This is a genomic window from Escherichia sp. E4702 (assembly GCF_963883545.1).
Classification (GTDB): Bacteria; Pseudomonadota; Gammaproteobacteria; order Enterobacterales; family Enterobacteriaceae; genus Escherichia.
Genome location: NZ_CAWORF010000020.1, coordinates 57,672 through 115,342 on the forward strand (window position 1 = coordinate 57,672; position 57,671 = coordinate 115,342).

Annotated in this window: 52 protein-coding genes, 2 tRNA genes and 1 pseudogene (2 of these 55 cut by a window edge); 27 read left to right on the forward strand and 28 right to left on the reverse strand. The window is 51.3% G+C overall.

Annotation, left to right across the window (positions count from 1 at the left end):
- The 5 genes from sucA to sdhC form a co-directional block, all read right to left on the reverse strand.
- On the reverse strand, positions 1 to 2,277 hold the 5' portion of the coding sequence (gene sucA, locus AACU94_RS13070) for a 2-oxoglutarate dehydrogenase E1 component (protein ID WP_001181473.1). 525 nt of this gene lie to the left of the window's left edge; only the first 2,277 of its 2,802 coding nucleotides appear in the window; its start codon is at positions 2,275 to 2,277; the stop codon falls past the left edge of the window.
- Between the two features lie 311 nt (positions 2,278 to 2,588).
- A complete protein-coding gene (gene sdhB, locus AACU94_RS13075; RefSeq protein WP_064528883.1) occupies positions 2,589 to 3,305 on the reverse strand; it encodes a succinate dehydrogenase iron-sulfur subunit SdhB in 717 nt (238 codons plus the stop codon).
- 15 nt (positions 3,306 to 3,320) lie between these two features.
- The gene (gene sdhA / locus AACU94_RS13080; RefSeq protein WP_130222244.1) at positions 3,321 to 5,087 is read right to left on the reverse strand and encodes a succinate dehydrogenase flavoprotein subunit; all 1,767 of its coding nucleotides are present in this window, start codon (positions 5,085 to 5,087) and stop codon (positions 3,321 to 3,323) included.
- Positions 5,087 to 5,434, reverse strand: coding sequence for a succinate dehydrogenase membrane anchor subunit (sdhD, locus tag AACU94_RS13085; protein ID WP_130222245.1), 348 nt, complete (start codon positions 5,432 to 5,434; stop codon positions 5,087 to 5,089). The genes sdhA and sdhD overlap by 1 nt, the downstream gene beginning before the upstream one ends.
- A complete protein-coding gene (gene sdhC, locus AACU94_RS13090; protein ID WP_165382759.1) occupies positions 5,428 to 5,832 on the reverse strand; it encodes a succinate dehydrogenase cytochrome b556 subunit in 405 nt (134 codons plus the stop codon). The genes sdhD and sdhC overlap by 7 nt, the downstream gene beginning before the upstream one ends.
- Positions 5,833 to 6,212: 380 nt before the next feature.
- On the opposite strand from sdhC, the gene AACU94_RS13095 reads away from it, so the two are divergent.
- The 6 genes and pseudogenes from AACU94_RS13095 (at position 6,213) to AACU94_RS13120 (ending at position 13,130) form a co-directional block, all read left to right on the forward strand.
- The gene (locus tag AACU94_RS13095; RefSeq protein WP_130209864.1) at positions 6,213 to 6,320 is read left to right on the forward strand and encodes a hypothetical protein; all 108 of its coding nucleotides are present in this window, start codon (positions 6,213 to 6,215) and stop codon (positions 6,318 to 6,320) included.
- Between the two features lie 204 nt (positions 6,321 to 6,524).
- Positions 6,525 to 7,808, forward strand: coding sequence for a citrate synthase (gltA, locus tag AACU94_RS13100; RefSeq protein ID WP_130214984.1), 1,284 nt, complete (start codon positions 6,525 to 6,527; stop codon positions 7,806 to 7,808).
- 389 nt (positions 7,809 to 8,197) lie between these two features.
- Positions 8,198 to 8,764, forward strand: a complete 567-nt coding sequence (locus AACU94_RS13105) for a fimbrial protein (RefSeq protein WP_130214986.1) — start codon at positions 8,198 to 8,200, stop codon at positions 8,762 to 8,764.
- Positions 8,765 to 8,864: 100 nt separating this feature from the next.
- Positions 8,865 to 11,323 (forward strand): annotated as a pseudogene (locus AACU94_RS13110) (fimbria/pilus outer membrane usher protein).
- 14 nt (positions 11,324 to 11,337) lie between these two features.
- Positions 11,338 to 12,072 (forward strand): fimbrial biogenesis chaperone, encoded by a 735-nt coding sequence (locus AACU94_RS13115; protein WP_135489563.1) that lies wholly within the window; start codon positions 11,338 to 11,340, stop codon positions 12,070 to 12,072.
- On the forward strand, positions 12,069 to 13,130 hold the full coding sequence (locus tag AACU94_RS13120; RefSeq protein ID WP_135489564.1) for a fimbrial protein: 1,062 nt from the start codon (positions 12,069 to 12,071) through the stop codon (positions 13,128 to 13,130). Before AACU94_RS13115 ends, AACU94_RS13120 begins: the two co-directional genes overlap by 4 nt.
- Before the next feature lie 387 nt (positions 13,131 to 13,517).
- Here the strand turns inward: AACU94_RS13120 and AACU94_RS13125 are convergent, their stop codons facing one another.
- From AACU94_RS13125 to AACU94_RS13160, 8 genes are all read right to left on the reverse strand, one after another.
- Entirely contained in the window at positions 13,518 to 14,828 is a 1,311-nt protein-coding gene (locus tag AACU94_RS13125) for a TRAP transporter large permease (protein ID WP_135489565.1), read from the reverse strand.
- The gene (locus AACU94_RS13130) at positions 14,828 to 15,289 is read right to left on the reverse strand and encodes a TRAP transporter small permease (protein ID WP_135489583.1); all 462 of its coding nucleotides are present in this window, start codon (positions 15,287 to 15,289) and stop codon (positions 14,828 to 14,830) included. The genes AACU94_RS13125 and AACU94_RS13130 overlap by 1 nt, the downstream gene beginning before the upstream one ends.
- A gap of 59 nt (positions 15,290 to 15,348) precedes the next feature.
- A complete protein-coding gene (locus tag AACU94_RS13135) occupies positions 15,349 to 16,266 on the reverse strand; it encodes a C4-dicarboxylate TRAP transporter substrate-binding protein (RefSeq protein ID WP_445298351.1) in 918 nt (305 codons plus the stop codon).
- A gap of 78 nt (positions 16,267 to 16,344) precedes the next feature.
- Positions 16,345 to 17,541, reverse strand: a complete 1,197-nt coding sequence (locus tag AACU94_RS13140) for a UxaA family hydrolase (protein ID WP_135489566.1) — start codon at positions 17,539 to 17,541, stop codon at positions 16,345 to 16,347.
- On the reverse strand, positions 17,541 to 17,852 hold the full coding sequence (locus AACU94_RS13145) for a UxaA family hydrolase (protein ID WP_130215002.1): 312 nt from the start codon (positions 17,850 to 17,852) through the stop codon (positions 17,541 to 17,543). The genes AACU94_RS13140 and AACU94_RS13145 overlap by 1 nt, the downstream gene beginning before the upstream one ends.
- Positions 17,853 to 17,866: 14 nt before the next feature.
- The gene (locus tag AACU94_RS13150; RefSeq protein ID WP_135489567.1) at positions 17,867 to 18,622 is read right to left on the reverse strand and encodes an SDR family NAD(P)-dependent oxidoreductase; all 756 of its coding nucleotides are present in this window, start codon (positions 18,620 to 18,622) and stop codon (positions 17,867 to 17,869) included.
- Positions 18,623 to 18,633: 11 nt separating this feature from the next.
- Positions 18,634 to 19,647 (reverse strand): zinc-binding alcohol dehydrogenase family protein, encoded by a 1,014-nt coding sequence (locus tag AACU94_RS13155; protein ID WP_000646084.1) that lies wholly within the window; start codon positions 19,645 to 19,647, stop codon positions 18,634 to 18,636.
- Between the two features lie 12 nt (positions 19,648 to 19,659).
- Positions 19,660 to 20,346, reverse strand: a complete 687-nt coding sequence (locus AACU94_RS13160) for an RraA family protein (RefSeq protein ID WP_135489568.1) — start codon at positions 20,344 to 20,346, stop codon at positions 19,660 to 19,662.
- Positions 20,347 to 20,608: 262 nt separating this feature from the next.
- Between AACU94_RS13160 and AACU94_RS13165 the strand changes: the two genes are divergently transcribed.
- Positions 20,609 to 21,322 (forward strand): FadR/GntR family transcriptional regulator, encoded by a 714-nt coding sequence (locus AACU94_RS13165; protein WP_130209844.1) that lies wholly within the window; start codon positions 20,609 to 20,611, stop codon positions 21,320 to 21,322.
- Between the two features lie 179 nt (positions 21,323 to 21,501).
- Complete coding sequence (locus tag AACU94_RS13170) at positions 21,502 to 22,548, forward strand: AbrB family transcriptional regulator (protein WP_135489569.1); 1,047 nt, start codon at positions 21,502 to 21,504, stop codon at positions 22,546 to 22,548.
- On the opposite strand, the gene nei is transcribed toward AACU94_RS13170, so the two are convergent.
- From nei to ybgI, 5 genes are read right to left on the reverse strand one after another with little or no spacing between them, the layout of a single operon-like run.
- The gene (gene nei / locus AACU94_RS13175) at positions 22,545 to 23,336 is read right to left on the reverse strand and encodes an endonuclease VIII (RefSeq protein ID WP_130259238.1); all 792 of its coding nucleotides are present in this window, start codon (positions 23,334 to 23,336) and stop codon (positions 22,545 to 22,547) included. The genes AACU94_RS13170 and nei overlap by 4 nt on opposite strands.
- A 35-nt stretch (positions 23,337 to 23,371) precedes the next feature.
- Positions 23,372 to 24,106, reverse strand: a complete 735-nt coding sequence (pxpA, locus tag AACU94_RS13180; RefSeq protein ID WP_135489570.1) for a 5-oxoprolinase subunit PxpA — start codon at positions 24,104 to 24,106, stop codon at positions 23,372 to 23,374.
- Positions 24,096 to 25,028 (reverse strand): 5-oxoprolinase subunit PxpC, encoded by a 933-nt coding sequence (gene pxpC, locus AACU94_RS13185; protein WP_135489571.1) that lies wholly within the window; start codon positions 25,026 to 25,028, stop codon positions 24,096 to 24,098. Before pxpC ends, pxpA begins: the two co-directional genes overlap by 11 nt.
- Positions 25,022 to 25,678 carry a 5-oxoprolinase subunit PxpB gene (gene pxpB, locus AACU94_RS13190; protein ID WP_130215016.1) on the reverse strand — a complete coding sequence of 219 codons (657 nt, stop codon included), beginning with the start codon at positions 25,676 to 25,678 and terminating at the stop codon, positions 25,022 to 25,024. The genes pxpC and pxpB overlap by 7 nt, the downstream gene beginning before the upstream one ends.
- 22 nt (positions 25,679 to 25,700) lie before the next feature.
- Complete coding sequence (gene ybgI / locus AACU94_RS13195; protein ID WP_130215061.1) at positions 25,701 to 26,444, reverse strand: radiation resistance protein YbgI; 744 nt, start codon at positions 26,442 to 26,444, stop codon at positions 25,701 to 25,703.
- Between the two features lie 270 nt (positions 26,445 to 26,714).
- Here ybgI and dtpD point away from each other — a divergent pair, with 270 nt between their 5' ends.
- Positions 26,715 to 28,196, forward strand: coding sequence for a dipeptide permease DtpD (gene dtpD / locus AACU94_RS13200; protein ID WP_135489572.1), 1,482 nt, complete (start codon positions 26,715 to 26,717; stop codon positions 28,194 to 28,196).
- Positions 28,197 to 28,325: 129 nt separating this feature from the next.
- Here the strand turns inward: dtpD and phrB are convergent, their stop codons facing one another.
- The 3 genes from phrB to AACU94_RS13215 form a co-directional block, all read right to left on the reverse strand.
- Entirely contained in the window at positions 28,326 to 29,744 is a 1,419-nt protein-coding gene (phrB, locus tag AACU94_RS13205) for a deoxyribodipyrimidine photo-lyase (RefSeq protein ID WP_135489573.1), read from the reverse strand.
- Positions 29,741 to 30,250 carry a YbgA family protein gene (locus AACU94_RS13210; RefSeq protein WP_135489574.1) on the reverse strand — a complete coding sequence of 170 codons (510 nt, stop codon included), beginning with the start codon at positions 30,248 to 30,250 and terminating at the stop codon, positions 29,741 to 29,743. The genes phrB and AACU94_RS13210 overlap by 4 nt, the downstream gene beginning before the upstream one ends.
- Before the next feature lie 101 nt (positions 30,251 to 30,351).
- On the reverse strand, positions 30,352 to 30,558 hold the full coding sequence (locus AACU94_RS13215) for a YbfA family protein (RefSeq protein ID WP_000424924.1): 207 nt from the start codon (positions 30,556 to 30,558) through the stop codon (positions 30,352 to 30,354).
- A gap of 311 nt (positions 30,559 to 30,869) precedes the next feature.
- On the opposite strand from AACU94_RS13215, the gene kdpF reads away from it, so the two are divergent.
- Genes kdpF through kdpE form a run of 6 tightly spaced genes read left to right on the forward strand, consistent with a single transcriptional unit; the run spans position 30,870 to position 38,635 of the window.
- Positions 30,870 to 30,959, forward strand: a complete 90-nt coding sequence (kdpF, locus tag AACU94_RS13220; protein WP_001365534.1) for a K(+)-transporting ATPase subunit F — start codon at positions 30,870 to 30,872, stop codon at positions 30,957 to 30,959.
- Positions 30,959 to 32,632, forward strand: a complete 1,674-nt coding sequence (kdpA, locus tag AACU94_RS13225) for a potassium-transporting ATPase subunit KdpA (protein WP_135489575.1) — start codon at positions 30,959 to 30,961, stop codon at positions 32,630 to 32,632. Before kdpF ends, kdpA begins: the two co-directional genes overlap by 1 nt.
- Positions 32,633 to 32,654: 22 nt before the next feature.
- Positions 32,655 to 34,703, forward strand: a complete 2,049-nt coding sequence (gene kdpB / locus AACU94_RS13230) for a potassium-transporting ATPase subunit KdpB (protein WP_135489576.1) — start codon at positions 32,655 to 32,657, stop codon at positions 34,701 to 34,703.
- A gap of 8 nt (positions 34,704 to 34,711) precedes the next feature.
- A complete protein-coding gene (gene kdpC, locus AACU94_RS13235; protein WP_135489577.1) occupies positions 34,712 to 35,284 on the forward strand; it encodes a K(+)-transporting ATPase subunit C in 573 nt (190 codons plus the stop codon).
- Positions 35,277 to 37,961, forward strand: a complete 2,685-nt coding sequence (gene kdpD / locus AACU94_RS13240) for a two-component system sensor histidine kinase KdpD (protein ID WP_135489578.1) — start codon at positions 35,277 to 35,279, stop codon at positions 37,959 to 37,961. The genes kdpC and kdpD overlap by 8 nt, the downstream gene beginning before the upstream one ends.
- Positions 37,958 to 38,635, forward strand: a complete 678-nt coding sequence (kdpE, locus tag AACU94_RS13245) for a two-component system response regulator KdpE (protein WP_130209834.1) — start codon at positions 37,958 to 37,960, stop codon at positions 38,633 to 38,635. The genes kdpD and kdpE overlap by 4 nt, the downstream gene beginning before the upstream one ends.
- Before the next feature lie 172 nt (positions 38,636 to 38,807).
- Here the strand turns inward: kdpE and pgm are convergent, their stop codons facing one another.
- Together pgm and seqA are read right to left on the reverse strand one after the other, a co-directional pair.
- The gene (gene pgm / locus AACU94_RS13250) at positions 38,808 to 40,448 is read right to left on the reverse strand and encodes a phosphoglucomutase (alpha-D-glucose-1,6-bisphosphate-dependent) (RefSeq protein ID WP_001295675.1); all 1,641 of its coding nucleotides are present in this window, start codon (positions 40,446 to 40,448) and stop codon (positions 38,808 to 38,810) included.
- A 28-nt stretch (positions 40,449 to 40,476) separates the two neighbouring features.
- A complete protein-coding gene (seqA, locus tag AACU94_RS13255; RefSeq protein WP_024180018.1) occupies positions 40,477 to 41,022 on the reverse strand; it encodes a replication initiation negative regulator SeqA in 546 nt (181 codons plus the stop codon).
- Positions 41,023 to 41,206: 184 nt separating this feature from the next.
- Here seqA and ybfF point away from each other — a divergent pair, with 184 nt between their 5' ends.
- The 5 genes from ybfF (at position 41,207) to fur (ending at position 43,809) form a co-directional block, all read left to right on the forward strand.
- A complete protein-coding gene (gene ybfF, locus AACU94_RS13260) occupies positions 41,207 to 41,971 on the forward strand; it encodes an esterase (RefSeq protein ID WP_135489579.1) in 765 nt (254 codons plus the stop codon).
- Between the two features lie 139 nt (positions 41,972 to 42,110).
- Positions 42,111 to 42,404 carry a LexA regulated protein gene (gene ybfE, locus AACU94_RS13265; protein WP_064528940.1) on the forward strand — a complete coding sequence of 98 codons (294 nt, stop codon included), beginning with the start codon at positions 42,111 to 42,113 and terminating at the stop codon, positions 42,402 to 42,404.
- Positions 42,405 to 42,543: 139 nt separating this feature from the next.
- On the forward strand, positions 42,544 to 43,074 hold the full coding sequence (fldA, locus tag AACU94_RS13270) for a flavodoxin FldA (protein ID WP_010346538.1): 531 nt from the start codon (positions 42,544 to 42,546) through the stop codon (positions 43,072 to 43,074).
- 209 nt (positions 43,075 to 43,283) lie between these two features.
- Entirely contained in the window at positions 43,284 to 43,370 is an 87-nt protein-coding gene (uof, locus tag AACU94_RS13275) for a fur leader peptide (RefSeq protein WP_010380762.1), read from the forward strand.
- Positions 43,363 to 43,809, forward strand: a complete 447-nt coding sequence (fur, locus tag AACU94_RS13280; protein ID WP_000131706.1) for a ferric iron uptake transcriptional regulator — start codon at positions 43,363 to 43,365, stop codon at positions 43,807 to 43,809. The genes uof and fur overlap by 8 nt, the downstream gene beginning before the upstream one ends.
- 258 nt (positions 43,810 to 44,067) lie before the next feature.
- Here the strand turns inward: fur and chiQ are convergent, their stop codons facing one another.
- The 4 genes from chiQ to nagE all read right to left on the reverse strand — a co-directional run bounded on the left by chiQ (position 44,068) and on the right by nagE (position 50,309).
- The gene (gene chiQ, locus AACU94_RS13285; RefSeq protein ID WP_000733594.1) at positions 44,068 to 44,394 is read right to left on the reverse strand and encodes a ChiQ/YbfN family lipoprotein; all 327 of its coding nucleotides are present in this window, start codon (positions 44,392 to 44,394) and stop codon (positions 44,068 to 44,070) included.
- Positions 44,395 to 44,443: 49 nt separating this feature from the next.
- Positions 44,444 to 45,850 carry a chitoporin ChiP gene (chiP, locus tag AACU94_RS13290; protein WP_130215036.1) on the reverse strand — a complete coding sequence of 469 codons (1,407 nt, stop codon included), beginning with the start codon at positions 45,848 to 45,850 and terminating at the stop codon, positions 44,444 to 44,446.
- 579 nt (positions 45,851 to 46,429) lie between these two features.
- Positions 46,430 to 48,094 (reverse strand): glutamine--tRNA ligase, encoded by a 1,665-nt coding sequence (gene glnS, locus AACU94_RS13295; RefSeq protein ID WP_130215038.1) that lies wholly within the window; start codon positions 48,092 to 48,094, stop codon positions 46,430 to 46,432.
- A 268-nt stretch (positions 48,095 to 48,362) separates the two neighbouring features.
- Positions 48,363 to 50,309, reverse strand: coding sequence for a PTS N-acetyl glucosamine transporter subunit IIABC (gene nagE / locus AACU94_RS13300; protein WP_130259011.1), 1,947 nt, complete (start codon positions 50,307 to 50,309; stop codon positions 48,363 to 48,365).
- A 333-nt stretch (positions 50,310 to 50,642) separates the two neighbouring features.
- Between nagE and nagB the strand changes: the two genes are divergently transcribed.
- The 5 genes from nagB (at position 50,643) to asnB (ending at position 56,743) form a co-directional block, all read left to right on the forward strand.
- On the forward strand, positions 50,643 to 51,443 hold the full coding sequence (gene nagB / locus AACU94_RS13305; RefSeq protein WP_001237072.1) for a glucosamine-6-phosphate deaminase: 801 nt from the start codon (positions 50,643 to 50,645) through the stop codon (positions 51,441 to 51,443).
- 61 nt (positions 51,444 to 51,504) lie between these two features.
- A complete protein-coding gene (nagA, locus tag AACU94_RS13310; RefSeq protein ID WP_135489580.1) occupies positions 51,505 to 52,653 on the forward strand; it encodes an N-acetylglucosamine-6-phosphate deacetylase in 1,149 nt (382 codons plus the stop codon).
- Positions 52,654 to 52,661: 8 nt separating this feature from the next.
- Positions 52,662 to 53,882, forward strand: a complete 1,221-nt coding sequence (gene nagC / locus AACU94_RS13315) for a DNA-binding transcriptional regulator NagC (protein ID WP_130215043.1) — start codon at positions 52,662 to 52,664, stop codon at positions 53,880 to 53,882.
- Between the two features lie 47 nt (positions 53,883 to 53,929).
- Positions 53,930 to 54,682 carry a ribonucleotide monophosphatase NagD gene (gene nagD, locus AACU94_RS13320; protein ID WP_000153129.1) on the forward strand — a complete coding sequence of 251 codons (753 nt, stop codon included), beginning with the start codon at positions 53,930 to 53,932 and terminating at the stop codon, positions 54,680 to 54,682.
- 396 nt (positions 54,683 to 55,078) lie between these two features.
- Positions 55,079 to 56,743 carry an asparagine synthase B gene (asnB, locus tag AACU94_RS13330; RefSeq protein WP_000337066.1) on the forward strand — a complete coding sequence of 555 codons (1,665 nt, stop codon included), beginning with the start codon at positions 55,079 to 55,081 and terminating at the stop codon, positions 56,741 to 56,743.
- Between the two features lie 41 nt (positions 56,744 to 56,784).
- Here the strand turns inward: asnB and AACU94_RS13335 are convergent, their stop codons facing one another.
- Positions 56,785 to 57,222, reverse strand: coding sequence for a hypothetical protein (locus AACU94_RS13335; protein WP_135489581.1), 438 nt, complete (start codon positions 57,220 to 57,222; stop codon positions 56,785 to 56,787).
- Between the two features lie 331 nt (positions 57,223 to 57,553).
- Between AACU94_RS13335 and AACU94_RS13340 the strand changes: the two genes are divergently transcribed.
- A tRNA-Met gene (locus AACU94_RS13340) sits at positions 57,554 to 57,630 on the forward strand.
- Positions 57,631 to 57,640: 10 nt separating this feature from the next.
- Positions 57,641 to 57,671 (forward strand) — tRNA-Leu (locus AACU94_RS13345) (it continues 54 nt past the right edge of the window).

Here is a 57,671-nt window from a genome sequence, read left to right on the forward strand (position 1 = left end):
GTGGTAAACCTGTGCCGGGGTAGACGGTACGCAAACCTGCATGTTTTGCTCAGCACAAAGTTGCAGATAACGTTCCAGACGCGCGGAGGAGTGCTCCGGCCCCTGCCCTTCGTAACCGTGCGGCAGCAACATCACCAGACCACACATCCGGCCCCATTTCTGTTCGCCAGAGGAGATGAACTGGTCGATAACCACCTGCGCACCGTTGGCGAAGTCACCGAACTGTGCTTCCCAGATAGTCAGAGTGCGTGGTTCTGCGGTGGCATAACCGTATTCAAACGCCAGCACGGCTTCTTCAGACAGTACGGAGTCCCAGACACGGAACGCGCCCTGGCCGTTATGGATATGTTGCAGCGGTGTGTAAGTGGAACCGTTAGACTGGTTGTGGATCACCGCGTGGCGGTGGAAGAAGGTACCGCGACCGGAGTCTTCACCCGACAGGCGAACCGGAATGCCTTCGTCAACCAGCGTGGCGTAAGCGAGGTTTTCCGCGCCGCCCCAATCGAACAGTTTCTCACCGGCAGCCATCGCCTGGCGATCGCCATAAATCTTGGCAACGCGAGACTGCATTTCAACCGCTTCCGGCACCGTACTGATGCGTTTAGCCAGTTCTTGCAGGCGCTTCATCTCAACTTTGTTCGGGTACTCTTCGTCCCATTCGTGGTTGAGGTACGGCGACCAGGTGAAAGAGTGCATGTTCATCGGACGCCACTCTGCCACTACGCAATCGCCAGCATCCAGCGCATCGCGGTACAGGTTAACCATCTCGGTGGCATCTTCCAGCGTCGCCACTTTTTCCTGCTCCAGCTTGTCAGCGTAGATTTTGCGCGGCGTTGGATGTTTTTTGATTTTCTGATACATCAGCGGCTGGGTTGCGCTCGGCTCGTCGGCTTCGTTATGGCCGTGACGGCGGTAGCACACCAGGTCGATGAAAACATCACGTTTAAAGGTGTTACGGAAATCGAGCGCCAGACGGGTCACAAAGGCAACGGCTTCCGGATCGTCCGCGTTAACGTGGAAAATCGGTGCCTGAACCATCTTACCGATATCAGTACAGTACGGCGTTGAACGGGCATCCAGCGGGTTAGAGGTGGTGAAGCCAACCTGGTTGTTGATAACGATACGTACTGTACCGCCAACTTCATAACCACGCGCTTTCGACATGTTCAGGGTTTCCTGAACCACGCCCTGTCCGGTCACTGCGGCGTCACCGTGGATGGTGATTGGCAGCACTTTGTTGCTGCTCGGCTCATCAAGTCTGTCCAGACGAGCGCGAACAGAACCGATAACTACCGGGCTTACAATCTCAAGGTGAGACGGGTTAAACGCCAGCGCCAGGTGCACCAGGCCGCCATCGGTCTGGAAGTCAGACGAGAAGCCCATGTGGTATTTCACGTCACCCGTGCCGAGGTGTTCTTTATGTTTACCGGCAAACTCGTCGAACAAGTCTTGCGGTTTTTTACCCAGCACGTTCACCAACACGTTCAGACGACCACGGTGCGCCATCCCGAGAACCACTTCGCGGGTGCCGCTGTTGCCAGCGTGGCGGATCATCTCTTTAAGCATCGGGATTAACGCGTCACCGCCTTCCAGCGAGAAGCGTTTTGCGCCAGGGAATTTTGCGCCGAGGTAACGTTCAAGGCCTTCAGCGGCGGTCAGTTCGCTTAAGAAGCGTTTTTTCTCTTCGCTATTGAAAGTCGCGCGACCAGACTCGATACGCTGTTGGATCCAGCGTTTTTCTTCGGTGCTGGTAATGTGCATATACTCGGCGCCAATCGGGCCGCAGTAGGTTTGCTTGAGAGCTTCCAGCAACTCGCCGAGTTTCATGGTTTCTTTGCCGCTGGCAAATGAACCGACGTTGAAGGTCTCCTGGAAGTCTGCTTCGGTCAGATCGTGGAAAGACGGATCCAGATCGGCCACTTTATCTTGCTGCCACAGTCCCAGCGGATCGAGATTCGCATGCTGGTGACCACGGAAGCGGTATGCGTTAATGAGCTGCAGGACTTTAACCTGCTTCACATTGGTGTCAGGGTCGGAGATCGTTGAAGAGTAACGTGAAGCGTCTTTCGCCAGGCGGCGGAAATATTCACGCGTTTGAGAGTGGAATTGATCCGGTTTGACTCCCGTACCAGGTAACTGCTGGAACGTCGAACGCCAGTTAGCGTCAACCGAGTCAGGATCGGTTAAGAAGTCTTCATAGAGCTGTTCTATCCAACTCTGGTTTGCGCCAGAGAGGTAAGAAGAGTCCAACCAGGCTTTCAAAGCGCTGTTCTGCATCGTGATCCCTTAAGCATCTTTTTTATGCTTACTTCGCCGTGGATACTACCACGCACATTTCATATCAGATGTGCGTGCCGGGGTTCACTTGTTGCGGACTTGTCGTGTTTTCTGCGTCCGCTAAGGAACCTTTAAAAACTGTCTTAGTGTCAGGGGCAGTTTTTAAAGATTTCCTGCATTTCTTTGTTACGCCTGATGCGCTGCGCTTATCAGGCCTACGGGTAATGACTTGTAGGCCGGATAAGGCGTTCACGCCGCATCCGGCTCTGGTTGCCTGATGCGACGCTTACGCGTCTTATCAGGCCTACGGTTTATGCATTACGCTGCAATAACATCGACTTGATATGGCCGATGGCGCGCGTCGGGTTCAGCCCTTTCGGACATACACTGACGCAGTTCATGATGCTGTGACAGCGGAATACACTGAATGCATCACTCAAACCGTCGAGGCGTTCGTCAGTCTCGGTATCACGGCTATCGATCAGGAAACGATATGCCGCTAACAAGCCTGCCGGGCCGATAAACTTATCGGGATTCCACCAGAAAGACGGACAAGAGGTTGAACAACATGCGCAGAGAATACATTCATACAGCCCGTCGAGTTTTTCGCGCTGCTCTGGCATCTGTAAATGCTCACGAGCTGGCGGATTTTGCCCATTATTCAACAGGTAAGGTTTGATTTTCTCATATTGCGCATAGAATTGTCCCATGTCTACCACCAAATCGCGGACAACCGGTAAACCAGGTAACGGGCGAATTACAATTTTCTTACCCGGCTGGTTGAGTGCCGAAATTGGGGTAATACAGGCCAGACCATTCTTACCGTTCATGTTCAGACCGTCGGAACCACATACCCCTTCACGACAGGAGCGACGGAACGACAGGCTGGGATCTTTCTCTTTCAACTGGATAAGCGCATCCAGCAGCATCATGTCGCGACCTTCATCCGCTTCCAGGGTGTAATCCTGCATACGCGGAGCATCATCAACATCCGGGTTATAGCGATAAATTGAAAACTCGAGTCTCATTTTCCTGTCTCCGCATTAGTAAGTACGAATCTTCGGCGGGAATGCCGGGCGCAGTTTCGGTTCCATGTTGACGCTTCGGCGCGTCATGGATTCCGACTCTGGCAGATACAGGGAGTGGCACAGCCAGTTTTCATCATCGCGATCCGGGAAGTCGAAGCGGCTATGCGCGCCACGGCTTTCGGTACGGAAGTTGGCAGAAACAGCCGTTGCATACGCCGTTTCCATCAGGTTATCCAATTCCAGGCACTCAACGCGCTGGGTGTTGAACTCACTTGAAGTGTCATCCAGACGGGCATTTTTCAGACGCTCGCGGATCACTTTCAACTGCTCAAGCCCTTTCGCCATCGCATCACCTTCACGGAAGACCGAGAAGTTATGCTGCATACATTCTTGCAGTGCTTTACGAATCGCCACCGGATCTTCACCGTTACGGTTGTTGTTCCAGCGGTTCAGACGATCGAGAGAAGCTTCAACATCAGACTCGCTGGCATCGCGCAGTGCGCCCTGCTCGGCAATAGACTCTTGCAGATGCAGGCCAGCCGCACGACCAAATACCACCAGGTCCAGCAGCGAGTTGCCGCCCAGACGGTTTGCGCCGTGTACGGATACGCAGGCAATTTCACCTACCGCGAACAGCCCAGGGATCACCACATCTTCGCCTTTCTCGTTCACGGTCAGCGCCTGACCGGTCACTTTGGTCGGAATACCGCCCATCATGTAGTGACAGGTTGGGATTACCGGAATCGGCTCTTTCACCGGATCAACGTGAGCGAAGGTGCGGGAGAGTTCAAGGATGCCCGGCAGACGGGATTCAAGAACTTCTTTACCCAGGTGGTCGAGTTTCAGTTTTGCGTGTGGCCCCCACGGACCATCACAACCGCGACCTTCACGGATTTCGATCATGATGGAACGCGCCACCACGTCACGGCCCGCCAGGTCTTTGGCGTTCGGCGCATAACGCTCCATAAAGCGTTCGCCATGTTTGTTCAGCAGATAACCGCCTTCACCACGGCAACCTTCTGTGACCAGTACGCCCGCACCGGCAATACCGGTCGGGTGGAACTGCCACATTTCCATATCCTGCACCGGTACGCCTGCACGGATAGCCATGCCGACACCGTCGCCAGTGTTAATATGGGCGTTGGTGGTGGACTGATAAATACGCCCAGCCCCGCCAGTCGCCAGCACAGTCGCGCGGGCTTTGAAATAAACCACTTCACCGGTTTCGATGCACAGTGCGGTACAACCGACCACCGCGCCATCGGCGTTTTTCACCAGATCCAGCGCGTACCATTCGGAGAAAATAGTGGTGTGGTTTTTCAGGTTCTGCTGATAAAGCGTGTGCAGCAGTGCGTGACCAGTACGGTCGGCAGCCGCCGCAGTACGTGCCGCCTGCTCGCCGCCGAAGTTTTTCGACTGACCGCCAAACGGACGTTGATAGATACGACCATCATCAAGACGCGAGAACGGCAGGCCCATGTGTTCGAGTTCCAGAATCGCTTCTGGCCCGGTTTTACACATATATTCAATCGCGTCCTGGTCACCGATATAGTCCGACCCTTTAACGGTGTCGTACATATGCCATTCCCAGTTATCTTCATGGGTATTACCCAGCGCAACGGTAATGCCGCCCTGTGCAGAAACGGTATGGGAACGGGTCGGGAAAACTTTAGAGAGCAGCGCACAAGTCTGGCCGCTCTGGGAAATCTGTAGCGCCGCGCGCATACCTGCGCCTCCGGCACCAATCACAACTGCATCAAATTCTCTGACTGGCAATTTCATCACACACCCCACACCACAACGAATCCATAAATCACGTAAACCACCAGTGCAACGACAATCACCAGTTGCAGAATCAGGCGCACGGCCAATGGTTTAACGTAGTCGGTCAACACCTGCCACATGCCGATCCAGGCATGGATCAAAATGGAAAACAGTGCCAGCAGAGTGAAGACTTTAGTGAATGCAGAGGCAAAGAAACCACTCCAGACGTCATATGTCAGTTCGCCACTGATAGCAAAAAAACCGACCATATAAATGATGTAAAGCGTCAGGACGAGAGCAGTAGCGCGAACGAGGATGAAATCATGTACGCCATTGCGTCCTAATGCGGAGGCGTTGCTTACCATACGAGGACTCCTGCAAGAATTGAAAGCACGACAGTAATGACAAAAGAGACTTTGGCAGAGCGTTTACCCGCTTCGAATGTTTCTTCCAGATAGCCAAAATCCATCATCATGTGGCGAATACCTACGACGACGTGATAAGCCAGAGCGGTAAGGATGCCCCACATGATAAATTTCACGAAGAAGCTGCCCATAATGGCGGAAGCTTGCTCGAAACCTTCAGGGGAAGAGAGGCTGGTACCCAGAAGCCACAGCAGGATGCCCACTGCAACAAACGTAATCACACCGGAAACGCGATGAAGAATGGACGCTATCGCCGTGATGGGGAACCGGATGGTCTGTAGGTCCAGATTAACAGGTCTTTGTTTTTTCACATTTCTTATCATGAATAACGCCCACATGCTGTTCTTATTATTCCCTGGGGACTACGGGTACAGAGGATAACTTTCTGTTACCTGGAGACGTCGGGATTTCCTTCCTCCGGTCTGCTTGCGGGTCAGACAGCGTCCTTTCTATAACTGCGCGTCATGCAAAACACTGCTTCCAGATGCGAAAACGACACGTTACAACGCTGGGTGGCTCGGGATTGCAGGGTGTTCCGGAGACCTGGCGGCAGTATAGGCTGTTCACAAAATCATTACAATTAACCTACATATACTTTGTCTGGTTTTATCCGGAACAGTGATCTGGGTCACGATAACAACATTTATTTAATTTTTAACCATCGTATTTGACAATCATTCAACAAAGTTGTTACAAACATTACCAGGAAAAGCATATAATGCGTAAAAGTTATGGGGTCACTATTTCACCGAAGATTAACTTATGTAACAGTGTGGAAGTATTGACCAATCCATTCGAGACAGTTATTAGTGATAGACAGGTTTAATAATTCGGATTGCTAAGTGCTTGATTCGCCGTTTATTCGTCATCAATGAATTCTTTACCTGCAAGCGCCCAGAGCTCTGTACCCAGGTTTCCTCTCTCCCACAGAGCGGCGAGCCAAATAACAAACGGGTAAAGCCAGGTTGATGTGCGAAGGCAAATTTAAGTTCCGGCAGTCTTATGCAATAAGGCGCTAAGGAGACCTTAAATGGCTGATACAAAAGCAAAACTCACCCTCAATGGGAACACAGCTGTTGAACTGGATGTGCTGAAAGGCACGCTAGGTCAAGATGTTATCGATATCCGTACGCTTGGTTCAAAAGGCGTATTCACCTTTGACCCTGGTTTCACTTCAACAGCATCCTGCGAATCTAAAATTACTTTTATTGATGGTGATGAAGGTATTTTGCTGCATCGTGGCTTCCCGATCGATCAGCTGGCAACCGATTCTAATTACCTGGAAGTTTGCTACATCCTGTTGAATGGTGAAAAACCAACCCAGGAACAGTATGACGAGTTCAAAACGACGGTGACCCGTCATACCATGATCCACGAGCAGATTACCCGTCTGTTCCACGCTTTCCGTCGCGACTCGCATCCGATGGCGGTCATGTGCGGTATTACCGGTGCGCTGGCGGCGTTTTATCATGACTCTCTGGACGTCAATAACCCGCGCCATCGTGAAATCGCCGCGTTCCGCCTGTTGTCGAAAATGCCGACAATGGCAGCAATGTGCTACAAATACTCCATCGGGCAGCCATTTGTTTACCCGCGTAATGACCTCTCCTACGCCGGTAACTTCCTGCACATGATGTTCTCCACACCGTGCGAACCGTATGAAGTCAATCCGATTCTGGAACGCGCGATGGACCGCATTCTGATCCTGCACGCTGACCACGAACAGAACGCCTCTACTTCTACCGTACGTACCGCAGGTTCTTCGGGCGCGAACCCGTTTGCTTGTATCGCGGCAGGTATTGCCTCTCTGTGGGGACCAGCACACGGCGGCGCCAACGAAGCTGCACTGAAAATGCTGGAAGAAATCAGCTCGGTTAAACACATTCCGGAATTTGTTCGTCGTGCGAAAGATAAGAATGACTCTTTCCGTCTGATGGGCTTCGGTCACCGTGTGTACAAAAACTACGACCCGCGCGCCACCGTAATGCGTGAAACCTGCCATGAAGTGCTGAAAGAGCTGGGCACCAAAGATGACCTGCTGGAAGTGGCCATGGAGCTGGAAAACATCGCTCTGAACGACCCGTACTTTATCGAGAAGAAACTGTACCCGAACGTCGATTTCTACTCGGGTATCATCCTGAAAGCGATGGGTATTCCGTCTTCCATGTTCACGGTCATCTTTGCGATGGCACGTACCGTTGGCTGGATTGCTCACTGGAGCGAAATGCACAGCGAAGGAATGAAAATTGCCCGTCCGCGTCAGCTTTACACTGGTTACGAAAAACGCGACTTTAAAAGCGACATCAAGCGTTAACCATTGATTGCCTGACAGTAAATCCTTCTAACCCGTCTTTTCTATGGCGGGTTATTTTTATTTGCCTAAACACAAAAAATTGTAAAGATAAAATCCATTATCGGACCAACATAGATATTGTAAAAAAAATAACACTACTCATTTTATGAGCAATTTAATGATTTTTTATTACCCCTTCCAGACAGCAACATTTTTAACTTCATGAAAATGAGGGAAATCTCTAATAAACCCGCATCCTTTTCATTAAACAATTAATTCACCACATCAATTAATTAGCCTTGTATTTAATACAGTTAACAATGTTTTTAAATAAAACTAAAAACATTTGATATTCAAGTAAGTTATTCTGGTATCGCTATACTTTTTCTATTTCCTCTAAGGACTCCGTTATGTTTAAAGGACAAAAAACACTGGCGGCGCTGGCCGTATCTCTGTTAATTTCAGCCCCTGTTTATGCTGCAAACGAAGGCTCTGGTGAAATTCACTTTAAAGGTGAAGTTATTGAAGCACCTTGTGAAATTAAGCAAGAAGACATTGATAAACAAGTAAATCTTGGTGAGGTGACCAAGAACCGCATCAACCAGGATCATCACAGTGCATTAACGCCTGTCGATATTCATTTAGTTAACTGTGACCTGCCAAGTTCCGATAACGGTTCAGGTACCGCAGTATCAAAAGTCTCGGTAACCTTTGACAGTTCAGCGAAAACAATGGGAGCCTCCCCGATGCTCAGTAACACCAGTGCTGGTGAGGCCACAGGTGTTGGCGTGCGCTTAATGAACAAAGACCAGTCCAACATCACTCTGGGTTCAGAAAGTCCAGATATTGGGCTGGAACCAACAGCCACAGAACAAACTCTGAACTTCTTCGCCTGGATGGAGCAGATTGATAACGGTATTCCCGTGACGGCGGGTGAAGTCACTGCCAACGCGACCTATGTGCTGGATTATAAATAATCACCGCGTCGTCATTGATTAATCTGTACATATGACAGCGTGTGTAGTTATACGTATTACGGCGGCAAGTTAGCCGCCTTTCTTCAAATATTTATCAGGTATGGATGCCGTGAATATTTACCGACTTTCTGTTTTATCCTGCCTGACAATGGCTATCCCCTCTGCATTGGCAGTGGAGTTTAACCTTAACGTCCTTGATAAATCGATGCGCGATAGCGTTGATATTTCTCTGCTCAATGAAAAAGGCGCTATCGTTCCCGGTGATTATTTTGTTAGCGTCGTTGTTAATAATATTCAAATCAGCAGCGGGCAAACTATTCGCTGGCAAAAAGCCAACGACAAAACAATTCCTTGTATCAATGATTCCCTGTTGAGTAAATTTGGCCTTAAAGAAAAAATCCGCCAGACATTGCCGCAGGTTAATCAGTGTTTTGATTTTAGCAGCCTGCCGGAAATCAACTTTACGTTTGATCAGACCAACCAACAACTTAACATCACGATTCCACAAGCCTGGCTGGCATGGCATTCCGACAACTGGGCGCCGCCTGAAACATGGGATGCCGGAGTTTCGGGTATCTTGCTGGACTACAACCTGTTTGCCAGCACTTATCGCCCGCAGGAAGGGAGCAGTAATACCAATCTGAATGCTTACGGTACAACGGGTATTAACGCCGGAGCATGGCGGTTGCGTAGCGATTACCAGCTCAACCAATCCGACAATGGTGATGTGCACGATCGATCCGGGGCTATTTCCCGAACCTATCTGTTTCGCCCGCTACCACAAATAAGCTCCAGATTAACCCTTGGCGAAACCGATCTCAGCTCCAATATTTTTGACGGTTTTTCGTATACCGGTGCAGCCCTGACCAGCGATGACCGAATGCTTCCCTGGGAATTACGCGGATACGCACCGCAAATTAGCGGCGTGGCGCAAACTAACGCCACCGTCACTATAAGTCATACCGGACGCGTCATTTATCAGAAAAAAGTCCCGCCTGGCCCGTTTATCATTGATGACCTGAATCAGTCAGTTCAAGGCACACTGGATGTCAAAGTGACGGAGGAAGATGGTCGAGTTAATAATTTCCAGGTATCCGCAGCATCAACGCCTTTTCTGACCCGCCAGGGGCAGGTACGTTATAAACTTGCAGCGGGTCGTCCGCGTCCTTCTTTGTCTCATCATACTGAAAACGAAACATTTTTAAGTAATGAAGTTTCCTGGGGGATGCTCTCCAATACTTCACTGTATGGCGGGTTGATTCTCGCCGGGGACGATTATCATTCTGGCGCGCTGGGTATCGGACAAAATATGCTGTGGCTGGGGGCGCTCTCCTTCGACGTCACCTGGGCTAAAAGTCGTTTTGATAATCAACCGGACGAGAAAGGTTACAGTTATCGCTTCAACTACAGTAAACGGATAGATGCCACCGACAGTCTTCTTTCGATAGCGGCGTATCGTTTCTCCGATCGCCATTTCCATAGCTACGCCAATTATATCGATCATAAATACAATGACGCTGATGCTCAGGATGAAAAAAAGACAATCAGCCTTTCCGCCGGGCAACCCATTACACCGCTGAATCTCAACCTGTACGTCAACGTGTTGCGTCAAACCTGGTGGAATGCGGAGTCCTCCACCACCGCCAATATTACCGCTGGCTTCAACGTTGATATCGGTGACTGGAAAGATATTTCCGTCTCAACCTCATTTAACACCACACATTACGAAGACAAAGCTCGTGATAACCAGATTTACCTGTCCATTTCATTGCCTATTGGTAACGGTGGCCGCATTGGTTATGACATGCAGGACAGTAAAAATAGCACCTCGCACCGCATGTCGTGGAACGATACCCTGGATGACCGTAACAGTTGGGGAATATCGACCGGGCTGCAATCTGACCGACCGGACAATGGCGCACAGGTTAGCGGCAATTATCAGCATCTTAGTTCTGCGGGCGAGTGGGATCTGTCTGGCACGTACGCCGCTAATGATTACAGCTCTGCCAGCACCAGCTGGAGTGGCTCCTTTACTGCTACACGCTTTGGCGCGGCGTTTCATCGCCGTAGCTCCACCAACGAACCTCGTCTGATGGTTAGTACAGACGGTGTAGCCGACATTCCGATTCAGGGTAATCTCGACTACACCAACCGTTTTGGCATTGCGGTCGTACCGTTTGTCTCCAGTTACCAACCTCGACGGTCGTGGTCAATATGAACGACTTGCCCGACGGCGTCACGGTATCCGAAAACGTGGTCAAAGAAACCTGGACGGAAGGCGCGATCGGCTATAAAGCGCTGGCTTCACGTTCTGGAAAAGATGTCAACGTCATCATCCGCAACTCCAGCGGTCATTTCCCGCCACTCGGCGCCGATATCCGGCAAGAAGGAAGCGGAATCAGCGTCGGAATGGTGGGGGAAGATGGCCACGCCTGGTTAAGTGGTGTGGGTGAAAGTCAGCGATTCACAATACTTTGGGGTGATAAACAGCGTTGTTTAATTCAGCTTCCTCAGCACCTGGAAGATATGAGTAAACGTCTGATTCTCCCCTGTCATTAATTAAGGAAAAGACAATGACAATTTTTAAAGGAATGCCCCTTATTCTGCTGATCATGAGCTTATGCAGCAATGCCGCCTTACAGCCCGATCGCACTCGTATCGTGTTTAACGCCAATGATAAAGCGACCAGCCTGCGGATAGAAAATCGCAGCGATAAACTTCCCTATCTCGCATACTCATGGATAGAAAATGACAAAGGGGATAAAAGCGATGATTTCCTCGTAGCCTTGCCGCCAATCCAACGTCTGGAAGCGAAAGCGACATCGCAGGCGCGTATTGTCAAGCAATCTTCCACTAGCCAATTACCGACCGATCGTGAGTCGCTGTTTTACTATAATCTGCGCGAGATCCCCCCAGCCCCGGAAAAAGCAACCGGTCATGCCATTCTTCAGGTTGCTATCCAGAGCCGTATAAAGTTGTTCTGGCGGCCCGCCGGATTACGCAAAAAATCGGGCGAGCATGTGGAATTACAGTTACAGGTCAGCCAGCAGAATAATCAGCTTACCCTGAAAAACCCGACCCCTTATTACCTGACCATCGCCTATCTTGGCCGCGATAAAAAAGGCATTCTGCCCGGCTTTAAAAGTACGCTCATAGCGCCTTTTGCTTCGGCAATCGCCAGTACGGGTAACTATAACGGCAACCAGTTTTATCTTGGCTATATGGATGACTATGGCGCGTTACGTATGACGACGCTCAACTGCCAGGGGCAATGCAAAATGCAGCGCGTGGTGGAGGATAAACAATGAGTATAAACAAAGGACTGTTACTCATTGCCTGCTTGTTATTTCTGCCCTTAAAAAACGCGTTGGCGCTGGACTGTTATTTTGGCGCCTCAGGCGGCCAAGTGGAAAAATCAGAAACGATTATGCCATTCGCCGTCCCGGCTAACGCCAAACCGGGAGATAAAATCTGGGAATCCGATGATATTAAAATCCCCGTCTATTGTGATAACAATACCAACGGTAATTTCGAAAGTGAGCATGTATACGCGTGGGTAAACCCCTACCCCGGCATGCAGGATCGTTACTATCAGCTCGGTGTAACCTATAACGGCGCTGATTATGACGCCAGCCTCGGAAAAAGCCGTATCGATACTAACCAATGTATCGACAGTAAAAAAATTGACATGTATACGCCAGAGCAAATAATCGCAATGGGATGGCAAAATAAAATTTGCTCTGGTGATCCTGCAAATATCCGTAAATCGCGAACATTTATGGCGCGTATGCGACTGTACGTCAAACTACGCGAAATGCCGCCACACGATTATCAAAGCACCCTTAGCGATTACACTGTCGTACAATTTGATGGCGCTGGCAGCGTCAATGAAGATCCCTCGGCTAAAAACCTGAAATATCACATCTATGGGCTGGAAAATATTCGCGTTCTTGACTGCAGTGTCGACTTCGCCATTACCCCCGATAATCAGGTCATCGATTTTGGTAAATTTAACGTGCTGGATATTCGCCGTCACAATATGACAAAAACGTTCTCTATCAAAACGACCAAAACCCAAAACACTGAGTGCACTGATGGCTTCAAAGTCAGTTCTTCGTTTTATACCGAAGAAACACTGGTGGAAGGCGATCAGGCGCTGCTCGTGGGTAATGGGCTACGACTGCGTGTGCTGGATGAAAACTCTTCACCTTATACATTCAATAAATATTCTGAATACGCCGACTTTACCAGCGACATGCTGGTCTATGAAAAAACCTATACGGCAGAGCTGTCATCCATAAGCGGCACACCCATTGATCCCGGCCCCTTTGATACCGTGGTGCTGTTCAAAATTAACTACAACTAATTCTATTCAGGTGAATGGCGCTTTGTGCGTCTTACCGTAGCCATATTTTTATCGAAGTTCTGGCCTTCTGGTCAGAACTTTTTTTACCAGCATAGTGAACCCTACCCTGCCACCCTCGTGCGGGAGTTTCTGATTAAAGTTATCTCCTTTTGCGCTCTGGTTGCCCATAACCACTGTGCCTGACAGATGCATTTCATCATCAACTTTAGCTTTATTCGTGTGACGTTCACCCTTAGCAGACGTTGTAACTGCTATCTATATTCAATTCTATTATTTAAAAAACCATTGGCTAACCATAGAAATAAAATAGCGTAAAAGCCTATGGGTAAAATACCCCCGAAAAAATCACGGGGGTCATACTCAATCAAAGGGTATTACATTTATTGTTCAAACCAGCAGTAAAGATATTGCCGGAATATAGGTAATGACCAACAGAAGTAAAATAAGACTGATCAGTAATGGCACCGCTTCTCGCATAAATTGTCCGACTGAAACCTGTACGGTATTACATACCAGCAGCATCACCGTTCCGACAGGTGGTGATAACGTTCCTAACGATAAGTTGAGGATCATAATGATGCCAAAATGCACCGGATCAATGCCAAAATGAGCCACCACGGGTTTAAGTAATGGGACTAATATCAGCAGGATGGCACTACCTTCAAGGAACATGCCAAGCACCAGCAGCAATAGATTGATAATCAATAAAAAGACATATTTATTATCGGTCAGAGAAGTTACAAACTCCGCAACCGTGATACCTGCCCGCTCAAGGGAAAATATCCAGCCCAGCGCCGCACTCGCCATAATGATTAACATGACCGATGCCGTGGAACGCGCCGTCTCAGAGAGTGCAGTAAATACATGGCTGATTTTCAGTTCGCGATAAATGACAAAACCAATAAACATCACCAATAATACTGCTACAGCTCCGGCTTCTGTTGGCGTGAAGATATTTGCCCGAATGCCGCCGATAACCGCAACGATTAAAAACAGTGCAGGCCAGGCCTGCACCAGCGCCACTGACACTTCTTTCGGTTTTGGCCAGTGTTCGCTGGAAGGTTTTAATCCGCGACGAATAGCCACCAGCCATACGGTGACAATCAACATAGCGGAACACAGCAGACCGGGCAGGATCCCGGCCATAAACATGGAACCGATGGAGACATCCGCCACCAGTCCGTAAAGGATCAGTGCAATACCCGGTGGGATAATAGGCGTGATCAGCGAGCCGCTGGCAGTTATCGCAGCGGCAAAACCACGGGAATAACCTTTCTGTTCCATTTCCGGCACCATCATGCGCGACAACATCGCAGCATCCGCCAGGTTAGAAGCACTGACGCCGCCCATCATGGTACTGACCAGAATGTTAGCCCCGCCCAGGCCACCGCGCATTCTACCAACCAACACGTTGGCAATTTGCAAAATACGCGCGGCAATACCGGTATAGCTCATTAGCGTACCTAATAAGATAAAAAACGGAATAGCTAACAGCGAAGGAGTTTGCGTCGTGGCAATCAAACGCTGAATTGCCACCATTAACGGCACGTTTGAATAGCAAAGGAAGTAGGTCAGAATGCCGCAAAACATCGCCAGCCATACCGGCATATTGATAAATAAACAGATGAACATAAGCGGAATGATCATCAGCCAGTTATCCAGCCAGCTTCCCGCCAGTAATTCACTCAATGCTGTCATTATTCACCTTCCTTGCGTGGCGTTTTCTTGATCAGATGTAAGGCAGTAAAACAGGCGACACCGATAGCGCCAACCGTGACGGCAATATCGATCCAAAACCAGGATATTTTTAATATTTGCGTGGTTTTAAAGGCTGTCCCGGCAGCTAATTTCCATGCTGACCAGGCCATGACCGCCAGCAAAATAATAGACATCAGAGAGACTAAAAACGCTAATATACGTTGCCCGCGTGAAGTAAGTGCATCGGCTAAAAATGGAATCGATAAATGGGTATTATCTCGTTCAGCAACAACCGCACCAAACATGACTACCCAAACCATTAATAAACCGGAAACTTCCTCTGTCCACTGCAATGGCATATTAAAACAGTAACGCATTATTACCGCAGCAATGGTCATTATTACCAATAAAAAGAGTGTTAATACCGCAGAAACTTCAATCACTTTCCCGAAAAGACGCATAAACACCTCTGCTCTTAACGGTCGGTGCCGAAACACCGACCTGTCCTTGTGCCATGAAGTTATTTCAGCTGTTGCTGAATAGTGTCATATAACCCCGGGGTCCATTCCGGGAATTGTTGATAGACTTTTAAGGCTTTTTCTTTGAAAGGGGCGACGTCAGGATAGATGATTTCCACGCCCTGCTCCTGCATGGTTTTCAACATTGCCGCATCCTGCTCAGTGGTAATTTTCTGGCTATATAAACCAGCTTCATACGCTGTCTGGTGAATAATATCTAACTGCGCAGGTGTCAGGGTACTGAAAAACGCTTCGCCACCCAACCATAATGATGTATTGGTCAGATAGTTCACCATTGACAGATATTTCGCTTGCTCATGCAGTTTTTGCCCATAGAGAACAGAAACCGGGTTTTCCACACCATCGATCATCCCCTGAGTCAGCGCCGGATAAACGTCGCCCAGCGGCATTGGCGTTGGGGTTGCGCCCATTGCTTCAATGGCTTTAATCTGCATGACGTTATTCGGCACGCGGATCTTCATCCCTTTCAGGTCTTCTGGTGTACGAATTGGTTTTTTAGCAATGATCTGTCGGGTGCCGTACAGATAGTTGCTCATGACAATATGCACGCCTTTTTCCCGCAGTTTCTGTTCTTTTTGTTTAAACCAGTCACTGGCATAAATCGCAAACAGTTTCTGCGGATCTTCAGTTAAATAAGGCCCAAATAATATTCCCAGGTCTGCATCATAGTCAGTTAAAAAACCAACATCACTAATGGTGATAATATTCATCCCCATCAACGCTTGCTCTGTAATATCTTGTTTAGAACCTAATTGTGAACTTGGATAAAGTTCGAAAACAATATCTCCATTGCTTTTTTTCTTCACAAGTTCTGCCCAGTGCTTCACTACTGTATCCGCTGGCTCGCCGGGGTTACTTTCATAGGCGATTTTGATAGTGACCGGTGCGGCATTCAGCATCGGACTTAATAAAGCGAAAAGAAATAAAAAGGGTGTCAGTAATTTTTTCATTATTATTACCTGTAAGAGCTTTATCGATTAACGGGGATCTGCCCGACAGACTGCACTTTTGCTGTAATCAAATGCTTTATACGTTAAAACAAACTCCTGGTGTTCCAGTCGTTCTGCGGCACAATATTGACCGTTGGCGACATGTTCAATCACCTGCATAATATCGTCTGCAATATCGTCGAGCGTTGCGCCTTCGCTAATTACACGACCGGCATTAACGTCCATATCGTCAGATAAATGCTCCCATGTCTGCGGGTTATTACACACTTTAATAATGGGTGCGATCACTGAACCAATAACTGAACCGCGACCTGTGGTAAATAACACCATATGACAGCCAGAGGCGATAAGTTCCAGCGCTTCTGATGAGTCATTAATATTCGGATAACCAAAACGTGGCTCACCATCAGGCACCACGTCCATCAACCAAAGCCCAGGAAAGGGCGTTTGTTGCGTCGGTAAAATAACGCCAGCAATCAGCGCATCGCCCGACTTGGTATAAGCCCCAAGGGATTTTTCTTCCTGCGTGGTTAAGCCGCCTTGAGCATTACCGTTAGAAAAACTCCCCAGCCCCATCAAACTGTAATAACGCTCTGCTTTTGTCATTGCCGCTTCGATGGCATCACGTGCCTGCGGACTACCCGCTCGCGACATCATATGTTGCTCACAACCAAGCAACTCACCGCTTTCTTCAAAAATGCAGGTAGCCCCTTTCTCCAGCAACTGGTCAAAGGCACGCCCTACTGCCGGATTGCCCGTGATACCACTGGTGCCATCGGAACCACCGCAGATAGTACCAACCACCAGGTCGCTCCAGTTCAGGATACAACGCGGTGTATCTGCAAGCTGTTCCAGCATTTCAGCGACCAACTGCTTACCCAGCGTAATGGTGTTGGTCGTGCCTTTATTTTCCTGAATGACCAGCGTATGGCACGGTCGCCCACTTTCTCGTACTTCTTGCTCCAGCCGACGGCGATCGAAATTCTCGCACCCCAGCGAAATAATCAGTACACCACCTACGTTGCTATGAGTCGCCAGATTTTTCACCAGCCGATAGCCGTAATCGCTGGGATAACAACCTGAAAAACCAAAATACTGCACATCGTGACAAGGAAATCCCTCGGCAATCTTTTTAGCAACATGGCTGGCACACTCCACCATAAAGATTACCTGCACAGTATTACGAATACCCGGTCGGCCATTTTGCCGTACATAACCTTCCATTATGCTTTTTCCTCTGGCTGATAGCCGGCATCATCATGGTGAAAAATGGCGATGGCATTGCTGGCAAGATTATGGGAATGCACATGTTCACCCATGGCAATATCGCGAGTGGCATGTCCGATAATGGCGCCGTATTTCAGAATCGAATCACCATTGTTCAGCGCTTCGCAGGCCAGTTTGTGACCCAGGGTAACGGAACTACAGGCCACCATTTCCCCCCCATCCCACCAGACAACATCGCCACTGGCGATGTCATTCAGCGCGACCACGCAGTTATCTCTGGCATGAAGCTTTAACGCACGTTTGCGCATAATTCCTCCGTACATCAGAAGCCGATCAATGCGCCGCCATCGACCACCAGCACCTGACCACTGACAAATGCCGCTGCGTCTGAAGCCAGGTAAACCGCTGCCCAACCGATATCTTCCGGCTTACCGAATTTTTTCATCGGTGTACGACCAAGGATTTTGTTACGGCGTTCGTCATCACCCTCAATGGCCTTACGCAGCATCGGCGTATCAATCCAGCCAGGCGCAATACCATTGACGCGAATCCCGTGTCCGGCAAGCTCCGTGGTCATACCGCGAATCATGCCGAGATAGGCTGACTTCGCAGCGCTGTAGCCAGTAACCAGAGGCTGCCCAAGAAATGAGGTCATAGAGGCGGTAAACAGCACACAACCTTGACCGCGTTGTTTCATATGCGGCACAAGGGCTTTGGTTAACGCAAATGCACCGACCACGTGAACGTCGAGCACTGACTCAAAATCACTGACGCTCATCTCTTCAATCGGTTTTTTGCAGTGATTGCCTGCGTTATTGACCAGGATATCGATAGCCCCGTGTTCGCTAATAAGCGCATCAACTTTTTCCTGCGCGGCTGCGGTATCCCCGACATCCATTTGTATCCAACTGGCCTGCGACCCCAATGTTCCGGCGGTAGCTTGTGCCAGCTCGCCGTTCAGGTCAGCAATAATGACCTTCGCCCCGCTGACTATCATGCATTTGGCCATTGCCAGCCCCAGTCCACTGGCCGCCCCTGTAATCAGCGCGGTTTTGTTATGTAAAGAAAAAGCATTCATGGTGTCACTCCTTAAAGGTCAATGAGGATTTTGGTATACGCGCCGGGATCACTTGCCCAGTCACTAAAAGCGTGATCAGCCTGTTCCAGCGGATAGTGAGCGCTCACCAGATTGCTGACCGGATAACGCCCGGACTCCATCAATGCCAGCACGGCACGAAAATCCGCCACGGTGGCATTGCGCGAACCACGGATATCCAGTTCTTTCATCAGGAACTGCGCACTCTGATAACTCACTGGTTGTTTGGCGTAACCGACATAAACCACACGACCGCTAAACGCCACCAACCCTGTAGCCTGTTCAATGGTTTGTTGATTACCCACCGCTTCAATCACCACTTCCGGGCCGCGACCGTCATTTAACAGCGCCAGTTCTGCCGCCACGTCACATTGCTGCGAATTAAGAAAACGTTGCGCACCGCACTCTTGGGCAATGTTCTGCTTGCGATCATCAATATCGATAGCAATTACGCGCGCGCCCATGGCGGATGCCGCGGCGATAGCGCCAAGGCCAATTACCCCACAACCGATAACTGCGACCCATTCACCGACATTAATTTGCGCACGTCTGGCTGCATGTAGTCCCACCGCCAGCGGTTCTACCAGCGCTAACTCATCAACACTTAAGGCATTACAAACAATGACCTTATGTGCAGGCATCGTCAGTTGTTGCGCCATCCCACCCTGACGCTGTACACCGAGAGTCTGGTTGTTCTTACAGGCGTTAGGACGACCGCTCAGACAGGAGCTGCACACGCCACACTCAGTGCAAGGCAGAACGACCACCCGGTCACCAGGCTTAATCGCCCCCGCCATATCGCCAGTTGCCAGCACCGTGCCGCCAATTTCATGCCCCGGAATACAGGGATAATTAACCAGCGGATTCAGCCCCCGCCAGGTATTGAGGTCAGAGCCACACAGCCCGACACGCTCAACATTGATAAGCACTTCTCCTTTCCCGCAGACAGGTTCGGGGATATCAACAAATCGCGCCTGACTTCCCTGCTCTATTGTTAATGCCTTCATTCGTTGCTCTCCTTACATTACGCCGAAGGTTTTAAAGGCCTGTACCGTGCTCATGCCATCACTGATGGCTTTGCGCACTTCACTTTCAGTTGCCACTTTTTCCAGAGCCTGGGTAATAACTTCTTTCTCAACGACCTGGGGAATAATCAGTAATCCGTCACGATCGCCAAACACGATATCGCCCGGATTCACCCGCACACCGTGAAATTCGATGGGTACGCCGAAATCGATGACCTTGCCGCGCGGACCTTGATCCTGTGCGTAAGTGCCATGACAAAAGGTGGGAAATTTAAGTTCAAGAATTTCAGCAGAGTCACGGGCGTAACCATCGAGTACCGCACCTGCTGCTTTCAGATGCATGGCTCGGGTAGACATCAACCCGCCCCACAACGCATAGCGCAGAGAGCTGCCCGTAGTGATGTAAACATCGTTCTCTTTGAGGGCATCCAGCGCTTCAAACATGATGCCAAACGGTTTTTCGCCAATCGCCGTCTTACCCGACGTCGATTTGGTTTCGTAAACGTCCGACTCCAGCACCGGCATTGCCCGGCCTGCCACCACCATATTCACATCCAGCGGCTTGATTGCCGGAGAAACAAACTGGTGCATATAGCCCAGCGTGTCGAGAATATCGCCAACCACGGCGGTAAATAGCCGGGTTTTCATCAACGCAAAAAGTTCGTTATCACTCTTCCACATCACATTCACCTGTAAGCCTGTTTAACAGGTTTACAGAGTAAGAAGAAAAAGCGCACAATACTGCGAAGGGCGTCACGAAAAAATTGTGTATTTGCTATTTCTGCGTCACGCTTTGACGCAATATGTCTTTGATTCGCACTGCATGGCGGGCGCACAGGCGCAGTAGTCTATTGATAATCAAGGGTTCTGGAGGAAAATATGAAGGATACAGTCCCGGTATTCTGGATTTTACCGACCAGGAAAAAGTACAACAGGAGTAAAAATGAGTGAGAGTGCGTTATTGACCAGCGTAACGTTATCGTCACAGGTCAAAAATCATATTCTTAATCTGATCGCCGAACAAAAATTGACACCGGGGATGCCAGTTCCCAGTGAAGTTCAGTTGATTCAGAAATTGGGTGTCAGTCGGGGTATTGTGCGTGAGGCCTATCGTTCACTTGCAGCCTTGGGGATTCTGGAAACGCACAGCGGTAAAGTGCCACGAATCAAAAAATTTGATGATGAAGTGCTGCGCGTAGTATTTGGATTTGCCCTGGCGACCGAACAAGTGACAACAGAGCAAATTCTTCAAGTACGCCGCTGGCTGGAGTTGGGCGTTGTGGAAGCGGCTGCCCGTAATGGCGAAGAGGAAGATTTTGCTAACCTACGGGCTGAAATGGCAAAAATCCGCGAACAGTTTGATGATGTTGAAAGCTTTATCACCCATGATATCCGCTTCCATCAGTTACTCGCCGTTGCCTCAAAAAATCCGCTTTTTATGATGTTATTGCAGGCATTACATCAGCAGTTGCGGCAATCCATCCAGGAGGGGTTAAACGCCCAAAGCGATCAAAAAGAGTATGGCAATCACATCATCACACTACACCAGAAAATCTGCGACGCGGTGTGTGCCAGAGATGTCGAAACGGCGACTCAGGCCATGAAATCACACTTCGACAGCCCGGTCAGTGCACTGATCAATAATTCCTCGCCATAAGACTTATTTCAGTTCAATCGTTTACTCTTCCCTCTTTTACAAACGAGAGGGAGACAACGGTACTTAATACGCCCTTTAGCCAAAATCTGCCTTTTTCTTGATTACCGCTATTTTTTCGTTAAGGCGCATTCTTTATGCTGTATCGATACACCAAAGGTAAGTTAAACAGGGAGTGACGGATGCCAGTGCTACAGTGGGGAATGTTATGTGTTCTGTCACTTCTCCTTTCTATTGGCTTCCTCGCTTTACATCTCCCGGCGGCACTCCTGCTTGGACCAATGATCGCCGGGATCATCTTCAGTATGCGCGGGGTTACCCTGCAACTCCCCCGCTCCGCTTTTCTCGCTGCGCAGGCCATTCTTGGCTGCATGATTGCGCAAAACCTGACCGGTTCGATCCTGACCACGCTGGCGGTTAACTGGCCGATTGTGTTAGCTATTTTACTGGTGACGTTGCTTTCCAGCGCTATCGTGGGATGGTTACTGGTGCGCTATAGCTCACTGCCCGGAAATACGGGTGCCTGGGGCTCCTCGCCTGGTGGTGCAGCGGCAATGGTCGCGATGGCGCAGGATTACGGCGCAGATATCCGCCTGGTGGCGTTTATGCAGTATCTGCGGGTACTGTTCGTCGCGGGGGCCGCTGTTCTGGTTACCCGAATGATGCTGGGCGATAACGCTGAAGCGGTTAACCAGCAGATGGTATGGTTTCCGCCAGTGAGCATTAATCTCCTGCTTACGATTTTGCTCGCGGTCGTTGCCGGTACGGCGGGATGCCTGCTACGTCTTCCTTCCGGAACGATGCTTATCCCGATGCTGGCAGGTGCGGTGCTCCAGTCTGGCGAGTTCATCACGATTGAGTTACCGGAATGGCTTCTGGCGATAGCTTATATGGCGATTGGCTGGCGAATTGGTCTGGGCTTCGATAAACAAATTTTGCTGCGGGCATTGCGTCCGCTGCCGCAAATCCTGCTGTCGATTTTTGCTCTGCTGGCTATTTGTGCGGGTATGGCGTGGGGGCTGACCCGGTTTATGCATATTGATTTTATGACCGCCTACCTCGCCACCAGCCCCGGTGGACTAGATACAGTGGCGGTCATCGCCGCAGGGAGCAATGCTGATATGGCGCTTATTATGGCGATGCAAACCCTGCGCCTGTTCAGTATTTTGCTGACGGGGCCAGCCATTGCGCGGTTTATTTCAACCTATGCGCCGAAGCGAACGGCCTAGTGCTGGCAACCAGGACACCAGTAAAACGGGCGCGATGACAGCGTGGTTTTCTCAATGGTGCCGCCACAGCGTTCGCACTTCTCGCCATCACGATGAAACACCTTAAAGCGAAACAACGCGCCGTGATGTTTATTTTCATCCACCTGCCCCCGCGTAGCGTAAGAAAGTCGCGGAATATCCAGTAACGCGTGTGCGAGTGCATCCAGTTGCGCCGCGTTGAGATCTTTCGCTTTATGATTTCCGGTCAACCCAACCTGCCAGAGGATCTCCACGCGCAGATAATTGCCAAGCCCTGCCAGAAACGCCTGGTCGAGCAGTAACCCGGCAAACTGACGGTTACGAAAGCGCGGCGACAATAACCGTTCTTTCACCACATCTGGCGTCAGATTCGGATCCAGCACATCGGGGCCAACGCGTTGTAAGAACGGATGCGTAGTCAGTTGTTCCGGCGTTAACATTTCAATATCAGAGGCGCTATAAAGCAGAATGGTTTTGTCGGCTGTTTGCAACTTTACCCGCAACACCCGCGTGGTCTGCGGCTCTTCGCCAGTATCAACCACGCGCCAGACACCATAGAGTTGGTTATGGCTATAGAGCGTTAAGCCATCCGAAAAATGGGTCAGCAACGCTTTTCCGCGCGTTTCCACATAAGTGACATGCTGACCAATAAGTTGTGATTGATAAGGTTTTAACTGCGGGAAGGCAAACCAGACATCGGTCAGTGGTTTGCCTTTGATCGCCGCCTCCAGGTTATCCGCTGCACGGCGGATCTCCGGGCCTTCAGGCATGGTGATATCCTTTTTTCATTCTTTGTTCAGAGGGATTATGCTGCGACAACAATCCCCTTTTCGGCAAATGCAGATCGTAGCCGGCGGGCGAACGCCAGTGCGTGCTCGCCGTCGCCATGCAGGCAGACCGTTTGCGCCGCGACCGTTGCCCATTCGCCGGTGATACTTTTGACTCTGCCGTGTTGCACCATCTCCAGCGTTTGCGCCAGCGCCTGTTCTTCGTTTTCAATCAACGCGCCTGGCTGGCTTCGCGGCACCAGCGAACCGTCGGCCTGATAGCCGCGATCGGCAAACACTTCCTCGCGCGTTACCAGACCATATCGTTCGCCTGCACGGATCAGCTCGCTTCCTGCCAGCCCGACGAGAATCAATGCCGGATCGCAGGCGTAAACGGCTCTGGCGATGGCGTCTGCCAGTTGTGCGTCTTTCGCTGCCTGGTTGTATAACATGCCGTGCGGTTTGACATGACACATTACGCCGCCTTGCGCACGGGTAATCGCTGCCAGCGCGCCAATTTGATACAGCGTCTGGGCGAAAACGGTTTCTGGCGGCAGCTGCATGGCGCTGCGACCAAAATTTTCCCTGTCGGGAAAACTCGGGTGAGCGCCAATCGCGACACCATTTTTTATTGCTTCACGCACGCAAGCCTGCATGGTTTGCGCATCGCCTGCATGAAATCCACAGGCAATATTGGCCGACGAAACCAGCGTTAAAAGTTCCGCATCGCTGGAACTCCCTTCGCCCAGATCGGCGTTCAGGTCAATTTTCATTGTGCAGCCGCCACGCTAATTGTTCGAAATAACGTTGCTGATCTTGCCGCGCTTTCAGTGCCTCTTCCAGTGAACACTGGACAAAATGAATCGGCTGACCGAGCGGAATTTGCGCAAGATGGTACATATCAGCCTCAATGATGCAGGCAATGCGCGGATAACCGCCGGTAGTTTGCGCGTCGTTCATCAACACAATGGGCTGCCCGTTATGCGGCACCTGCACCACGCCAGGCAACAAACCGTGAGATAACAGTTCGCGATCGGTGGTGCGTTTTAAGATTTGCCCCTGTAAGCGATAGCCCATCCGGTTACTTTGCGAGCTAAGCTGCCAGGGCGAACGCCAGAATGCATCCTGCGAGGCGCGATCGAACTCATGATATTCCGGCCCCGGTAAGGCGCGAATCCGGTTACCCCACAGCAACTGTTTAACGCCCTGCGCTTCCATAAAATCACGCTTCGCTTTGCCAATCGGGAGTCGGTCACCATCCTTCAGTAAACGCCCTTCCAGCCCGCCAATCCCCACTTTGAGATCGGTGCTGCATGACCCCATCACTGGTGGCACATCAATACCGCCCGCCACCGCCAGATAGCTACGTACACCATGTTGTGGACGTTTAAGCATTAAACGCTGGCCTGCTTTCATCGGCAAGCGCCAGCCAGTCCAGACAGCATTATCATCCAGCCGCGCCTCGCAACCTGCGCCAGTCAGGGCAAACCAACCATCGCTTTCAAACTCAACCGTTAACTGACCGAGCGTGATCTCCAGCGCGGGCGCGTTGGCATCATTACCCACCAGCAGGTTAGCAATGCGTAGCGCAGGCATATCCAGTGCGCCGCAGTGGCTGATACCCGACTGGCGAAAACCGTGGCGGCCGCCATCCTGCACGGTGGTGTACATCCCCGCACGAATAATCTTCAGCATACTCCCTCCTTCTGCGGCACAAAGCGCACGCTGTCTCCCGGACGCAATAAGATAGGTTCGTCACGCGTCGGGTCAAACAGACTGAGCGAAGTATGACCTATCAACTGCCAGCCGCCCGGCGTTGCCAGTGGATAAACACCGGTCTGCGGCCCGCCAATCCCGACAGAACCTGCCGGAACGAGCAAGCGCGGTTCAGCGCGCCGTGGCGTGTGTAGTTGTTCCGGCAAACTCCCGAGATACGGGAAGCCTGGTTGAAAACCTAAAAACCAGACCACGTATTCCACGGAGGAGTGCAATTCAACAACCTGTTTTTCGCTCAGCCCACAATGCGCCGCAACCACCGCCAGATCCGGCCCGCCTGCGCCACCGTAAACCACCGGGATTTCGATAAAGCGTGATTCCGGTTCCAGCGCCTCGCTCTCTTCCCACCAACGTTGCAAACGCTCTATGGCGTCCAGCGCCAGCGATTCAGGGTTCCGCAAAATCACCGTGATATTGTTCATGCCGGGAATAGCTTCAACGACATTCGGCATATCCACCAGACGCTGGGCCAGCCGCCAGATCCGTTTCTGGCTGGCCAGCGTCACCGGCGGTTCCAGTTCCAGCACTACCGCCGTTTCACCTATCAGATAACAACGCGCTCGTTGCACTTTCGATCCCTCTGACTATTCGTTATGCAGGATTAGGAATATCAATAAAGGTCACATCAAGATCGGTATTTTCATTCAACCACTCGCTCAACGCGCGGATACCGCCGCGTTCGGTAGCGTGATGACCCGCAGCATAAAAATGCAATCCCTGCTCGCGGGCTGAATGAATGGTCTGTTCAGAAACTTCGCCAGTAATAAAAGCATCCACGCCAAAACGCGCGGCACTATCAATAAAACTTTGCCCGCCACCGGTGCACCAGGCGACGCGCTGTACTACCTCCGGGCCGTTGTCGCCACACCACAACGGCTTGCGTCCCAAACGCGCTTCAATCCATGAGGCCAGTTCCAGCCCCGGTACCGGCATGGTCAGTTCGCCCCACGGCACCAACGGCTCAATTTCGCCCATGACCGTGATCCCCAGTAACGACGCCAGTTGCGCGTTATTGCCCAGCTCAGGATGTGCGTCAAGTGGCAGATGCCAGCCATACAGGTTGATATCATTCGCCAACAATGTTTTTAAGCGGTTACGCTTCATACCGCGAATTACTGGCGATTCCCCTTTCCAGAAATAACCATGATGCACAATGACCGCATCAGCGCCCAGGCGTACCGCTTCATCGAGTAGCGCCTGGCTGGCGGTGACACCGGTAACAATTTTTTGCACCGTCTCTTTGCCTTCCACCTGCAAACCATTCGGCGCATAATCACTTATCGCCGCGCTGTTCAATTTCTCGTTAATCAGTTGTTCCAGTTCGGTGTTTTTCATCATTGCGCCTTCCATATTCTGATAGCTACTCCGTTAACATAGCGTTCCCTCGCCTGTTCGTCGATAGCCAATCTTTCGACATATTAAGAAACAAACCCATCGCCAAAAGGCGCAAATTGTTTATCTCATAAATGCATAGTTCATGTATATTTATGCAATCAGACAGCATATTGCATAAATAATCAGATCTGTATCAGAGTTTTAACTTTAAGGAAACACACGCACGCCGCGCAACTATTACGTGGTGTCGCATCCAACCGCGGAATTACTATGAATAAACACGCATCACAGCCGCGCGCTATCTACTACGTTGTCGCGCTACAAATCTGGGAATATTTTAGCTTTTACGGCATGCGTGCCTTGCTGATTCTCTATCTCACCAATCAACTGAAATACAACGACACCCACGCTTACGCGTTATTTAGCGCCTATTGTTCGTTGGTGTATGTCACGCCGATCCTCGGCGGTTTTCTGGCGGATAAAGTGCTCGGCAACCGCATGGCGGTAATGCTGGGAGCGTTGTTGATGGCTGTCGGGCATGTGGTGCTGGGCGCCAGCGAAATCCACCCGTCATTCCTCTATCTGTCGCTGGCGATTATCGTTTGTGGCTATGGTCTGTTTAAATCCAACGTCAGTTGCCTGCTTGGTGAACTGTATGAACCGACCGATCCACGTCGCGATGGCGGTTTCTCGCTGATGTATGCGGCGGGTAACGTGGGATCGATTATTGCCCCTATCGCCTGTGGTTACGCCCAGGAAGAGTACAGCTGGGCGATGGGCTTTGGCCTGGCGGCGGTTGGCATGATCGCGGGTCTGGTCATTTTCTTATGCGGCAATCGTCATTTCACACATACCCGCGGCGTTAACAAAAAGGTGCTGCGTGCGACAAACTTTCTCCTGCCGAACTGGGGATGGCTGCTGGTTCTGCTGGTCGCAACGCCTGCGCTGATTACTGTACTGTTCTGGAAAGAGTGGTCGGTATACGCCTTAATTGTCGCCACTATTATTGGCTTGGGTGTATTGGCGAAAATTTATCGCAAAGCAGAAAACCAGAAACAACGTAAGGAGCTGGGGCTGATTGTGACGCTCACCTTCTTCAGCATGTTGTTCTGGGCCTTCGCACAACAGGGCGGCAGCTCGATTAGCCTTTATATCGACCGCTTCGTTAATCGCGATATTTTCGGTTATAGCGTTCCGACCGCCATGTTCCAGTCGATTAATGCTTTTGCAGTTATGCTGTGCGGTGTGTTCCTGGCGTGGGTGGTTAAAGAAAGCGTCGCGGGTAATCGTACCGTGCGCATCTGGGGAAAATTTGCTCTTGGCCTCGGCCTGATGAGCGCCGGGTTCTGTATTCTGAGCTTAAGCGCCCGCTGGTCTGCAATGTATGGCCACTCTTCCCTGCCGCTGATGGTGCTTGGTCTGGCAGTGATGGGGTTTGCCGAACTGTTTATCGATCCGGTTGCTATGTCGCAAATTACGCGTATTGAAATCCCCGGCGTGACCGGCGTATTAACCGGCATTTACATGCTGCTTTCCGGTGCGATTGCTAACTATCTGGCGGGCGTCATTGCCGATCAAACATCGCAAGCTTCGTTTGATGCTTCCGGGGCGCTCAATTACTCCATCAATGCATATATAGAAGTGTTTGATCAAATCACCTGGGGTGCGTTGGCGTGTGTAGGACTGGTGCTGATGATTTGGCTGTATCAGGCGCTGAAGTTCAGAAACCGTGCGCTGGCGCTGGAGTCTTAATACGCCAACACCGATGCCTGATGCGACGCTTAACGCGTCTTATCAGGCCTGGATGGCCCATTGAATTTGCACTATTTGCCAGGCCGGATAAGGCGTTCATGCCGCATCCGGCATCTGGGCACGAGTCTGTTATTTCCCCCTCCTCGCCGCCTCATACGCTGCCAGCGTTCGCAGCCTCGCCTCTTTGTGATCGACAATCGGTTGCGGATAATCCAGCTTCACACCTGCTTTCTGCGCCCACTTCCACGGCTCATGCACCGCTTTCCCTGGTACATCGCGCAACTCCGGTAGCCACTGGCGGATAAACTCGCCTTCGCGGTCAAATTTCTCGCCCTGGGTTGTCGGGTTAAAAATACGAAAATACGGCGCAGCATCGGTTCCGGTAGAAGCGGCCCACTGCCAGCCGCCGTTATTGGCCGCCAAATCACCATCAATCAGTTGTGACATGAAATACCGCTCGCCTTCGCGCCAGTCGATCAGCAAATCTTTCACCAGAAAACTGGCTGTAATCATCCGCAGACGATTATGCATCCAGCCGGTGTTATTAAGCTGACGCATAGCAGCATCGACAATCGGATATCCCGTTTTACCTTCTTGCCAGGCTTTAAAATGGGCGGGATTGCGCTGCCACTGCACACGCTCCGTCCAGGCAATAAACGGACGATGTTTACACAGCGAAGGATAATACGTCATCAAATGGCGGTAGAACTCGCGCCAGATCAGCTCATTAAGCCAGACGCTACCCGGTCCACCTTCCAGCGCCTGCTGCTGTTCCGCCAACAGGCGATGTAAACACTGGCGAGGCGATAACCCACCCGTTGCCAGGCTGGCGGACAAACGACTGGTACCTTCTACTGCCGGAAAATCTCGTTGTTGCTCATATTTTCCGGCACCGTTCTGGCAAAACTGGCGTAATTGCGCAATCGCCGCTTTTTCTTCCACCGGGAAATGCGCGGTATCGAAAGACTGACGAGGGTAATTCAGCGTAATGGATGGCGCGGGCTTTATTGATCCGCTACTACGAACTTTTGGCGCAGCGACGCACTCCGGCACACCTTCCCGCAGCCGTTTCAGCCAGGCGTTTTTAAACGGCGTAAAGACTTTGTACATCTCATGATTGCCAGTCATCACCGCCCCCGGCGGCAGGATCACGCTGTCATCAAATCCTTCACACACCACGTTACGCAGCGCTCTTTCAACTTCCACATCCCGCGCCCGCTCATTCACCTCATACTGATAGTTATAAAAAAGATGAGTAACGCTGTTTTCCGCGCACACCTGTTTAACTATTTCGACGCTGGCGACAAAGTCATCCACTTCACGGAACAATAAAGGAATACCTTTTTCCGCCAGCGCGATCTGTAGCCCATTCAGTTGAGCATTGATAAGTTCAGCCTGACGCGGCGACATGTTATGCGCCGCCCACTGGCGTGGTGTGGCGATATACAACGCCAGCACGCGTGCAGACGAATTGCGGCAGGCGGCAGCCAGCGCGAGATTATCGTGCAAACGTAAATCCTGGCGAAACCAGACCAGATGGATGGTCATAAAACTCCTGCATGGCGCAAGTTAATCACACGCGGCCAAAGTTCGAAATAACGCTGCCCTGAAAGCCAGGCGTCAGGATAAAGCGCCATATAGTGTTTGATACGCATCAGCGGCGCAAGAAGTGGTTGCTCGCCACGGCGATAACTGTCGATAAGCGCCGCCAGCTGCTGGCGTTCTGTGGAATCAATATGCGGGCGAAAATAACCCTGAACGTGCATCAAAACGTTGGTGTGGTCACGTCGGTTGGCGGGGTGAGAAAGCAAAACAATTACGCGTTGGCGGTACTGGTTGTAAAAATCATCCAGATTTTGCCACTGGTGAATATCAGCCACGAACGGGCCAAGTTTGCGGTATTCCGGCTGGGAATGAGCCAGAAATACGAGCTTATAGCGGCTGTGATAATCGAGAAGCGCTCCGCGCGTTAAGCCGTGTGATTTCAGTCGATGTAACTCATGAAGGGCGACGATACAGATTAGAGTGCTGTCATCAAATCGTTGTTGATTCATTACTGCTCCTGTACGGTTTACAGGAGTAAGTGTAGACGGCGAAAAGAAAAAAACCGCCAACGTTTCCGCTGGCGGTTTTCAATGTATTCAGAACTCAGCAATCAGTAAAAATCACCGGTTGCCTTTTCGGCCTGATCCATCCACACCGGTTTATCGCTGGTTTTCGACCAGACACGATGCAGGTAGCTGTAAAAGCGGGCGCGGTCTTTCCAGAAAAGCATGAAAGGCAGCGCCAGAACGCCCGCTGCAACCGCATATGTACGGCGTAAAAAGATAAGCCATGCAGGATATTCTCTGTAGAGTTCCATACTTTTCTCCCCCTTTTGTATCTACCCGGTGAATGGCACCGGAAAATGAATTTGTTTATCTGATGAAAATAGTACCGCCTTTTGTGTAATTTTACTACTCATCCGACCACTTATTTTTGCTTATTGATGGTTTATTTACATTCACCGTGTAATTAAGTTACATGAAAGTTAAATTAATACTAATCATTAGTTAAATCATGGCTTTTGCCATTTTTATACTTTTTTTACACCCCGCCCGCAGATTTTTGCGAAATCTTTGCAGCCAGAATTCTACCCTTCCGGTATCACTTTTAGGCCACTGGAGGTGCACTGTGAGTGCAGGCGTGATAGCCGGCGTGTTGCTGGTGTTTTTATTACTGGGTTATCTGGTTTATGCCCTGATCAATGCGGAGGCGTTCTGATGGCCGCGCAAGGGTTCTTACTGATCGCCACGTTTTTACTGGTATTAATGGTGCTGGCGCGCCCTTTAGGCTGCGGGCTGGCGCGGCTGATTAATGATATTCCTCTTCCCGGTACAGCGGGGGTTGAACGCGTACTCTTTCGTGTACTTGGCGTCTCTGACCGTGAGATGAACTGGAAGCAATATCTCTGTGCCATTCTCGGCCTGAACATACTGGGGCTGGCGGTGCTGTTTTTTATGTTGCTCGGCCAGCACTATCTGCCACTTAATCCACAGCAGTTGCCGGGGCTGTCGTGGGATCTGGCGCTGAATACTGCCGTCAGCTTTGTCACTAACACCAACTGGCAATCTTACAGCGGTGAGACCACGTTGAGCTATTTCAGCCAGATGGCGGGCTTAACGGTGCAAAACTTTCTTTCTGCCGCCAGCGGGATTGCGGTGATTTTTGCCCTTATCCGCGCGTTTACCCGCCAGAGCATGAGCACACTTGGGAATGCCTGGGTCGATGTGCTACGCATCACGTTATGGGTGTTAGCCCCTGTGGCGTTGTTGATAGCGCTGTTTTTTATTCAACAAGGTGCGTTGCAAAACTTTCAGCCTTATCAGGCCGTAACGACCATTGAAGGAGCACAACAGCTGTTACCCATGGGGCCAGTAGCTTCTCAGGAAGCGATCAAGATGCTCGGTACTAACGGCGGTGGCTTCTTTAATGCCAACTCGGCTCATCCGTTTGAAAACCCGACCGCACTGACCAACTTCGTGCAAATGCTGGCGATCCTCTTGATCCCAACAGCGCTGTGCTTTGCCTTTGGCGAAGTGGCGGGCGATCGCCGTCAGGGGCGCATGTTGCTGTGGGCGATGTCGGTGATTTTTGTCATCTGCGTAGGCGTGGTGATGTGGGCAGAAGTTCAGGGTAATCCTCATCTGCTGGCACTGGGCGCGGACAGCAGCATCAATATGGAAGGTAAAGAGAGCCGTTTCGGCGTGTTGGTCAGTAGCCTGTTTGCGGTCGTGACTACGGCGGCTTCCTGTGGCGCGGTGATTGCGATGCATGATTCGTTTACCGCTCTCGGTGGCATGGTGCCGATGTGGCTGATGCAAATTGGTGAAGTGGTATTCGGCGGTGTCGGTTCTGGTCTTTACGGCATGATGCTTTTTGTCCTGCTGGCGGTGTTTATTGCCGGGCTGATGATTGGTCGTACACCGGAATATCTGGGTAAAAAAATCGACGTACGCGAGATGAAACTGACCGCACTGGCGATTCTGGTCACCCCGACGCTGGTACTGATGGGCGCAGCGCTGGCGATGATGGCCGACGCAGGACGTAGCGCCATGCTCAACCCTGGCCCACACGGTTTTAGCGAAGTGCTGTACGCCGTGTCATCCGCCGCTAACAACAACGGCAGCGCCTTTGCCGGATTAAGCGCCAACTCTCCGTTCTGGAACTGTTTGCTGGCGTTGTGCATGTTTGTCGGTCGCTTCGGGGTGATTATCCCGGTGATGGCAATTGCCGGTTCGCTGGTGAGTAAAAAGAGCCAACCCGCCAGCTCCGGCACACTGCCTACACACGGCCCGCTGTTTGTTGGCCTGTTAATCGGCACCGTGTTGCTGGTTGGCGCACTGACCTTTATCCCTGCCCTGGCGCTTGGTCCGGTGGCGGAATATCTCTCCTGATGATATTGAGTGAGCACTGAATATGAGTCGTAAACAACTGGCGCTATTCGAACCAACACTTGTCGTTCAGGCGCTGAAAGAAGCGGTGAAAAAATTAAACCCGCAGGCGCAATGGCGCAATCCGGTGATGTTTATCGTCTGGATCGGCAGTCTGCTGACCACCTGTATTAGCATCGCGATGGCAAGCGGTGCGATGCCTGGCAATGCGCTGTTTAGCGCGGCTATTAGCGGCTGGCTGTGGGTCACCGTACTGTTCGCTAATTTCGCCGAGGCGCTGGCAGAAGGCCGCAGTAAAGCACAGGCCAACAGTCTGAAAGGGGTGAAAAAAACCGCTTTTGCTCGCAAGCTGCGCGAACCGAAATATGGCGCTGTGGCGGACAAAGTTCCCGCCGATCAACTGCGTAAAGGCGATATCGTACTGGTAGAAGCTGGCGATATTATCCCCTGCGATGGTGAAGTCATTGAAGGCGGCGCATCGGTCGATGAAAGCGCCATCACCGGGGAATCGGCACCGGTGATCCGTGAATCCGGCGGCGATTTTGCCTCCGTCACCGGCGGCACGCGCATTCTTTCTGACTGGCTGGTGATTGAGTGCAGCGTTAACCCCGGCGAGACGTTTCTGGATCGGATGATCACGATGGTGGAAGGCGCGCAGCGACGTAAAACGCCGAACGAAATTGCCCTGACCATCCTGCTGATTGCCCTGACTATCGTCTTTTTACTGGCAACCGCCACGCTGTGGCCGTTTTCCGCGTGGGGCGGTAATGCAGTCAGCGTAACGGTACTGGTGGCGCTGCTGGTCTGTCTGATCCCAACCACTATTGGCGGCCTGTTGTCAGCGATCGGCGTCGCCGGGATGAGTCGGATGCTGGGCGCCAATGTGATCGCCACCAGCGGACGTGCAGTTGAAGCGGCGGGTGACGTTGACGTTCTGCTGCTGGATAAAACCGGCACCATCACGCTAGGTAACCGTCAGGCGTCAGAGTTTATCCCCGCGCAGGGCGTAGAGGAAAAAACGCTGGCCGATGCCGCACAACTGGCTTCGCTGGCTGATGAAACGCCGGAAGGCCGCAGTATTGTGATCCTCGCCAAGCAGCGTTTTAACCTGCGCGAGCGCGATGTGCAGTCGCTCCATGCCACCTTTGTACCGTTTACTGCGCAAAGCCGGATGAGCGGGATCAACATCGACAACCGCATGATCCGTAAAGGTTCTGTCGATGCCATTCGCCGCCATGTTGAGGCTAACGGTGGTCACTTCCCTGTCGATGTTGATCAAAAAGTCGATCAGGTTGCGCGTCAGGGAGCCACGCCGCTGGTAGTAGTAGAAGGTGCTCGTGTGCTGGGCGTTATTGCGTTGAAAGATATCGTCAAAGGCGGCATTAAAGAGCGTTTCGCGCAACTGCGCCAAATGGGCATTAAAACAGTGATGATTACCGGCGATAACCGTCTGACTGCCGCCGCCATTGCTGCGGAAGCGGGCGTCGATGATTTTCTCGCCGAAGCGACACCGGAGGCCAAGCTGGCATTGATCCGTCAGTATCAGGCGGAAGGCCGTTTGGTGGCGATGACCGGCGACGGCACCAACGATGCTCCGGCGCTGGCGCAGGCCGATGTCGCGGTGGCGATGAACTCCGGTACTCAGGCGGCGAAAGAAGCGGGCAATATGGTGGATCTGGACTCTAACCCGACCAAGTTGATCGAAGTGGTGCATATTGGCAAACAGATGCTGATGACCCGTGGCTCGCTGACCACCTTCAGCATTGCCAACGATGTGGCGAAATACTTCGCCATTATTCCAGCGGCATTCGCGGCAACGTATCCGCAGCTAAATGCGCTGAACATCATGCGCCTGCATTCGCCCGACTCCGCCATTCTCAGTGCGGTCATTTTCAACGCCTTGATTATCGTCTTTTTGATTCCCCTGGCATTAAAAGGCGTGAGTTATAAACCGCTTACCGCTTCTGCCATGTTGCGCCGTAACTTATGGATTTACGGTCTGGGTGGGCTGCTGGTGCCGTTTATTGGTATCAAAGTCATTGATTTACTGCTGACCGTTTGCGGTCTGGTGTGAGGTTTACCATGCGTGGATTACGTCCGGCATTATCGACATTTATCTTTCTGTTATTGATTACTGGCGGTGTTTACCCGCTGCTGACCACCGCGCTGGGGCAATGGTGGTTTCCCTGGCAAGCCAACGGTTCGTTGATCCGTGAAGGTGATACGGTGCGGGGTTCGGCATTAATCGGGCAGAATTTTACCGGCAACGGCTATTTTCAGGGTCGTCCGTCGGCAACGGCAGAAATGCCCTATAATTCACAGGCTTCTGGCGGGAGCAATCTGGCGGTCAGTAACCCTGAGCTGGATAAACAGATAGCCACACGCGTTGCTGCATTACGGGCCGCTAACCCGGATGCCAGCGCGAGCGTTCCGGTTGAACTGGTGACGGCGTCGGCAAGCGGGCTGGACAATAACATCACCCCGCAAGCGGCGGCCTGGCAAATCCCACGCGTGGCGAAAGCGCGTAATCTCAGCGTTGAACAGCTCACGCAACTGATCGCAAAATACAGCCAACAACCGCTGGTGAAATATATCGGCCAGCCGGTCGTCAACATTGTCGAACTCAATCTGGCGCTGGATAAGCTTGATGAATAACGAACCCTTACGTCCCGACCCCGATCGTCTGCTGGAACAAACTGCCGCGCCGCATCGGGGGAAGCTGAAAGTTTTCTTCGGTGCCTGCGCAGGCGTCGGGAAGACCTGGGCGATGCTGGCAGAAGCCCAGCGACTGCGGGCGCAAGGGCTGGATATTGTGGTTGGCGTGGTAGAAACCCACGGGCGGAAAGATACCGCCGCAATGCTGGAAGGTCTGGCTGTTCTGCCACTGAAACGCCAGGCGCATCGTGGGCGGCATATCAGCGAGTTTGATCTTGATGCCGCCCTTGCCCGCCGTCCGGCGCTGATCTTAATGGACGAACTGGCGCACAGTAATGCGCCAGGTTCTCGTCATCCTAAACGCTGGCAGGACATCGAAGAGCTGCTGGAAGCTGGCATTGATGTTTTCACTACCGTCAACGTTCAGCATCTGGAAAGTCTGAATGATGTGGTCAGCGGCGTCACCGGAATTCAGGTGCGGGAAACCGTACCCGATCCTTTTTTCGATGCCGCCGACGACGTAGTGCTGGTGGACTTGCCCCCGGACGATCTGCGCCAGCGGCTGAAAGAAGGCAAAGTCTATATTGCCGGGCAGGCGGAGCGCGCCATTGAACATTTTTTCCGCAAAGGCAATCTGATCGCCCTGCGCGAGCTGGCACTGCGCCGCACTGCCGATCGCGTAGATGAACAAATGCGCGCCTGGCGGGGGCATCCTGGCGAAGAGAAAGTCTGGCACACGCGCGACGCGATCCTTTTATGCATCGGCCATAACACCGGCAGTGAGAAACTGGTCCGCGCGGCGGCGCGGCTGGCGTCACGGCTGGGGAGCGTCTGGCACGCGGTGTATGTTGAAACACCTGCCCTGCACCGTTTACCGGAGAAAAAACGTCGGGCAATTCTCAGCGCCTTACGTCTGGCGCAGGAACTGGGCGCGGAGACGGCAACACTTTCTGATCCAGCGGAAGAGAAAGCGGTAGTGCGTTATGCCCGTGAACATAATCTCGGCAAGATTATTCTCGGTCGCCCAGCCTCGCGCCGCTGGTGGCGTCGGGAAACGTTTGCTGACCGACTGGCGCGCATCGCCCCCGATCTCGATCAGGTGCTGGTCGCGCTTGATGAACCACCCGCCCGCACGCTTAACAACGCGCCGGATAGCCGCTCTTTTAAAGACAAGTGGCGGGTACAGATTCAGGGATGCGTGGTTGCCGCCGCGTTATGCGCCGTTATCACCTTAATTGCCATGCAGTGGCTGATGGCGTTTGATGCCGCCAACCTGGTGATGCTGTATCTGCTTGGCGTGGTGGTGGTGGCGCTATTTTATGGACGCTGGCCTTCGGTGGTTGCTACCGTCATTAATGTGGTGAGTTTCGATCTCTTTTTTATCGCCCCACGCGGCACGCTCGCCGTCTCTGATGTGCAATATCTGCTGACCTTCGCGGTGATGTTAACCGTCGGACTGGTGATCGGGAACCTTACTGCGGGTGTGCGTTATCAGGCGCGGGTAGCCCGTTACCGCGAGCAACGCACACGGCACTTATATGAAATGTCGAAAGCTCTGGCTGTGGGCCGCAGTCCGCAGGACATCGCCGCCACCAGCGAACAATTTATTGCCTCCACGTTTCATGCCCGCAGTCAGGTGTTGCTGCCTGATGACAATGGCAAATTGCAGCCGTTAACACATCCGCAAGGAATGACGCCGTGGGACGATGCCATCGCGCAGTGGAGTTTTGATAAAGGCCTGCCTGCGGGCGCGGGCACCGACACGTTACCCGGCGTGCCGTACCAGATTTTGCCGCTAAAAAGCGGCGAGAAAACCTACGGACTGGTGGTGGTGGAACCGGGGAATCTGCGTCAGTTGATGATCCCGGAACAGCAGCGCCTGCTGGAGACGTTTACGCTGTTAGTCGCCAATGCCCTTGAGCGGCTGACGCTGACCGCCAGCGAAGAACAGGCGCGGATGGCAAGCGAACGTGAACAGATCCGTAACGCCCTGCTGGCGGCGCTTTCGCACGATTTACGCACTCCGCTCACGGTGTTGTTCGGTCAGGCAGAAATATTAACGCTCGATCTGGCAAGCGAAGGATCGCCCCACGCCCGTCAGGCCAGCGAGATTCGTCAGCATGTGCTGAACACGACCCGACTGGTGAATAATCTACTGGATATGGCGCGAATTCAGTCCGGCGGCTTTAATTTGAAGAAAGAGTGGTTAACGCTGGAAGAAGTGGTCGGTAGCGCGCTGCAAATGCTGGAACCGGGTTTATCGTCGCCCATCAATCTTTCTCTGCCAGAACCGCTGACCTTAATCCACGTTGACGGGCCACTCTTTGAACGGGTGCTGATTAATCTGCTGGAGAACGCGGTGAAATACGCGGGTCCGCAGGCCGAAATTGGTATCGATGCCCACGTTGAGGGCGAAAATCTACAACTGGATGTCTGGGATAACGGCCCCGGTCTTCCGCCAGGCCAGGAGCAGACGATATTTGATAAGTTTGCTCGCGGGAATAAAGAGTCGGCGGTACCGGGAGTAGGGCTTGGACTGGCAATTTGTCGGGCGATAGTGGATGTACACGGCGGCACCATTACCGCGTTCAACCGACCGGAAGGTGGTGCCTGTTTTCGTGTTACACTTCCCCAGCAAACTGCCCCTGAACTTGAAGAATTTCATGAGGATATGTGACAAACGTTCTGATTGTTGAAGATGAACAGGCTATTCGTCGCTTTCTGCGCACGGCGCTGGAAGGCGACGGTATGCGCGTCTTTGAGGCCGAAACGCTGCAACGCGGTTTGCTGGAAGCGGCAACCCGTAAGCCAGATTTGATTATTCTCGATCTCGGCCTGCCCGATGGCGATGGGATTGAGTTTATCCGCGACCTGCGCCAGTGGAGCGCGGTACCGGTGATTGTGCTTTCCGCACGTAGCGAAGAGAGCGACAAAATCGCCGCGCTGGATGCCGGAGCGGATGATTATCTGAGTAAGCCGTTTGGCATTGGCGAATTGCAGGCCCGTCTGCGCGTCGCGTTACGCCGCCACTCAGCTACCACCGCGCCCGAGCCAGTGGTGAAATTTTCCGATGTTACCGTCGATTTAGCCGCCCGCGTGATTCACCGGGGTGAGGAAGAAGTACATCTAACACCGATTGAGTTCCGTCTGCTGGCCGTGCTGCTCAACAATGCCGGAAAAGTGCTCACCCAGCGCCAGCTCCTTAACCAGGTGTGGGGGCCAAACGCGGTCGAACACAGTCATTATTTGCGTATTTATATGGGACATCTGCGACAAAAACTGGAACAGGATCCCGCTCGCCCCCGCCATTTCATTACTGAAACCGGTATTGGGTATCGGTTTATGCTTTAGGGGTTGAAATGCCGGATGCGGCGTGAACGCCTTATCCGGCCTACGAAATCTACAAAATCGCGCAAATTCAATATCTTGCACCATCCTCGTAGGCCTGATAAGCGTAGCGCATCAGGCAGTCATAAGTAAAAAAGGGCGATCTTCCGACCGCCCTTTTTCTTATTTTCTGTGATTACGCGTTTTTCAGAACTTCGCTAACAATCTCAACCGCTTCTTTCTCAATCTGCTTACGATGTTCTTCACCAAGGAAGCTTTCGCAGTAGATCTTATATGCGTCTTCGGTGCCTGACGGACGCGCGGCGAACCAGCCGTTGTCAGTCATCACTTTCAGCCCGCCGATAGAAGCACCGTTGCCAGGCGCGGCGGTCAGGCGCGCGGTAATCGGGTCGCCTGCCAGAGTGCTGGCGCTCACCATTTCCGGAGACAGCTTAGACAATGCCGCTTTTTGTGCGGAAGTCGCAGCTGCCTGCAAACGGTTGTAGCTCGGCGCACCAAAGCGTTTTGCCAGTTCGTTGTAGTGTTCCTGCGGGTTCTTACCGGTGACAGCGGTGATTTCCGCCGCCAGCAGACACATAATGATGCCGTCTTTATCGGTCGACCACGGCGTGCCGTCGAAACGCAGGAAGGAAGCGCCTGCGCTCTCTTCGCCGCCAAAGCCGAAGCTGCCGTCGAACAAACCATCAACAAACCATTTGAAACCTACCGGTACTTCTACCAGTTTACGGCCCAGGTCATTGACCACACGGTCGATCATCGCAGATGAAACCAGCGTTTTACCGACGGCAACATCTTTGCCCCACTGCGGACGATGCTGGAACAGGTAGTTGATCGCCACCGCCAGGTAGTGGTTCGGGTTCATCAAACCAGCCGGAGTGACGATACCGTGACGGTCATAATCCGGGTCGTTGGCAAACGCCAGATCAAACTTATCACGCAGCGCCAGCAGGCCCGCCATCGCACACTCAGAGGAACAGTCCATACGGATTGCGCCGTCTTTATCGAGGTGCATAAAGCGGAAGGTTTGATCGACCTGATCGTTAACAATGGTCAGGTTGAGGTTGTAATACTCGCCAATGCGCTTCCAGTATTCGATACCGGAACCGCCCAGCGGATCAACACCCAGCGTCAGGCCAGCTTTCTGAATCGCTGCCATATCAACGATATCGGCCAGACCTTCTACGAACGGTTGCACCAGATCTTGCTCTTTCACATGACCAGATGCCATCGCTTCGTCGAGGGAGATACGCTTCACGCCTTTCAGGCCATCGGCCATCAGCGCGTTGGCCCTGTCTTCCACCACTTTAGTGACGTTGGTATCAGCCGGGCCACCATTTGGCGGGTTGTACTTGATACCACCGTCTTCCGGCGGGTTATGGGACGGCGTAATCACGATACCATCTGCCAGCGGTCCACCTTTTTTATTGTGAACCAGAATGGCATTAGAGACGGCAGGTGTCGGAGTGAAGCCATTGTTTTCCTGCACAATAACGTCTACCCCGTTCGCTGCCAGCACTTCCAGTACAGAAATAAACGCAGGTTCGGACAGGGCGTGAGTATCTTTACCCACATAGCAAGGGCCAGTGATGCCGTTTTTCGCCCGTTCTTCGGCAATCGCCTGAGCAATAGCCAGAATGTGCGGCTCGTTAAAGCTATGGCGCGCTGCACTGCCACGGTGACCGGAAGTACCGAATTTCACCGCGTGCTCCGCATTCCCTGCTTCTGGTTTCAGTACATAATATTGCGCCGTCAGTTGGGCGACGTTTATCAAATCACTCTGCTGTGCAGGTTGGCCTGCACGATTGTGGATTGCCATTGCTTTGTCCTTTATCTGCAACGTTGTTTTAAATTGTCCCGCAAACCTTTTCAATCAATTCCGCCGGGAATTGCATCGACTGCATGATGTGTTCAATCATGCTGCATTTACGGCCAGTGTTAGTGTTGGTGATCACCCAATACGGCGTGCCTGGCACATGCTTCGGCTTGGTCTGATTACCATTTTTCAGCAGCGTCTGTTCATCTGCTGCAAAGTAAACGCGCGTGCGGCCGTGCAACGATTCCGTTGCCTCGGCAAACGCCTGGGCGTCAAGAGAATATAGTGTAGACAACAGCAGCATAAAGCGATTGACCGCTCGCTTTTGCTCTGCGTATTCATCGGAAAGCAAAAGTTCACGCATCGCGCGCACTTTGTCTTTCACCGTTTTGATCGGCTTCGCTTCGACGATAGCAGGCGACGCAATGCGAACCTCTTTCGTCACCGGAGCAGCAGGCTGTGATGCGGCGGAAAATTTCAACATACGCCGTAAAATGTCGGATGCGCTCTCGCCGATATGCTTAGTGTGGCTGGCAATATAGCTGTAGAGTTCATCATCAACTTCAATCGTTTTCATCTTAATCCAGTGCGGTGTCTTAGCTGAATACAAGTCGCCAGGAGTATATGAATAAATCCCGGCAGCGGATAGCGTCAAGCCTGGCTTGCAGAAAAAATCGGATTAAACCTTATCTGTTGCAGCCCTGTGGCACAATGGTCAACATAATACCCTAACCCAACTACTCGAAAAAAAGAACTTTGCCATGAAATTGAATATCCGCGCGCAATCTGCACAAAATCAGCATAATAATTCTCCCATCGTCCTCGTCCACGGGTTGTTTGGTAGCCTTGACAACCTCGGCGTGCTGGCGCGCGACCTGGTAAACGATCACAATATCATCCAGGTTGATATGCGTAACCACGGACTTTCGCCACGAGATCCTCATATGAATTACCCTGCGATGGCCCAGGATCTTGTTGATACTCTGGAAGCGCTGCAGATCGATAAGGCGACATTTATTGGTCACTCAATGGGTGGTAAAGCTGTGATGGCACTGACCGCGTTGGCGCCCGATCGCATCGAGAAACTGGTAGCGATCGATATCGCGCCGGTGGATTATCACGTACGCCGTCATGATGAAATTTTCACAGCTATCAACGCGGTCAGTAGATCCGACGCGCAAACGCGCCAACAGGCCGCTGTAGTGATGCGCCAATATATTAATGAAGAGGGCGTGATTCAATTCCTGCTGAAATCTTTTGTTGACGGTGAGTGGCGTTTTAACGTGCCAGTATTATGGGATCAGTATCCACATATTGTTGGCTGGGAGAAAATTCCGGCATGGAACCACCCTGCTCTGTTTATTCCTGGCGGCAATTCCCCGTATGTTACTGAACAGTATCGTGATGATTTGCTGGCGCAATTCCCACAAGCACGGGCGCATGTCATTGCAGGCGCGGGTCATTGGGTACACGCAGAAAAACCGGATGCTGTGCTGCGAGCTATCCGTCGCTATCTTAATGATTAACGCAACTGATTAAAAACCCAGCGTCCGCGCGGCATTCCGCGCGTGGGCGTTGGCGAGATTCCTCACGCTGTTGTATTATGGCGGGCTATCCATCCGGGCAGGCGCCTGGCTGATTGTTTCCCCCGAAGTCACCAAGATCATGGCCAAAGAACAAACGGACCGTACGACATTAGATCTGTTCGCGCACGAGCGTCGACCGGGACGACCGAAAACCAATCCGCTTTCGCGCGATGAACAGCTGCGTATTAATAAACGCAACCAGCTAAAACGCGACAAAGTACGTGGCCTTAAGCGTGTCGAACTGAAGCTGAACGCGGAAGCTGTCGAGGCGCTGAACGAGCTGGCGGAGTCGCGCAATATGAGCCGTAGCGAACTGATCGAAGAGATATTGATGCAGCAACTGGCGGCGCTGCGTAATCAGGGCATCGTTTAAATATCCACTTTCGTGTAGCACAGTGTGCAGTCCTGCTCGTTTGCTGATTCCGCAAGACTGCCTGTTCTGCTATGATTGCCTTTATCCGTGGGCAATTTGCCACCCCCATTTCAATAAGTTTCAAGAGGTTATTTCACTCATGGCTATCACTGGCATCTTTTTCGGCAGCGACACCGGTAATACCGAAAATATCGCAAAAATGATTCAAAAACAGCTTGGTAAAGACGTTGCCGATGTCCATGACATTGCAAAAAGCAGCAAAGAAGATCTGGAAGCTTATGACATTCTTCTGCTGGGCATCCCAACCTGGTACTATGGCGAAGCACAGTGTGACTGGGACGACTTCTTTCCGACTCTCGAAGAGATTGATTTCAATGGTAAACTGGTTGCGCTGTTTGGCTGTGGCGACCAGGAAGATTACGCAGAATATTTCTGCGACGCCTTAGGCACCATTCGTGACATTATTGAACCGCGCGGTGCGACCATCGTCGGTCACTGGCCAACTGCGGGCTATCATTTCGAAGCATCAAAAGGTCTGGCGGATGATGACCACTTTGTCGGCCTGGCTATCGACGAAGACCGTCAGCCAGAACTGACTGCCGAACGTGTAGAAAAATGGGTAAAACAAATTTCTGAAGAACTGCATCTCGACGAAATTATCAATGCCTGATGTACTGCGGCGTAGACTCATGTCTACGCCGTATTAATAGATAATGCCAATCAAAATAATTGCTACAAATTTGTAACTTTTGCCGTAGTACCTGTACAATGTTCCAGTATTGAAGTGGCCTTACCGATGTAAATGTAAGCTAAGCCACGTTTTTATTAACAATATTTGCCAGGGACTTGTAGTTTTCATTTAGGCATGGCAAATCTATAATGATACGCATTATCTCAAGAGCAAATTCTGTCACTTCTTTTAATGAAGTGAACCGCTTAGTAACAGGACAGATTCCGCATGACTGATAACAATACCGCCCTAAAGAAAGCTGGCCTGAAAGTAACGCTTCCACGTTTAAAAATCCTGGAAGTTCTTCAGGAGCCGGACAACCATCACGTCAGTGCGGAAGATTTATACAAACGTCTGATCGATATGGGTGAAGAAATTGGTCTGGCTACGGTATATCGCGTACTGAACCAGTTTGACGACGCCGGTATCGTCACCCGCCACAATTTTGAAGGCGGTAAATCCGTATTTGAACTGACTCAACAACATCACCACGATCACCTGATCTGCCTCGACTGCGGAAAGGTTATCGAATTTAGTGATGAATCTATCGAAGCGCGTCAGCGTGAAATTGCCGCGAAGCATGGCATTCGCCTGACTAACCATAGTCTCTATCTTTACGGTCACTGTGCCGAAGGCGATTGCCGCGAAGATGAGCACGCGCATGAAGGCAAATAAGTCAGCCTGAATGAGAAAAAGCCAACCTACGGGTTGGCTTTATATTGTTGGCATAATACGCTTTGTTCGTGCCGGATGCGGCGTGAACGCCTTATCCGGCCTACAAATCATCTCAAATTCAATATATTGCATAAAAAGGTAGGCCTGATAAGCGCAGCGCATCAGGCAAATTGGCGTTTGCCATAAGTCTCAAGCCAACCTACGGGTTGGCTTTTTTTATACAAGGGAAATAAGAAAAGCGAGAGTTACAGCCCTCACTTATTTGTTATTACTGCGAATTTCCTGCCAGACCTTATCACAATCGGCTTTCACTGCCTGGTCATTACCGGTTTGCGTTGCCTGGATGCACTGCTGATAATCCAGCACGCGGACACTTTCCTGCTCGGCAAATTGCTGATGTTGTTTCTCTTTCTTCAGCACGTTTAACACACTCTGACAGGCTTCAATTTTTTCCGGCGAACCTTGCGCGGTATTGATACAGGCGCTGTACGCCTCTTTCAGGCGGCTGTCTTCCTGTGGCGCGGTTGATTGCGCACAAGCCACCAGCCCCGATGCCATCATGGCGATGAGAATCAGTTTTTTCATAGCGAATTCCTCAAATGTGCGGCAGGCACAAAACCTGCCGCATCGGGCATCAGAAGATGGTGAATGGTGCGATTACCATGAATTTCACGTCGCGCTCATCCTGGAAGATGTTACCGTAACCGCCGCCCCAGCTTGGGATGTCGGAGTGGTTGTCGTATTCGGTGAAGTGCAGTTTGAACATCGTGCCCTTGGCACGGCCGTCCTGAATGGTGTAGACCGCATCCAGGCTGTATGCAGACTCTTCAATAGTCCGGTTCTTGTCGTAGTACGCATCCGGATTGCTCTGCCAGGTCGCAGGTTTAGCATCCCACGCGTAAACGTAGGAGGCGCCGATGGCGAAGCCTGGAAGATTCCAGTTTTTCAGGTCATACATCGCGCCGAAGAAGACCGCTTTTTCGCCGTTGGCGTTAAAGTCAGAACGGTTATCCCACCAGATATCCAGGCGACCGTTAGAGGAAGCATAGGTTGGGGTCATACGTTGCAGGAAGTATCCCTGCTGGCCGTCAGCCTTAACCCAGGTGCCTTCCAGACGCAAATCCACTACATCAGCCGCCCGGTAACCAAAGGTCAATGCCTGCAACCAGGCTGTGCCGTCATAAAGATCGTTGACGCTGCGATCGTCAACTTTATCGCGCGTACCGTAGAACTGGTAGCTGGCGGTTAACGGGCTACCGGCGATATCAAATTTGTAGCTAGCTTTGGCAAAATACTGATCGATATACCCTTCCGCCTGACCAAACGCCGCTTCCAGCACGAAATTATTTTTGAAGTCGTATTTCGCACCGATGGAGTGCAGATAATCAACTTTGGTGGTTTTATCGTTCTGATAAAACTCATCCATTTCCAGATGCCACGGTGCTTTGTATTCGTTGGTCCACATGTAGGAGAAACTCAACGCACCAGCATCGCCGTAATCAAAATTCGCCCCGGCTTCCGCACCCTGATAAGTACCCGGCATAAAGCTCCAGTGCGGCGCTAACAGCGTCTGACCGGTTGGCTGAATGTAACCTGCCCTCGCCCACACCGGACCGTATTTAAATTTGGCCGCTGCTTTATACAGGCTTATACCACTTTTGTCGCCGGACCAGTCTTCGTCATAGGCTTTATTACTTTTTGAAAACGCGATTTCGTTCGGGTGAGAGCTGTCGCCGTTTTCCGCCATTTCAATCGCCGTAAACGCGGCAATATCAAGGCCGAACATATCAGCAGCATAACCGGACTGAAAATCGAGGTTGGCGTTCCAGGTGGAGTGAGAAAGGTTGGTTTTGTATTTGTCGCCGTCGGTAACATCTTTACGGTCACGTTCACGCTGCCAGTAATAGATACCGCCGGTTAAGGTTGAATCGTCGATGAATCCTTCGGCACGAGCCTCCGGCATTGCCACCAGGCCCGACATTGCTGTAACACCGGCGATAGCCAGCGCCAGCGTACTACGTTTGCCACTAAACGTACGCATGGGTTAATCCTCTTTGACATATAAATTGCTGCACCACAGGTGAACAGCGAAAAAAAATAAAAATTAAAAAAAGTAGCGTTGAGAAAAGTCTCGCTGACTACAGGAATAGACTATTTTTCGCGACGCGAATTATCAATCTCTTTCTGTAACGAGAATGTAAGAACATGAGCAACCGCACATATTTTGATGATTTTTGTTACAAGGTTTAAGTTTGCAGTAGAAAGGCTTGTAGAAGAATAAAAGCGTGAATTTCCAGCTAGATGAAAGCGGTTACATTTTATTTAATTATGATTTGTAATTTTAAATTTGCTTTATGAATAAATTACAAAGCGGAATTAATTCGCGAAGAAAAGCAGAAAAACGCCGCTGAACGCGGCGTTTTGGATTGTTTGCATGTTTCTTGCCGGATGCGGCGTGAACGCCTTATCCGGCCTACAAAAGCACGCAAATTCAATATATTGCAGAGATCATGTAGGCCTGATTAGCGTAGCGCATCAGGCAATTTAGCGTTTGAAACTGTTTATCTGGTCCTTGCCGGATGCGGCGTAAACGCCTTATCCGGCAAGGTGAAACTTAAAATTACTCGCCTACTTTCGCCCAGGTATCACGCAGTCCAACGGTGCGGTTAAATACCGGTTTTTCCGCTGTGGAATGGCGGCTATCGAGGCAGAAATAGCCTTCACGCTCAAACTGGAATGCTTTACCTGCCACCGCATCTTTCAGAGACGGTTCAGCAAAGCCCTGTTTGATGACCAGAGAATCCTGGTTAATCACCGACAGGAAATCATCCGCAGCGCCTGGATTCGGCACACTGAACAGACGATCGTACAGGCGGATTTCAACCGGCAGCGCATGTGCCGCACTTACCCAGTGAATAACGCCTTTGACTTTACGACCATCAGCCGGATCTTTGCTTAAGGTATCGGCGTCATAAGTACAGAAGATGGTGGTGATATTGCCTTCGGCATCTTTCTCCACGCGTTCTGCCTTAATGACATAAGCATTACGCAGACGCACTTCTTTACCCAGCACCAGACGCTTGTACTGCTTGTTAGCTTCTTCGCGGAAATCGGCGCGATCAATCCAAATCTCACCGCTAAACGGCACCTGACGGCTGCCCATTTCCGGTTTATTCGGATGGTTCGGCATGGTGACCATTTCGCCTTCGCCCTGATAGTTTTCGATAACCAGTTTCACCGGGTCGATAACCGCCATTGCACGCGGCGCGTTCTCGTTAAGATCTTCACGAATGCAGGATTCCAGCGATGCCATCTCAATGGTGTTGTCCTGCTTGGTCACGCCAATGCGTTTGCAGAACTCACGAATAGAAGCCGCAGTGTAACCACGACGACGCAGACCGGAAATGGTCGGCATACGCGGATCATCCCAACCTTCTACGTGCTTGTCGGTGACCAGTTGGTTCAGCTTACGCTTGGACATCACGGTGTATTCCAGATTCAGGCGCGAGAATTCGTACTGGCGCGGATGAACAGGAATGGTGATGTTGTCCAGAACCCAGTCGTACAGACGACGGTTGTCCTGGAACTCCAGCGTACACAGAGAGTGCGTAATGCCTTCCAGCGCATCGCTGATGCAGTGGGTGAAGTCGTACATCGGGTAGATGCACCACTTGTTGCCGGTCTGATGGTGTTCAGCAAACTTAATGCGGTACAGCACCGGATCGCGCATCACGATAAACGGCGAAGCCATGTCGATTTTCGCGCGCAGGCAGGCTTTACCTTCTTCAAAACCACCGGTACGCATTTTTTCGAACAGCGCCAGGTTCTCTTCAACGCTGCGGTCGCGGTACGGGCTGTTTTTACCCGGCTGTGTCAGGGTGCCGCGGTATTCGCGGATCTGTTCCGGCGTCAGTTCATCAACGTACGCCAGGCCTTTATTGATCAGTTCAACAGCATAGGCGTGGAGCTGATCAAAATAATCGGAGGAGTAACGGACGTTACCAGACCAGTGAAAACCTAACCACTCAACGTCGTTTTTGATCGAATCGACATACTCGATATCTTCTTTTACCGGGTTAGTGTCGTCGAAACGCAGGTTGCATTGGCCTTTATAGTCCTGGGCGATCCCGAAGTTCAGGCAGATAGATTTCGCATGGCCAATATGCAGATAGCCATTAGGCTCCGGCGGGAAACGGGTGTGTACTGTGGTGTGCTTACCACTGGCCAGATCTTCATCGATGATCTGACGAATAAAGTTAGTCGGGCGGGCTTCTGCCTCACTCATCGTGGATTCCTCAAAGCGTAAACAACGTATAACGGCGTATGATCTTATAAGCGGGACAGGCTGACAACTGTTAGTTAGAGAAAATCGAAAAATCTAACAAAGATTATGGGGATGATTGATGAAAAAAAAAGCGGCAGAGAAGATCTCCACCGCTTTTGCCAGTCCTGCGTCATTGTTGGATGCGAGGCTTATGCGTCTTATCCAACCTACACAGCGCTTTTGTAGGCCTGATAAGACGCGTCAAGCGTCGCATCAGGCATAAAGCAGATTACTTTTTGATTTCATACAGCGGTGTTTGACCCGCCACAACATGGCCCTGAGCTTTAATGATCAAGCCGCTGAAATCGTCGATATTGCTGCAAACCACCGGGCTAATCATCGAGCGGGCGTTAGCGTTCAGGTAATCCAGATCCATTTCCAGAATCGGTTGCCCTGCGCTTACCTGCGCGCCCTCTTCCACCAGACGTTTAAAGCCTTTACCTTCCAGCGCTACGGTGTCGATACCCATGTGGACGACGATCTCTGCGCCTTTTTCAGTTTCAAGGCAGAACGCGTGGTTGGTGTTGAAGATTTTCACGATGGTTCCCGCCGCTGGTGATACAACGATTTTATCCGTCGGTTTCACCGCCACACCGTCGCCCACGGCTTTGCTGGCGAACGCTTCGTCTGGCACCTGATCCAGTGCGACAACATCACCGGTAATTGGCGATACCAGCTCAGCGATAGACACTGCGTTTGGTACAGCCTGCGGTTTCGCTACCGGAGCGGCAGTTGCCGGAGCAGCTTCAGCAGAAGCAGCAGCTACCGGGCCGCGAGCAACGACTTTCTTCATCGCATCGCCGATGGATTCTGCTTTCGCGCCGACAATCACCTGGATGGTCTGTTTGTTCAGTTTCACCACCCCAGAAGCACCCAGACGTTTACACATCGCATCGTTGACACGTGCTGAGTCAGCCACAGTCAAGCGCAGACGAGTAATACAGGCGTCAATCGCTTTTAGATTGTCACTACCACCAACTGCCGCAATGTAGTTGGTTGCCAGTTGAGTTAAGCCTTCTTCGGTATTGCTGTTCGCTTCTTCAGTAACGATCTCGTCATCTTTATCTTCACGACCTGGCGTTTTCAGGTTGAACATACGGATAACCGCACTGAACACCACAAAGTAGATAGCGAAGAAAACAACGCCCATCACCAGCAGCATCCAGACGTTCTGGCTGGCTGCTGGCAGGTTGTACATCAACGCGTAGTCGATAGCGCCCGCAGAGAAGGAAAAGCCCGCGTGGATCCCCAGCAACGTTGCCACAAACAGACTGATACCCGTCAGCAGTGCGTGCAGGAGGTACAGCAGCGGAGCAAGGAACATAAACAGGAATTCCAGCGGCTCAGTCACACCGGTCAGGAACGCGGTGATAGCAACAGAAAGCAGCATCCCGCCAACCATCGGGCGACGCTCTTTCGGTGCTGCGAAGTACATCGCCAGCGCCGCACCTGGCAGACCGAACATCATGATCGGGAAGAAGCCAGACATGAACATCCCCGCAGTGCCGTCGCCCGCATAGAAGCGGTTGATGTCACCGTGGAAAACCGTACCCGCAGAGTTGGTGAATTCACCAATCTGGAACCAGGCGATGGTGTTCAGTACCTGATGCAGACCGGTTGGGATCAGCAGACGGTTGATGAAACCAAAGATACCGGAACCCAGCGCGCCCGCAGAAACGATCCACTCTCCGCCTGCATGGATAGCGTGCTGTACCGGCGGCCAGACGTAACCAAAAATGGCTGCCAGCACCAGGCAGAAGAAGCCGGTGGCGATCGGCACAAAACGTTTGCCGCCGAAGAAGCTCAGGAAGTCCGGCAGTTTAATATCCGACCAACGGTTATAGGCTGCACCACCGACCAGACCGGTAATGATACCTGCCAGAACCCCCATGTTAATTTCTGGGTTGATGGTCACCATCGCTTTAGTTAACACAAAGTAACCAACCGCACCCGCCAACGCAGCTGCACCTGCACTGTCTTTGGACCAGCTGGAGGCCACGCCGATCGCAAAGATCAACGCCAGGTTATCAAAAATCGCGCCGCCTGCCTGGGCAATAAACGCAACATTAAGTAAATCTGGCTGGCCGAATCGCAGCAACAGTGCCGCCACCGGCAGCACCGCGATAGGGAGCTGTAACGCCCTACCGAGTCGCTGGAAAAAACCTAAAATATTCATCTTATTCCCCCTACGAGAACCCTATTTGGCTCGTTTAAAGCCGTATTTTTATTTTGCAGCAAATTGTGCTGCCGATGTTCTGTAATCAAGTTGTTAGATCATCTGCTACAGAGTGTGTGAAAATTTAATTCGTACCGCAAATTAAACGCGCGTCTTTTGTGAGTTTTGTCACCAAATATCGTTATCATTACTCCCTTTTACTGGCTAAACCAGAAAACTTATTTTATCATTCAAAAAATCAGGTCGGATTGACGCCTGTCTGCGCAAATCCAGGTTACGCTTAAAGATGCCTAATCCGCCAACGGCTTACTTTTTACTTACTTGAGGTGAATAATGAGACTGATCCCCCTGACTACCGCTGAACAGGTCGGCAAATGGGCTGCTCGCCATATCGTTAATCGTATTAATGCGTTCAAACCGACAGCCGATCGTCCGTTTGTGCTTGGCCTGCCGACTGGCGGCACGCCGATGACCACCTATAAAGCGTTAGTCGAAATGCATAAAGCAGGCCAGGTCAGCTTTAAGCACGTTGTCACCTTCAACATGGACGAATATGTCGGTCTGCCGAAAGAGCATCCGGAAAGCTACTACAGTTTTATGCACCGTAACTTCTTCGATCACGTTGATATTCCAGCAGAAAATATCAACCTTCTCAACGGCAATGCCCCGGATATCGACGCCGAATGCCGCCAGTATGAAGAAAAAATTCGCTCTTACGGTAAAATCCATCTGTTTATGGGTGGTGTAGGTAACGACGGTCACATTGCATTTAACGAACCAGCCTCTTCTCTTGCCTCTCGCACCCGTATCAAAACCCTGACACATGACACTCGCGTCGCAAACTCTCGTTTCTTTGATAACGATGTTAATCAGGTGCCAAAATATGCGCTGACCGTAGGTGTGGGTACACTGCTGGATGCCGAAGAAGTGATGATTCTAGTGCTGGGCAGCCAGAAAGCACTGGCACTGCAGGCTGCCGTTGAAGGTTGCGTTAACCACATGTGGACCATCAGCTGTCTGCAACTGCATCCGAAAGCGATCATGGTGTGCGATGAGCCTTCCACCATGGAGCTAAAGGTTAAGACTTTAAGATATTTCAACGAATTAGAAGCAGAAAATATCAAAGGTCTGTAATTGTTATCCCTGCCCTGACGCCTTGCTCAGGGCATTATTATTTTTGAAATCGGGGGTCGGAATGTATGCATTAACCCAGGGCCGGATCTTTACCGGTCATGAATTTCTTGATGACCATGCAGTTGTTATCGCTGATGGCCTGATTAAAAGCGTCTGCCCAGTAGCGGAACTGCCGCCAGAGATTGAACAACGTTCACTGAACGGGGCCATTCTCTCCCCCGGTTTTATCGATGTGCAGTTAAACGGCTGCGGCGGCGTACAGTTTAACGATACCGCTGAAGCGGTCAGCGTGGAAACGCTGGAAATCATGCAGAAAGCCAATGAGAAATCAGGCTGCACTAACTATTTGCCAACGCTTATCACCACCAGCGATGACCTGATGAAACAGGGTGTTCGCGTGATGTGCGAGTACCTGGCAAAACATCCGAATCAGGCGTTAGGTTTACACCTGGAAGGCCCGTGGCTGAATCTGGTGAAAAAAGGTACCCATAATCCGAATTTCGTACGTAAACCGGATGCCGCGCTGGTCGATTTCCTGTGTGAAAATGCCGATGTCATTACCAAAGTGACGCTGGCACCGGAAATGGTTCCAGCAGAAGTGATCAGCAAACTGGCAAATGCCGGGATTGTGGTGTCTGCCGGTCACTCCAATGCAACGTTAAAAGAAGCGAAAGCCGGTTTCCGCGCGGGGATTACCTTTGCCACCCATCTGTACAACGCGATGCCGTATATTACCGGTCGTGAACCGGGCCTGGCGGGCGCGATCCTCGACGAAGCGGACATTTATTGCGGTATTATTGCCGATGGTCTGCATGTTGATTACGCCAACATTCGCAATGCCAAACGTCTGAAAGGCGACAAACTGTGTCTGGTCACTGACGCGACTGCGCCAGCAGGTGCCAATATTGAACAGTTCATTTTTGCGGGTAAAACAATATACTACCGCAACGGACTTTGTGTGGATGAGAATGGTACGTTAAGTGGTTCATCCTTAACCATGATTGAAGGCGTGCGTAATCTGGTTGAACATTGCGGTATCGCACTGGATGAAGTGCTGCGTATGGCGACGCTCTATCCGGCTCGTGCGATTGGCGTTGAAAAACGTCTCGGCACTCTCGCCGCAGGTAAAGTGGCCAACCTGACCGCATTCACACCTGATTTTAAAATCACCAGGACCATCGTTAACGGTAACGAGGTCGTAACCCAATAAGAGAAAGTATGACACCAGGCGGACAAGCTCAGATAGGTAATGTTGATCTCGTAAAACAGCTTAACAGCGCGGCGGTTTATCGCCTGATTGACCAGCATGGGCCAATCTCGCGAATTCAGATTGCTGAGCAAAGCCAGCTTGCCCCCGCCAGCGTAACCAAAATTACGCGTCAGCTTATCGAACGCGGGCTGATCAAAGAAGTTGATCAGCAGGCCTCCACCGGGGGCCGCCGCGCTATCTCTATCGTCACCGAAACCCGCAATTTCCACGCAATCGGCGTACGTCTCGGTCGTCACGACGCCACCATCACCCTGTTTGATCTCAGCAGCAAAGTTCTGGCAGAAGAACATTACCCGCTACCTGAACGTACCCAGCAGACGCTGGAACATGCCCTGCTGAATGCCATTACTCAGTTTATTGATAACCACCAGCGCAAGCTGCGGGAGCTGATCGCCATTTCAGTGATCCTGCCAGGGCTGGTCGACCCGGACAGCGGCAAAATTCACTACATGCCGCATATTCAGGTGGAAAACTGGGGGCTGGTTGAAGCACTGGAAGAGCGTTTTAAAGTGACCTGTTTTGTCGGCCACGATATCCGCAGTCTGGCGCTGGCAGAGCACTACTTCGGTGCAAGTCAGGATTGCGAAGACTCCATTCTGGTGCGCGTGCATCGCGGAACGGGGGCAGGAATCATCTCTAACGGGCGCATTTTTATCGGCCGCAACGGCAACGTCGGCGAAATTGGCCATATTCAGGTCGAACCGCTGGGAGAACGCTGCCACTGTGGCAACTTCGGCTGCCTGGAAACTATCGCTGCCAACGCTGCCATTGAACAACGGGTGTTGAATTTATTAAAGCAGGGCTACCAGAGCCGTGTGCCACTGGACGACTGCACCATCAAAACTATCTGCAAAGCCGCGAACAAAGGCGATAGCCTGGCCTCGGAAGTGATCGAGTATGTAGGTCGTCATCTGGGCAAAACCATCGCCATTGCTATCAACTTATTTAATCCGCAAAAAATTGTTATCGCTGGTGAGATCACCGAAGCCGATAAAGTGCTGCTCCCTGCTATCGAAAGCTGCATTAATACTCAGGCACTGAAGGCGTTTCGCACTAATCTACCGGTGGTACGTTCTGAGCTGGATCACCGCTCGGCAATCGGCGCTTTTGCGCTGGTAAAACGCGCCATGCTCAACGGTATTTTGCTCCAGCATTTGCTGGAAAATTAATGTGCTTTTATAGTGGCGCTTATTGTTGTCAATATTCTGGGTAGTCCATGACCATTAAAAATGTAATTTGCGATATCGACGGCGTGCTGATGCACGATAACGTCGCCGTACCGGGTGCAGCGGAATTTTTGCACGGGATTATGGATAAAGGCCTGCCGCTGGTGTTGCTGACCAACTATCCTTCGCAGACCGGGCAAGATCTGGCGAACCGCTTTGCCACTGCCGGTGTCGATGTGCCGGACAGCGTGTTTTATACCTCTGCGATGGCGACCGCCGATTTCCTGCGTCGCCAGGAAGGCAAGAAAGCATATGTGGTGGGCGAAGGCGCACTGATTCATGAACTGTACAAAGCCGGTTTCACTATTACCGATGTCAACCCTGATTTTGTGATTGTTGGCGAAACGCGTTCCTACAACTGGGACATGATGCATAAAGCGGCCTATTTCGTCGCTAATGGTGCACGCTTTATCGCCACCAACCCGGACACCCACGGGCGCGGTTTTTATCCGGCCTGTGGCGCGTTGTGTGCAGGGATTGAGAAAATCTCCGGGCGCAAACCGTTCTATGTTGGTAAGCCCAGCCCGTGGATCATCCGCGCAGCATTAAACAAAATGCAGGCGCATTCGGAAGAAACGGTGATTGTCGGCGATAACCTGCGTACCGATATTCTGGCGGGCTTCCAGGCCGGTCTGGAGACGATTCTGGTGCTTTCTGGTGTTTCATCGCTCGACGATATCGACAGCATGCCGTTCCGCCCAAGCTGGATTTACCCGTCAGTCGCTGAAATCGACGTTATCTGAATATCAACCACGTCTCAGGGCGTGGTTGATATTGATGACAAACGCCAAACTGCCTGATGCGCTACGCTTATCAGGCCTACGCAGCTCCTGCAATATATTGAATTTTCATGATTTTGTAGGCCGGATAAGGTATTCACACCGCATCCGGCATGAACAAATCTCACTTTGTCAGCGATTTGGCCCCCGTAAAATATAACCATTCAATAAAACCCGCTAAAAATTATCGATTCATCAATAAATACATCCTCACACCAGACCTTTTTTCACCAATCGACAATCACTATTACGTTTTTTATTTTTCGACCGCCAAATCTCTTGCGCACAGTGCTGCTTTGCGGCATTTTTTTAAACAAGCAAACACAACAAGCAACAAATACCAGGTTAACGGAGAAGGTTATGTGTTCAATTTTTGGCGTATTCGATATCAAAACAGACGCAGTTGAGCTGCGGAAGAAAGCACTCGAGCTGTCACGCCTGATGCGTCATCGCGGCCCGGACTGGTCCGGTATTTATGCCAGCGATAACGCCATTCTCGCCCACGAACGTCTGTCAATTGTTGACGTTAACGCGGGGGCGCAACCTCTCTACAACCAACAAAAAACCCACGTACTGGCGGTAAACGGTGAAATCTACAACCACCAGGCATTGCGCGCCGAATATGGCGATCGTTACCAATTCCAGACCGGGTCTGACTGCGAAGTGATCCTCGCGCTGTATCAGGAAAAAGGGCCGGAATTTCTCGACGACTTGCAGGGCATGTTTGCCTTTGCCCTGTACGACAGCGAAAAAGATGCATATCTGATTGGTCGCGACCATCTGGGGATCATCCCACTGTATATGGGGTATGACGAACACGGTCAGCTGTATGTGGCCTCAGAAATGAAAGCCCTGGTGCCAGTATGCCGCACGATTAAAGAGTTCCCGGCGGGGAGCTATTTATGGAGTCAGGACGGCGAAATCCGTTCTTATTATCATCGAGACTGGTTCGACTTTGATGCAGTGAAAGATAACGTGACCGATAAAAATGAACTGCGTCAGGCACTGGAAGATTCCGTAAAAAGCCATCTGATGTCTGACGTGCCTTACGGCGTGCTGCTCTCGGGTGGTCTGGATTCCTCAATTATTTCCGCAATCACCAAGAAATACGCCGCCCGTCGCGTGGAAGATCAGGAACGCTCTGAAGCCTGGTGGCCGCAGTTACACTCGTTTGCTGTAGGTCTGCCGGGTTCACCGGATCTGAAAGCAGCCCAGGAAGTGGCGAACCATCTGGGTACTGTGCACCACGAAATTCACTTCACTGTACAGGAAGGTCTGGATGCCATCCGCGATGTGATTTACCACATCGAAACTTATGATGTGACCACTATTCGCGCTTCAACACCGATGTATTTAATGTCGCGTAAGATCAAGGCAATGGGCATTAAAATGGTGTTGTCCGGTGAAGGTTCTGACGAAGTGTTTGGCGGTTATCTTTACTTCCACAAAGCGCCGAACGCTAAAGAACTGCATGAAGAGACGGTGCGTAAACTGCTGGCCCTGCATATGTATGACTGCGCGCGTGCCAACAAAGCGATGTCAGCCTGGGGCGTGGAAGCACGCGTTCCGTTCCTCGACAAGAAATTCCTCGACGTGGCGATGCGTATTAACCCGCAGGATAAAATGTGCGGTAACGGTAAGATGGAAAAACACATCCTGCGTGAATGTTTTGAGTCGTACTTGCCTGCAAGTGTTGCCTGGCGGCAGAAAGAGCAGTTCTCCGATGGCGTCGGTTACAGTTGGATTGACACACTGAAAGAAGTGGCGGCACAGCAGGTTTCTGATCAGCAGCTGGAAACAGCCCGCTTCCGCTTCCCATACAACACGCCGACCTCAAAAGAAGCGTATTTGTACCGGGAGATTTTTGAAGAACTGTTCCCGCTTCCGAGCGCCGCTGAGTGCGTACCGGGCGGTCCTTCCGTCGCTTGTTCTTCCGCTAAAGCGATCGAGTGGGATGAGGCGTTCAAGAAAATGGACGATCCGTCTGGTCGCGCGGTTGGTGTTCACCAGTCAGCGTATAAATAAGACGTGTAATATTGCCCCGGAGAAATCCGGGGCAATTTCAGTTACTGGGGAGCTTGTTGATTCTGATACGCAGTGAGGAAATGTTCCGGATTTGCTACATCGCTGTCAGATAACTCATTACTGTAAGCGACTGACCAGGTTGCCGATTCCTCCGGGATATGCAGGCTTCCATTTCCCTCTTTCAGGCGTAATAACTCAAAAGATTCACCCTTGATTACAGCGGTATAAGATTTCTCACCTTCCTGTAATACTTTTACTTTGCAGCGAAAAATCTGACCATCGATATCATTATCAACATGCGATACCTGAACGAGTGCCTCATTAGACGCTTTCGGCCCGATTCGCATCATCCACACCACAGCGCCTTCCTGCCCACGATAGCCAAAAACATATTTACCGATTTCCGGTTTGACCGTATCGGCAAACGCGGATTGCATAAGTATTAAGATACCCATCAACATCGTCATAAAACGCAGCATAGTATTCCCTCAATAAATCGCCTGAAGTGATAGCAGAGATGCAGGCGTAGCGATCCCTGCCCTGTCCTGTGCAACGGGCCAGTATTTCATAGATTAATTTCCCACCACTATTGTTGAATTCCGAATTTCATCCTGTGTGACAAAAGAATGGCTGTAAGGCAGGGGAAAAACACAAAGTAAACAATAATTGACGAATATAGCGCCACGCTGTTCGCAACCTAACCAAACAGTCACTTTCGAGCAATTTTCCTTGAAAAAGAGGTTGACGCTGCAAGGCTCTATACGCATAATGCGCCCCGCAACGCCGATAAGGTATCGCGAAAAAAAAGATGGCTACGTAGCTCAGTTGGTTAGAGCACATCACTCATAATGATGGGGTCACAGGTTCGAATCCCGTCGTAGCCACCATCTTTTTTTTGCGGGAGTGGCGAAATTGGTAGACGCACCAG

Bases quoted from the DNA above. Each gene is read 5' to 3' on its own strand.
- pgm (WP_001295675.1), bottom strand. From the start codon at position 40,448: ATGGCAATCCACAATCGTGCAGGCCAACCTGCACAGCAGAGTGATTTG.
- AACU94_RS13150 (WP_135489567.1), bottom strand. From the start codon at position 18,622: ATGAATGCTTTTTCTTTACATAACAAAACCGCGCTGATTACAGGGGCG.
- uof (WP_010380762.1), top strand. From the start codon at position 43,284: ATGATACGCATTATCTCAAGAGCAAATTCTGTCACTTCTTTTAATGAA.
- ybgI (WP_130215061.1), bottom strand. From the start codon at position 26,444: ATGAAAAACACCGAACTGGAACAACTGATTAACGAGAAATTGAACAGC.
- kdpB (WP_135489576.1), top strand. From the start codon at position 32,655: ATGAGTCGTAAACAACTGGCGCTATTCGAACCAACACTTGTCGTTCAG.
- sdhC (WP_165382759.1), bottom strand. From the start codon at position 5,832: ATGTGGGCGTTATTCATGATAAGAAATGTGAAAAAACAAAGACCTGTT.
- pxpC (WP_135489571.1), bottom strand. From the start codon at position 25,028: ATGCTGAAGATTATTCGTGCGGGGATGTACACCACCGTGCAGGATGGC.
- sdhD (WP_130222245.1), bottom strand. From the start codon at position 5,434: ATGGTAAGCAACGCCTCCGCATTAGGACGCAATGGCGTACATGATTTC.
- nagE (WP_130259011.1), bottom strand. From the start codon at position 50,309: ATGAATATTTTAGGTTTTTTCCAGCGACTCGGTAGGGCGTTACAGCTC.
- pxpA (WP_135489570.1), bottom strand. From the start codon at position 24,106: ATGAAAATTGACCTGAACGCCGATCTGGGCGAAGGGAGTTCCAGCGAT.
- nagA (WP_135489580.1), top strand. From the start codon at position 51,505: ATGTATGCATTAACCCAGGGCCGGATCTTTACCGGTCATGAATTTCTT.
- AACU94_RS13155 (WP_000646084.1), bottom strand. From the start codon at position 19,647: ATGAAGGCATTAACAATAGAGCAGGGAAGTCAGGCGCGATTTGTTGAT.
- phrB (WP_135489573.1), bottom strand. From the start codon at position 29,744: ATGACCATCCATCTGGTCTGGTTTCGCCAGGATTTACGTTTGCACGAT.
- nagD (WP_000153129.1), top strand. From the start codon at position 53,930: ATGACCATTAAAAATGTAATTTGCGATATCGACGGCGTGCTGATGCAC.
- AACU94_RS13160 (WP_135489568.1), bottom strand. From the start codon at position 20,346: ATGTGGAAGAGTGATAACGAACTTTTTGCGTTGATGAAAACCCGGCTA.
- kdpD (WP_135489578.1), top strand. From the start codon at position 35,277: ATGAATAACGAACCCTTACGTCCCGACCCCGATCGTCTGCTGGAACAA.
- AACU94_RS13125 (WP_135489565.1), bottom strand. From the start codon at position 14,828: ATGACAGCATTGAGTGAATTACTGGCGGGAAGCTGGCTGGATAACTGG.
- nagC (WP_130215043.1), top strand. From the start codon at position 52,662: ATGACACCAGGCGGACAAGCTCAGATAGGTAATGTTGATCTCGTAAAA.
- chiP (WP_130215036.1), bottom strand. From the start codon at position 45,850: ATGCGTACGTTTAGTGGCAAACGTAGTACGCTGGCGCTGGCTATCGCC.
- AACU94_RS13215 (WP_000424924.1), bottom strand. From the start codon at position 30,558: ATGGAACTCTACAGAGAATATCCTGCATGGCTTATCTTTTTACGCCGT.
- seqA (WP_024180018.1), bottom strand. From the start codon at position 41,022: ATGAAAACGATTGAAGTTGATGATGAACTCTACAGCTATATTGCCAGC.
- nagB (WP_001237072.1), top strand. From the start codon at position 50,643: ATGAGACTGATCCCCCTGACTACCGCTGAACAGGTCGGCAAATGGGCT.
- AACU94_RS13140 (WP_135489566.1), bottom strand. From the start codon at position 17,541: ATGGAAGGTTATGTACGGCAAAATGGCCGACCGGGTATTCGTAATACT.
- AACU94_RS13165 (WP_130209844.1), top strand. From the start codon at position 20,609: ATGAGTGAGAGTGCGTTATTGACCAGCGTAACGTTATCGTCACAGGTC.
- sdhB (WP_064528883.1), bottom strand. From the start codon at position 3,305: ATGAGACTCGAGTTTTCAATTTATCGCTATAACCCGGATGTTGATGAT.
- fldA (WP_010346538.1), top strand. From the start codon at position 42,544: ATGGCTATCACTGGCATCTTTTTCGGCAGCGACACCGGTAATACCGAA.
- kdpC (WP_135489577.1), top strand. From the start codon at position 34,712: ATGCGTGGATTACGTCCGGCATTATCGACATTTATCTTTCTGTTATTG.
- ybfE (WP_064528940.1), top strand. From the start codon at position 42,111: ATGGCCAAAGAACAAACGGACCGTACGACATTAGATCTGTTCGCGCAC.
- chiQ (WP_000733594.1), bottom strand. From the start codon at position 44,394: ATGAAAAAACTGATTCTCATCGCCATGATGGCATCGGGGCTGGTGGCT.
- AACU94_RS13115 (WP_135489563.1), top strand. From the start codon at position 11,338: ATGACAATTTTTAAAGGAATGCCCCTTATTCTGCTGATCATGAGCTTA.
- sdhA (WP_130222244.1), bottom strand. From the start codon at position 5,087: ATGAAATTGCCAGTCAGAGAATTTGATGCAGTTGTGATTGGTGCCGGA.
- AACU94_RS13095 (WP_130209864.1), top strand. From the start codon at position 6,213: ATGCGTAAAAGTTATGGGGTCACTATTTCACCGAAGATTAACTTATGT.
- AACU94_RS13135 (WP_445298351.1), bottom strand. From the start codon at position 16,266: ATGCTGAATGCCGCACCGGTCACTATCAAAATCGCCTATGAAAGTAAC.
- glnS (WP_130215038.1), bottom strand. From the start codon at position 48,094: ATGAGTGAGGCAGAAGCCCGCCCGACTAACTTTATTCGTCAGATCATC.
- AACU94_RS13105 (WP_130214986.1), top strand. From the start codon at position 8,198: ATGTTTAAAGGACAAAAAACACTGGCGGCGCTGGCCGTATCTCTGTTA.
- AACU94_RS13145 (WP_130215002.1), bottom strand. From the start codon at position 17,852: ATGCGCAAACGTGCGTTAAAGCTTCATGCCAGAGATAACTGCGTGGTC.
- fur (WP_000131706.1), top strand. From the start codon at position 43,363: ATGACTGATAACAATACCGCCCTAAAGAAAGCTGGCCTGAAAGTAACG.
- AACU94_RS13130 (WP_135489583.1), bottom strand. From the start codon at position 15,289: ATGCGTCTTTTCGGGAAAGTGATTGAAGTTTCTGCGGTATTAACACTC.
- AACU94_RS13210 (WP_135489574.1), bottom strand. From the start codon at position 30,250: ATGAATCAACAACGATTTGATGACAGCACTCTAATCTGTATCGTCGCC.
- asnB (WP_000337066.1), top strand. From the start codon at position 55,079: ATGTGTTCAATTTTTGGCGTATTCGATATCAAAACAGACGCAGTTGAG.
- nei (WP_130259238.1), bottom strand. From the start codon at position 23,336: ATGCCTGAAGGCCCGGAGATCCGCCGTGCAGCGGATAACCTGGAGGCG.
- kdpA (WP_135489575.1), top strand. From the start codon at position 30,959: ATGGCCGCGCAAGGGTTCTTACTGATCGCCACGTTTTTACTGGTATTA.
- ybfF (WP_135489579.1), top strand. From the start codon at position 41,207: ATGAAATTGAATATCCGCGCGCAATCTGCACAAAATCAGCATAATAAT.
- AACU94_RS13335 (WP_135489581.1), bottom strand. From the start codon at position 57,222: ATGCTGCGTTTTATGACGATGTTGATGGGTATCTTAATACTTATGCAA.
- AACU94_RS13120 (WP_135489564.1), top strand. From the start codon at position 12,069: ATGAGTATAAACAAAGGACTGTTACTCATTGCCTGCTTGTTATTTCTG.
- dtpD (WP_135489572.1), top strand. From the start codon at position 26,715: ATGAATAAACACGCATCACAGCCGCGCGCTATCTACTACGTTGTCGCG.
- gltA (WP_130214984.1), top strand. From the start codon at position 6,525: ATGGCTGATACAAAAGCAAAACTCACCCTCAATGGGAACACAGCTGTT.
- AACU94_RS13170 (WP_135489569.1), top strand. From the start codon at position 21,502: ATGCCAGTGCTACAGTGGGGAATGTTATGTGTTCTGTCACTTCTCCTT.